The organism is Micromonospora sp. CNZ299, from assembly GCF_002754415.1.
Genome location: NZ_PEFG01000001.1, coordinates 4,854,663 through 4,911,664 on the forward strand (window position 1 = coordinate 4,854,663; position 57,002 = coordinate 4,911,664).

The window sequence follows — 57,002 nt, forward strand, 5'->3', positions numbered from 1 at the left end:
GGAAAGCCTCGCCATCATCGGGGCCTGACAGGCATGGTTGGTGCTCTGACCGGAGTCGTCTCACTGCCTGGCAAATCCTCGTCCACCGACGCTCAGGCCGCCTCGTCCCCGTGACGTCCGTGTGCGAAGCGAGGGCCTGCCGAGATGGCTACCGTCCCAGCCCGTCGAGGAGATTCCTGACCGTGGTGAACGGATACGGGCCGCCGACGTACGCGGCCGGGACCGGGTGACGGGTGACGAACATCGGGGCGATCTCGTAGGCTTCGCCCGGCGCGGGGGCGGGCAGCTTCAGCGCATCGGCCACTTGCTGCGCGTGGGCCTTCAGGTCCTCGTACTTGCGGCCTAGCTGCGTGGCGTAGCAGGGCTTGCTGCGGTCGAGGTAGAAGTAGTCGAGGTGGCGGCGGATCTCGGGAACTGCGTACAGCTCGGCAGGGTCCTTGATCTCCAGCAGCCAGACAGTGCGGGAGTTGGCGCAGCCTGTGAGGACGTCGATCTCGCCAGACAGTGAGGGGACACCCAGCGGCTTGGGTTTCTTGACCCGTTCGAGGACGGTGTAGCCGGCTTGGCGCAGCATCGCGGCGACCTCGCTTTCCAGCCGCGTGTTGCGCCGGTTCCGGTACGCGCCGAGCGCGGCATTGACCTTGTCGGGTGGAGTCGGCTGGCTCCACGGCAGCTGCCCCTGCATCAGGTGGTTCAAATAGATTTGGGCAGAGGCATGACACAGGTGCGGCGCGACGAGCAGCGTGCCGTCCGGGGTTTGGACGACGGGCTGGATCAGGACCCGGCGGTGGCGGCTGCGCACCTGCCAGGGCTTCCAGTCAATCGCCTGGAACGCGGTCGTGGTACTGGTGACCAGACCCAGCGCGGTCCCGCAGCGCGAGACCGCATTATCGTCGCCGGCCCACGGCGCCGATTCGCTCAGATACTGCAGCACGTTGTCACGGTCCGCGCGCGCGACGGGTGCGCCACCGGGGTCCTGCGGCCATCGCGCCAGCTGGATCAGGGTCGTCAGCAGGTCGGTTAGCGTGGCCCCATACCCGGACAGCATGGCCGCGTCCAGGTCCGGGTCGACCCCGGGGGTGTTCGCCTCGCCCTCTTCTTCCTTGTCTGTGGCGGCGTCGAGGGTCCCGTTGAGAAGTTCGCTCGCGCGAGCGGCCCGGAACGCGTCGACGTCGAAGTGGTAGACCTTGACGCCGGCCTGGCCGGCGGGATCGACCGGAGGAGGGTCGTCGAGTGTCGCGCTGACCTCATAGGTGTCCGAGATTGTCAGCGCGGTCGGGCTGACCTGGTGATACACCGCCTCGCTGCGGAGGGTCGCTTCCAGATAGGTGACAGCAGCCGCGATGATTTCCATCCAGGCCAGTTTGTCTACCGGATCGGTTCCCCTCGGCTGCTCGCGCAGCGTGGCCTCCACGGCCGTCTCGCAGCACATACGAAGGGTCAGCAGCCGCGCCTCCTCGGTCTGGAACTTGGTCTCTGGGTCCCAGTTCAGGGTCATCTGCTGGGCTCGGCGCAATTCCGGGGTCGTGCGGAGTTTGGCGGACACGACACGGGCGAGCTGGCGCATCCCGACCAGCAGGAGCTGCTCGGTCGGGTGCCGACGCAGCAACGTGGTGAGCTGGCCCAGGGCTGTCGGGGCGAGCACGGTCCGGTCGAGGTCGTTGGCCTGGCTGCCGCGGTAGGTTCCCGGCCGGGTGCCGGTCGCCTTGATCGCCCGTGCGACCTCATAGTCCGCGGCCGAGCGCAGTGCCGTGCTAAGTGGCCACGGCTGCGGGAGCTCGCCGATGGCGGCCGCAGAGCCGTCGATCTCAATGACTAGCGTCGGGCTCGCCGCCGACCAGGCGTCACGGATCTGCCGGGCCGCGTCGCTACCGGCCCCGGCCGCCTCGACGGCCTGCTGCATCATCTTTGCCAGCGCCTCACGGCCTGCCTCGGCATCGTGATCGAGGTGCTGCGCGAAGGGCTCCGCATCCACGGTCAAGTGACAGGTCACCAAACCGTCTCCGTGCGGCGTTGGGCCTGCTGCCAGTACCAGCGCATCGCCGGCGTCGGCGTCGCCCTCGGGCCTCAGGCTCATGTCGATCCGGTACGCGCGGACACCTGTGCCCGCGTGCGCGCCTACCCACGTGTCGCCGATCTGGTCGAGGCCGAACGCAATCGCACCCGCGAGTTTGTACACCAGCTCACCTGCTGGCGTCATGCCCTCGGGCCGCAGACAGCGAATCGCGACCGGGACCTCGCCGGTGTGCACGATCCAGCCTGTGGGGACTGTCTCCGCAGCGGTCTTACCCGTGCGCTGCGGATCGCCCGTGGCCAGGGGTGGGTAGAGGTGGTACACAGTGGGCGGCCCGGCGTTCGGGTCCTCGACCGCGTCCCAGTCGTGCAGCGGTGGCAGCCCCACTGCGGCCAGTGCACGTTCGAGATTGGCGCGCTCGCTACTGCGGTCCCACTCGGCATCGCCGGCGTGCGGCTCGAACATCATTGCGGTTGGGGTGACGGCACCCCGGCGCAGCGTCTTGCGGTCCTGGCGCCACCACTCCCAGATGTTGATCGCCTCCCAGGCGAACATGCGCGGCCGGTTCTGGGCCGCCAGCTCGCGCAGGAACAGCAGCAGATCGATGTCGTGTTCCGCCGTCGACGCGGCCCATTCAAGATCGTCTAGAGACATGGCGGGCAGCCCAGGCTGCTGCGGTGCCACGACGTGCCCCGCTCCAGCGAGCACAAGCAGCGGGACGATCTCCGTACCCGCGGGAACGCTGACCTGGCCCTCGGGCATCTTGATGACGATCGGCCGATCAGGATGCCGGGCAGCGCTGGCCGCGGCCCGCACCGCCGCTGTCTGTGACAGCTGCGCGTCGGACGAGGACGGATCGAGAACGGCGACGACCTGAACCGCGATAACCCGCCTAGGCCCGCAGTAGGCGAGCCACTGCACGACGTCGCCGGACGAGACCCGGGGCCCATCCGTGAGGTCGGGGGCTCCGACCACGCCGTCCTCGCCCACGAACCGCCGCAGCGCCCGGCGCACACGGTCCGCCGCCAGCTGCGCGAACCGCGTCACAACGGTCGGATCCTCGGCGGCCCGGATCGCCAGCTGGCCGACACCGAAGCCCGTGATCTCCGGAATGTAGGCGAGTGGCAACCAGAACTTGCAGGCCGATGTGCCGGCGGTGGGCAGGTCCACCGCGAGGTAGCGGTCGAACGTGCTGGCCGGATGCGTCAGGTCGAAAGGCAACGCGATGGGATACGGCGCGGTGACCCAGGCCGTTGCCGCTCGCAAAGATGCGGAATCCTGCAGGCCGGATGGCAACGGCGCCGTAAGCAGGGTTCCGGCGGCAGCGAACTCCTGATCCGTCAGTGCGGGTGGTAAGCCGCTGGACAAGTCGCTGCCGGATGGGCCGCCTTCGGGCCATGACGGCGCCATCACGGAGATCGCGTGGTCGGCGCGCCGCAGCGCAAGCTCGACGTAGTGCTTGATCCCGAACCCGAGCGCCGGCACCAGCACTGGGTCGGCAGCCTGCGCCACCATCTCCCACCGTGCCACGTCGGCGACCGGCCGCTCCACCATCCCTGGGAACAGGCGCACCGTAGCCGAGCCAAGCCGGGTGAGGACGACATCACGGGGGTCCTTCGGCAGGAAGTCCTCCCGCATCGGGATGCGCGGCTCCTCGTCTACCGCACCGTCCAGCAGCCCCGTTAGCTCGGCCGGGCCAACTGCGCGGGGGCCAGGCCGAGCATTGCGCAGCGCGGAGTTGAGTAGGTAGGCAACCGAGGTCCATCGGTGCCGCAGGCCAGGACTGGACGCCGCCGCGGTCAGCACCTGCAGCAGCGAGCCACGATCGCGAGAGGAGAGACGCCGGCTCACGGTCACCGGGGCCGTCTTGCCCCGTTTCTGCTTGCCCACTCGTACGATCCTTCCGCGCGCATTCACGTGCGACCGCCTCTTCACGGGCACGTGAGCGTAACAATGCGTAAGCGCGGCCGTCGTCCCAGTTTCCCGGCCACCGCGCGGAGGGAACCGCCGCACCCTGCCAGCGCTGGCCCCGTGGACCCGTGAGCACGATGAGCCGTCAGGGCGGGATGCCTCGCGTGCCCGCCCGGGCGACGCGACCACGGTTCGTCGCCAAGCTCCGGTCGCCGTTCGACGATCCTCGACGCGACCAGACCTTGTCCTGCACGATCACACCACCGCGTCCTCCTCAGCTCCGCCATCTGGCTCGGGACATACGCTCATCGGCACGTTCAGATACCAGCGATCGGCGCTGACGTCACCACCGGTGACGAGCGTTTGCGGCAGAAGCGTGCACGGCATCATTCCTCGCCGTGATTAGGAATGGCATGCCATGAGCATGTTGCCCGAAGCCGGCGGTTAGGATCGGCGGCCGAGCACTCGCCGATACCACGAGGGAGCGCCAAAATGGCGTGGTTCCGCCGGGCCAAGACGAGCGACGAGCGGACGGCGATCGGCGCGGGGCGGCGGCGATCGACAGCTCACGGGAACCTGTACGCCGACGATCCGGTGGACGCCGGGCAGGACCGGCTCGACCGCGGACGGCTGGCCGATCAGCTGACGCGTTCCGTCGTGGCCGTATCGGAGCAGTCAGATAGCGCAGTCGTTGCACTTGTCGGGCCGTGGGGGAGCGGCAAGTCGAGCCTCTTGCTTGGCATCGAGGAGCGGCTGCGGACGGGCGGGTGGTATCTCGCCCGGCACAATCCGTGGATGTACTCGTCGTATGACAGCGCGGTCGCGGGGTTCTTCGCCGAGATTCGCGACGCGGTGCCCGACGAGGTCATGGGTCCGGACCGGCGCCAGACGCTGGGGGAGTGGGTCGACCGACTTGCCCCGGCGGGTGCCATAAGCTCGTTAGCCGGCGTCGACGCCACTGGCGTCGTCACGGCGACTGCGGCGCTCATCAAGGGTGATCGAAGCCCCGAGCGGCTCCGGAAGAGCACCGCGGAGGCGCTGGCCGCACTAGACCGGCCGTTGCTGGTGATTCTCGATGATCTGGATCGGCTGCAACCCGATGAACTGCTGCTGACGTTCAAGCTGGTCAGGCTGATCGGTCGGCTGCCGAATCTCTACTACCTGCTCGCCTACGACGAGGAGACGCTATCGGAGGTACTTCAGCACACCCAGCTGATCGGCGCGGACCCGGGGCGTGCGCGGCAGTACCTGGAGAAGATGGTGCAGGTGCGGCTCGACATCCCGCCGCTGCTCGAGGACCAGAGGATCGGTCTGGTCGACCAGGGCATCGACGGCATCTGCGCAGCCCACGGCATCCAACTTAGGCCGGCCGACCAGGAGCGCCTCGGGGCGGCATGGTCGGACTGCCTTGTGCTGTACCTCGACCAGCCCCGTGCCGTCAAACGCTTGTTCACTCAGGTCGACGCGTTCTGGCTGGAGGTCGACGGGGAAGTCGACTTCGTCGACTTCCTGTTGATGACGTTTCTACGCACCTTCGAGCGCGACGTCTACGACTTGGTCGTTGACTCCAGGGTCGAGCTACTTGGCTCCACGCTCTCGGCCAGCCGAGGGACAGAGACGAACGCCGAGCGGTGGAACCGCTGGAAGCAGTTGATCAGCGAGCAGGGCAGACCGCGGCACCCCGACGGCATCGCCGCGCTCCTCGCCGTGCTGTTTTTGTACCTCCGCGGCGCCCAAGAGAACTCTTCCTACTCCTCCGAGTTCCGCGAGGACGTGCGGCGGCGGCGCGGCGTGGACAGCGAGGAGTTCTTCGATCGCTACATACAGGCTGGCGTGCCAGCCGGTGACCTACCGGACAAACTGGTTGCGGCCGCCGCTGCTGAGCTGCGCAACGACGAGGCTGGCCCTGCGCTAGAGCAGTTCCAGGCATGGCTCGACAAGGACGCTGCCAAGGCCGTGCAGAAACTCTCGCGGGCCGACGAGCAGGAGCCCCTGCCCGCCGATTCGGCCCTCGCCTTGCTGGGTCGGAACTATCTTGCCTCTGCGCAGCAGCGGTCGGGATTCTTTGCACTATCCGCTGATAGGCAGGTCGTGAGGACCGCGCTGCGCATCCTCGATCGAGAGGGTGCCGCAAATATAGGCACGCTGGCCGCCCGCGGGCCCTCAGAGCTTGCCCTCGCTGCGGATTTACTCAGGAAGGCTAAGCGTAACGCTTCCACCGCGAGGCATGGATGGTTGGCGGACGCGACCCGTGTCGTGTCGGCCGCACTCGAGGCGCACCTGCGAGCAGCGTCGACGCGAAAGCCACATGAGGCGTCGGACATCGCCCGGTATGCCTACGCCTTCTGGGATTTGCGCGGCCGCGAGAGCGCCCACACACTCCTGTGGGAACTGATCGAGTCCCCGGAGTGGACACTGGAAGACCTGCTCGCAACGCTCGTACCGGTCGGGCAGACCAGCGACGGCAGACGAACCTGGCAGACCCTGGGCGATCTGGAGGCTGGCAACGTCGACGAGCTCCTTGGCCTTGAGCGGGTGCTCGCGGCGCTGCCCGAGACCGGTACGGAGGATGCGGACGAGTCCGATGTCTCGTTCGAGAACCGCAGACGCCTTGCGCTGCGGACGATGGAGCGCCTACGCGCTGGTCGTGGCGATCCCGCGGAAGAACAGCGTGCGACATAGCGCACGAGATTGACCTGGTCAGGCGGCCTAACCGTCGAATCATTGACCACCGCAAAATTGGCTACACCTCATTCGTCGTCGCGCATGGACGGCTCACCAGGTGCGAGCTCGGTGCCTGACGCACCGCGCAAGGAACTCAACGGCTACGCGGGTGGGAGAACATCGACAACCCCGAGGCATCGGCACGGGTGACCGCATCCCGCGCGTATGCCGCAGCGCGGAGCACACCTGGCGCCGCGCGTGCAGCCGAATCGTGACACCGCTAGGGAAGGTGCGGGGCAGGCCGGACGCAGCCTCGGTGGCCCAATTTCATGAGAAGACTCGAGAGATGGCCCAAGTTATCGAGAATGGCCTAGGTCAAGTGAGAAACGACAGCAGGACTGGCTGCGCCGTACGGGCGCGTAGACGGTGAACGAGCGGGATTCGATAATGCACATTATGTAAAGTTGCGTTATCTGACGGTCCCCTCGACCAGCGAGGGGCACTCTCAGTCGCGCGTCAGTCCCGGCGGACACGCGTCCTCGTCGGGCCGCACGCTGCGGGCACTGACCAGCGGGTTGCGTTGCAGACCGGCGATGACAGCGGCGCTGCCGCCGACGTCGGTCCAGGTGTCGTCCCACAGGGCGGAGACGAGCCAGGAGTGATCCGCCGGGAAGAACAGGTCGGGCAGCGGACCGTCACCGCGCATGTGACCGGTCCGCCAGGTGAGGGCCTGCTCGGGTCCCGCTTCGACCAGGACGTAGGGCCAACCCCAGTAGAGCCACACCCTCGGGGCACGAGGAAAGACGACGTCGTGCGCACCGGTGTCGAGGTAGCCCAGCCACCAGGGCTGCTCCGCGGTACGTGCCGCCAGCTCGCGGACCACGGCCTGTTCGTGGGCGTCCACACCGACGCCCTCAGGCGGGTGGAAGGTGGCGTACGCGTCGAACACCTCCGGGATCGCGGTGGTGATCGCGAGGCCCTGTGTGGTGTGGCCGGCGAGCCAGGCGACGTCACTGGCCGTGCCGATCCGCCAGTTCCGTCCGTCCTTGTGGACGTCCAGGGGTTGTGTCGAGGCGCCGTCAGCGTCGGGGCGTCCAGCCACGACGGTGGGCGACGCTGAGGGAGCCCACCCGGGTTCGCCGTCCGGCCGCCACTGGTGCCCCTCGGGGCAGACCACATCGATGGGGTGGGCCGGGTCCCGGTAGACGACGGGCGTGCCGGGTCGACCACAGACGGGGCAGGCGGCGACGGGCGACGTCATGCCGCGCACGATACGTGCTTCTCCAGCAGCGCCACTGGCCTGCGACGCTGAGGGCGAGCCGATGTGTCGCTCGGTGCCTGTAGAGCTGCCCCATCCGTGGGGTGCGCCGACCACCGGCCGCCTGAACCGCCCGCAGCGGCGCAGGGACGGGCCGATCCTCGCCGCTGATCACCCACCCACAGCGGGATGGTGTTTGCCGGGACGTGGTCGGCTTCGAAGAACCATCACACCTGGTCCACGCGCCGGGGATCACCACACGTGGGGCAGCTCTACAGGCACCTGAGGAGACAGCGGCGCCTCCCGTGCGGACCGGGTCCGCTCCCCCTCTCCCCACGCTTCCCCGCAACGCGAAAATGCTGCATAATATCCCTTATGCATGACAAACAGGACGAATCGCTCATGGCGCTGATCGAGGAGTTCCTGACCGCCCGAGCGACCCGCAAGCCCTCCCCCCACACCCTGGCCGCGTACCGTCGGGATCTGCACGCGGTGGCGGCCCTGGTCGCCGAGGACGCCGCCACTCCCCTCCCCCTGGGCGCGCTGTCGATCACCGATCTCTCCCCCAGGGTGATGCGTGCGGCCTTCGCCCGGTTCGCCGGGCCCCGCGCGCCCGCGTCGGTGCACCGGGCCTGGTCCACCTGGAACAGTTTCTTCACGTTCCTGGTGGCCGACGGGATCGTGGCCGGCAACCCGATGCCGGCGGTCGGGCGACCTCGGGCGCTACTCCCCCAGCCGAAGCCGCTGCGGGGGGCGGACACTCCCGAGGTGCTGCTCGCGTCCGCGGCGCGCGACGAGGGTCGGCAGCGCGACCCGTGGCCGGAGCGGGACGTCGCGGTGCTGGCGGTGGCGCTCTGCGCCGGGCTTCGCCTGTCGGAGTTGCTGGCGCTACGGGTCGGCTCGCTGGGTGGTCGACCGGGTGAGCGGCGGATCGAGGTGCTCGGGAAGGGTGGGCGGCCCCGGGTGGTGCCGATCGAGGCGGATCTGGACCGGGTGCTGGTGGACTACCTGGACAGTCGGGCGCGGCGCTTCGGTTCGCGGTCGGTGCGCCCCGACTCGGCGTTGCTGGTGGATCGGCGTGGTGAGCCGTTGCGCCGGGGTGGGCTGCAGTATCTCGTCGAGTCGTGTTTTCGGCGGGCGGGTATCGGTGACCGGGTGCCGCGGGGTGCGCGGTTGCACGCGTTGCGGCACACGTTCGCGACCCGGTTGGCCGAGGACGGGGCGAGCGCCGCGGAGATCATGCGTTTGTTGGGGCACGCGTCGTTGGCCTCGTCGCAGACGTACATCGAGGTGACGGCTGGGCAGCAGCGCGACGCGGTGCGCGCGAACCGGACCAACCGGGCGCTGGCGGGTCTGGTGCCGGTGAACCAGGAGTGAGCGCGGTCAGTGTGCCCGGTGGTCGCTGTCGTTGGCGGTGGTGGGCAGTGGGCCGAGGACCGCGTTGATGATGTGGATGCGGGTGTCGGTGGCCTGGTAGTCGGCGCAGACGGCGTCGGCGCGGTCGGCCAGACGGACGGTGGTGCCGTTGCGGGTGATGGCGACGGTGGTGCCGTCGAGGGTGGTGGCGGTGCCGGTGTCCGCCAGTTCGCCGATGGGGTGGGTTCCCTGGATCAGGTGTGCCTTCAGCAGGGTGCGCAGCTGGTCGGTGTGGCGGGTCATCAGGTCGTCCCAGTTGTCCTCGGAGAACTTGGCGGCGAAGGCGTCGTCGGAGGGGGCGAGGATGGTGACGCCGGCGCCGGTGGGCAGGTCGGTGAGGACTCCGCTGGTGCGTACTGCCGCTTCGAAGGTGGTGAGGGTGGGGATCCACCGGAGCGCCTGGTCGACGGGCTGACCGGCGAGGAAGGTCGGGTTTCCGGGGTCGGTGCCGGTGGGCAGGGCGGCGCAGAGGGGTCCGGTGACCTGGGATGCGTTGGCCGGTGGTGCGGCGTCGGTGCGGGGAGTCGCGGGGCTGCTGGTGCAGGCGGCGAGCAGCAGTGTCGGCGCCAGGAGCCCGAGGGTACGCAGTCGGGGGCGTCGCGGTGGGGTGGCGGGTTGCGACACGGCGGCCTCCACGGTTTCGGGTTGGTGTGGGGGTGTGCCGGCGGCGCGGGTTCGAGACCCGCGCCGCCGGCAGTTCGGTTCGGTCAGGTGGCCGTCAGAGTGCCGCGCACTGGGTGGTGCGGGGGCCGTGCACGGTGTTGGCGACGCCCAGGTTGGTCGGGGCGGGGCTGTTTGCCGTGCAGTTGAGCGGGCCGCGGATGGTGTTTCCGGCCAGCAGGGGTGCGTCGGTGCCGGTGGTGTTGCCGGTCAGGCTGACCGGGCCGGCGATGGTGACGTCGATGACGGAGACCGCGTTGGTGGTCTTCGTGATCTGGACCGGGCCGTTGATGGTGCTGTCGGCGAGGAGGATGCCGGCGGCACCGGTGGCGGTGACCGGGCCGCTGATGGTCGTTCCGGTCGCGACGAGTGCCGCGCCGGCCCGGACGGTGACCGGGCCGTTGATGGTGGCGTCGGCGGCGCAGGTGAAGCCGGAGACGGTCAGTGGTCCGTTGCGTCGGCCGGTGAGGGTCGGGTAGACGCGTTCGCCGTCGGTCAGCTTCTCCACGCCCTTGGTGTCGAGCAGCAGCGGGATGAGGCCGCGTTCGGGTTGGTTGAGGGGGACGTAGTAGCCGTCCTCGGTCTTGATGACCTTCCAGCCGTGTGCGGCGATGCGTTGCGCGACGGTGGTGCCGACGCCGCCGGGTCCGTCGGTGCGGGCGCCGTTGTACTGCTCGTCGGTGAGTTTGTAGGCGCAGGGGGCGTTGTCGAGGATGAGGTCGGCGCGGGGTGCGTCCAGCGGCGGCGGGCTGTCGCCGGGGTGCGGGGCGGGGTGGGCCGGGATGGGTCGGGAGCCGCGGAAGACGAGGCGGCCGGTGTTGGCTGCCTGGATCTCGATGGACTGGGCGCGGGAGTTGAGGATGTCGGCGCGGTCGGCGCGGTGGTAGTCGAGGAACTGCTGGAAGGTCCACAGCGCGGAGTAGGTCTTGCGGCGCCGGTTGTTGGCGGTGTTGCCCTCGTCGGGTCGGGTCTGACCGCCGGAGCTGCGCAGTTCGAGCAGGGAGTTGGCGACGTTCTTGAGGCCGAGGGTGTTGCGCAGGATGGTTTCCTCGCTGAGGCCGACGTTGCCGCCGCCTTCGCAGCCGTAGGGGCAGGCCCACCAGCCGGCTTCGGCGCCCTTGGCGTACATGTGACCTTCGATCATGTCCTGGGACTGGTCGAAGATGGGTTGGGCGACGTTCTGGTGCCGCGGGGGCAGCATGGGCAGGTCCCCGGCGCGGGAGTTGCCGAACTCGTGGCCGTCGTAGCCGGCGACGGGTCGGTAGTCGCGGACCATCTTGATGTACGCGGCGGTTTCCGGCTGGCGGATGAGCGAGTAGTCGCGGTTGAGGTCCTGGCCGGTGGAGTTGCCGCGGGTGTTGTTGGCCCGGCCGTCGCCGTTGATGGTGGGGACGATCAGGACGGTGGTTCGGCTGAGCAGGTCCGTGATCCGGGGGTCGGTGCTGAAGGCGAGTTGCCGGGCCATGATGAGGCAGGCCTCGCGGTCGCCCGGTTCGTTGCCGTGCACGTTGCAGTTGATGGCCACCGGTGCGGTGGCGGCGACTGCCTCCGGGGTGGTCGCCGGGGTGGGGTGGCCGATGACCATCATGTTGATGGGTCGGTTCTGCACGGTGCGGCCGAGTTCGACGACGCGGACGCGGTCGCTGAGGGCGTCGATGGCGGCGGTGTAGGCGTACTCGTCGGTGTCGCTGGTGTACTGCGCGGCGTGGGTGGTCTCCCAGCCGGTGCGCAGTTGCTCGCCGGGGGTCGTGGGGTTGCCCCAGGGTGCGGTGGTGGTGGCGACGACCGGGTCGGAGTAGGGCTGTTCGGTGGTGTCGGTGCGGGCGCGTACGCGCCACTGGAAGGTGTCGCCGGGGTTGAAGCCGGCGTCGGCGAAGGTGGGTGCCTGTTGGTTGATCTGGCGGTTGGGTCGCCAGATACCGACGATGGTCGGTGCGCCGGTGGGGGTGCCGTTGGCGTCGACGGCGGTGCGTTCGATCTGGTAGTCGGTGGCGCCGTCGACGGGTTGCCAGGCGAGGGTGGCGTACCCGTCGGCCTGGCGGACGGTGAGGGCGGTGACCTGATGGGGTTCCGCGGCGCTCTGGGCGTTGGCGGGGGTGGGTGCGGTGGTGAGGGTGAGAGCGATGAGGGTGGATACGGCGATGAAGGTGGATCGCTGACGTCTCATGTGGCCTCCGACGAGTTGATCGTGGCGCGTGTCGACCAGCATGATCGTCGAAGTGGGTCGATGCAATGATCTTGAGGGAATCTTGCGTCTCGGGGCGGTGCTCCCCCGGGCGCGGCTGAGCCACGCTGCGGCCGGTCAGGCGATGACGCTCAGCCGAGGTCGACCAGCAGGGGGCGGTGGTCGGAGATGGTGGACGCCGGTGCGGTGACCGCCCGTACCGGCGGGAGCTGGTCGAGGGCGTGCCGGTCGGCGAGGATGTGGTCGAGCTGGACGCGGGGCTGCCCGGACGGGTAGGTGGGGCGGCGGCCCAGTGGATGCCAGCCGGAGACGAGGCGGGCCGCGCCGGCGGGCAGGTTGAGGTCGCCCAGCAGGACGCGGGGGGCGGGCAGGGCGCGCAGGGCGCGGACGGTCTGTCGCAGTTGGCGGGCGTTCCAGCCGGGCACGAAGGACAGGTGTGTCGCGGCCGCGGTGAGCGGGCCGTACGGGGTGTCGAGGATGGCGGCGAGCACGACGCGGGGTTCGTCGTGCAGCAGGATCAGGCCGCCGCGGGGGCCGGGCACGTAGACCGGTGAGCGGACGGGTGCCGGTTTGAGTCGGGTGATGTGCCAGCTGCGTACGGGGTGTCGGCTGATGAGGCCGATGCCGTAGCAGGGTTCGCCGTGCCCGTCGTCGTCGTGGCGCAGCGGGCGGAAGTGTTCCCCGGGGGTGCCGACGACGGCGGCGGCGAAACGGTGGTGGGGTGCGTCGAGGGCGCGGGCGGCGATGGCGGTGAGGTCGAGTTTTCCGCTGCGGTGTTGGTCGCGGTCGACCTCCTGCAGGGCGAGCACGTCGGCGTCGAGGGCGCGTACGGCGTCGGCGAGGCGGTCGGAGTCGACGAGCCCGTCGGTGAGGGATCGTCCGTGCAGCAGGTTGAAGGTGGCCAGGCGCACTCCTGCACCTTACGTGCCCGTGGCATGGTTGCCGGGTGCTGAAGGTGCTGCTGTGTTCCGTGCTGGTGTTCGTGGCGGTCGGCGCGTTGGGGGTGTGGTTGCGGCGTACGAGGGGTCGGTGACCGGGTGAGGCTGGCCACTCGGGTGCTGGTCGGGCGCGTCGGGTAGGCAGAATTGCCGCCCGTGGACGCCGTGACGCTGAGTACCCTGCTGGCCGCCGCCGCGATGGCCGGGTGGGTGGATGCCGTGGTCGGTGGTGGTGGGTTGTTGCTGCTGCCGGCGTTGTTGGTGGCTGCCCCGGGGTTGCCGGTGGCCACCGCGTTGGGCACGAACAAGCTGGCCGCGATCTTCGGTACGGCCACGGCGGCGGCGACGTACGCCCGCCGGACCACTGTCGACTGGCGGGTGGCGGCTCCGGCGGCGGGGGTGGCGGTGCTCAGCGCGGGGGTGGGCGCGGCGCTGGCCGGGGCGGTGCCGGCGTCGGCGTACCGGCCGGTCGTGCTGGTGGTGCTGGTGTCGGTGGCGGTGTTCGTGCTGCTGCGTCCCCGGATGGGGGTGGTGGCCGTGCCGGCGAGGCGGACTCCGGTGCGGGTGGCGGTGGTGATCGCGGTGGCCGGGGTGGGCATCGCCCTGTACGACGGTCTGATCGGTCCGGGGACCGGCACGTTCCTGGTGTTGGCGTTCACCGCTGTGATCGGCGCGGACTTCGTGCACGGCTCGGCGATGGCGAAGGTCGTCAACGCGGGCACGAACCTGGGTGCGTTGGTGGTGTTCGGGGTGACCGGGCACGTGTGGTGGCTGCTGGGCGCGGGGATGGCGGTGTGCAACATCGCCGGCGCGGTGCTGGGGGCGCGGATGGCGTTGCGCCGCGGGTCGGGGTTCGTACGGGTGGTGCTGCTGGTCGTGGTGGTGGCGTTGGTCGCGAAGCTCGGGCACGACCAGTGGGTGGCCCGCTGATGGCGGTACGCCCCGAGCATGATCGTGCGGTCCTGGCGCGGTTGCTGGGGCGTGATCCGGTGCTGCACGCCTACCAGTTGGGTGACCTGGACGACTTCTTCTGGCCGTACACCTCGTGGTTTCGCTCCGATGAGCAGGTCGCGTTGCTCTATCGCGGGGTGGACCCGCCGACGCTGCTGGCGTTCGCGGCGCCGGCGGACGCCGCGGCGCTGGCGGCGTTGCTGGCCGACCTTGCGCCGGCGTTGCCCCCCCGGTTGTACGCGCACCTCTCCCCCGGGCTGTCCGACGTGCTGACCGGGTCGTTCCGGTTGGATTCCGGTGGCGCGCACCACCGGATGGCGTTGACCGATCCGGCCCGGTTGTCGGCGGTGCGTCCGGAGGGTGTGGTGCTCGGGCCGGCGGACCTGCCGGGGCTGCGCCACCTGTACGAGCGGGCGTACCCGGGGAACTGGTTCGATCCTCGGATGTTGGACACCGGGCAGTACCTGGGCGTACGCGAGGGTGGTGAGCTGGTGGCGGTGGCCGGGGTGCATGTGTGGTCCCCGGCCTACCGGGTGGCGGCGTTGGGCAACGTCACGACCCATCCGCTGTGGCGTGGACGGGGGCTGGGCGCGGCGGTGGTGGCGGCGCTGTGTGTGCGGCTGCGCGAGACCGTGGAGCACGTCACGCTGAACGTGAAGGCGGACAACAGGGCGGCGGTGCGGCTCTACGAGCGGGTGGGGTTCACCCGGGTCGCCGACTACGAGGAGTGGACGCTGACGGCCCGGTGACGCCTCGCGTTCCTGGTCGGGGTCAGGAGTCGACCGGAGGCCAGGTGCGCAGGGCCATGTCGGCCACCAGTTGCAGCTCGTCCCGGGTGGTGCCGCCTGCGGCCTGTACGGCGATGCCGTTGGCCACGGTCATCAGGTATCGGGCGAGCAGACCGGGATCGGCGCCGGCCGGCAGGTCGCGCTCGTCGATGGCCCGCTGGAACCGGTTCCGCAGGTGGGTGGTGCCCTCCTCACGCCAGGCGGCGAGTGTGTCGCGGGCCGGGCGGCCGGGCTCGCCGGCTGCCAGGGAGCCCTGTACCCCGAGGCATCCGGCGGGGCAGTCCGGTCGTGTGGTGGAGCGGACGGCGCCGTCGAGGAACGTTGTGGCCACCTCCCGGGCGGACGACTTTCCCAGCGCGTGGGCGACGTAGGACGCCGGGCCCTCGGTGTAGCGTTCCAGCGCCTTGCGGAACAGGTCCTCCTTGTTACCGAAGGCCCGGTACATGCTGGTGCGGGTGATGCCCATCGCGCTGGTCAGGTCGTCGAGGCTGGCGCCCTCGTAGCCCTGTGCCCAGAAGACGAGCACCGCCCGTTCGAGGGCTTCGTCGACGTCGAAGCCTCGTGGTCTGCCGAGCGGTGTCGTCCGGTTGCTCTCCACGACCTCAGCCTACGCCTTCGGTACCGACCGGTGCGGAAGTGCTACGGTGGCATTCGGTACTGACTGATACCGAACTCCGTGGAGGTAGACCAGTGAAAAAGGCCGTTCTCATCACCGGAGGAACATCGGGCATCGGCCTGAGCCTCGCGGAGTCCTTCCTCAACGACGGAGCCGACGTGGTGGTGTGCGGCCGATCGCGGACAGCCCTCGACCGCTTCAGCCGGGCACATCCGCAGGCGCTGGCCGTTCAGGCCGACGTGACCGTCCCTCTGGCGAGAGCCGCCCTGCTCGACGCGGTGACGGATCGGTTCGGCCGGCTCGACGTGTTGGTCAACAACGCCGGCACGTTCGTCGAACGGGACTTCGCCGGAAACGACGACGCCACAGTGGCGCTCGACCAGGAGATCGCCCTGAATCTCACGGCGCCCATTCACCTGACAGGAGAGGTGGTGCGGCGCTGGCCGGCCCTGGACGCGATCGTGTTCGTGACGTCGGGCTTCGCGCTGGTCTCTCCCACCCGCGCACCGACCTACGGCGCTGTCAAGGCCGGATTGCACGGCTTCGCCGACGGACTTCGCCGTCAACTCGCACCTCACGGCACCCACGTGCTCGAAGTGCTCCCACCGACCACGGACACGCCCATGAACGCCGACGCCACCGGACCGAAACTGCCACCTGCCGAGGTCGCGGAGGTCACCCTCAGAGCACTGCGGCAACGCCGGCCGATGGCTCTGCCGGGCCAGACGAAACTGTTGCCCACGATGCTCCGGATCGCGCCACACACCCTCGGGCGGATGGTCGCGAAACGGTGAGCGCCGGCTTTCCGGAACGACCGGACGAGGGTCAGCGGCGGCGGCTGGGTGAGTCGAAGCGGCCGGCGCGGATCTCGCGCAGGGCCCGGCGGCGGATGTCACCGCGCAGGGTGTCGACGTAGAGCGTGCCGCGCAGGTGGTCGGTCTCGTGTTGCAGGGCGCGGGCGAGGAACCCGCTGCCGGCGATGGTCAACGGTTCGCCGTGCTGGTCGACGCCGCGGGCGGTGGCGTGCAGGGCCCGGGCGGTCGGGAAGTACAGCCCGGGGATGGACAGGCAGCCCTCCTCGTCGTCCTGGAGCTCGTCGGACAGTTCGAGGGTGGGGTTGATCAGGTGGCCGCGGTGCCCGTCGGCGTCGTAGACGAACACCTGGGCGCTGACGCCGATCTGGGGTGCGGCGACCCCGGCGCGGCCGGGGGCGCCGAGCAGGGTGTCCATCAGGTCGGTGACCAGGGCCCGCAGCTCGGCGTCGAAGGTGGTGACCGGTTCACATTCGGTGCGCAGGACGGGGTCGCCGATGATCCGGATGGGCCGCATGGTCATGTCGGTCAGCGTATCGCCGGTGGCGGTGGGGTCACCGCCCGGCCAGGGTGGCGCGGATCGGGGCTGTCTTCGCGGCGGCCTCGGCGACCTCCGCGGACGCGTCGCTGTCCCAGGTGATGCCGCCGCCTGCCCAGGTGTGCAGGTGCTGGCCGTCGGCGGCGGCGGTACGGATGGTCAGGCCGAGGTCGACGCGGCCGGGGGCGACCCAGCCCAGCGCGCCCATGCTGGCGCCGCGGCCGACGGGTTCGAGGGCGGCGATCTGGGTGAGGGCGGCGCGTTTGGGCGCGCCGGTGACGGACCCGCCGGGGCAGGTGGCGCGCAGCAGGTCGGCGAGGCCGAGGCCGTCAGCGGCTGCGGCGCGGACTGTCGACTCGGCCTGCCACAGGTCGCACCAGCGGCGGACGGTGAACAGGTCGTCGACGGTGACGGTGCCGGTGCGGGCGATGCGGGCGAGGTCGTTGCGTTCCAGGTCGACGATCATGACGTGTTCGGCGCGTTCCTTGGCGCTGGCGAGGAGTTCGGCGCGGCCGGTGGCGGTGGCCGGGCGGGTGCCCTTGATGGGTCGGGTGATCAGGTGTCCGTCGGTGACCTCGATGAGGGTTTCCGGGGAGGCGCAGCCGATGGCCCAGCCGTCGCCGGTGAGGACGCCGCCGTAGCGGGCGCCGGGGAGCGCGCCGAGGCGGCTGAGGGCGGGCAGGGGGTCGCCGGTGTAGCGGGCGGCGGCGTGCCCGACGAGGTTGGTCTGGTAGACGTCGCCGCGGCCGATGGCGGCGCGGACCTGGTCGACGGCGTCGGCGTGTTGCCGCGGCGTCCAGCTCTCGGTCCACTCGCCGAGCCACCACGGCGACGGCGGGGCGCCCGGTGGGGTGGCCCGGGTGGGGCGGTGGTCGTAGACGACGACGGCCAGGTCGGGCAGGGTCGGCGCGGGCTCGGGCGCCGCGCCGGGTGCGCCGGCCAGGTGGGCCCCGGCCGCGGCGGACAGGTAGAGCGCCGCCCCGCAGACCCCGGAGTCGTGCTGGCGGGCGGCGGGTCGGGTGAGGTCGTGCAGTGGCAGGCCGTGCGCGGCGAGGAACTCCTCGGCGAGTGCGGCGGGGTCGCCGCCGTCACTGAGGCGCCACTGCAGTCGGGCGCGTTCGGTCAGGGCGCCTCGGCACGCGGCCGGCGCCGCCGGCACATCGACCAACGCGGTCGGGCCGCTGCCGGCGGCCAACTGAGCTGAGCCGCTGCCCGCGGCCAACGCACTTGAGCCGCTGCCCGCGGCCAACGCAGCTGAGCCGCTGCCCGCGGCACCAACCTGTGGGAGCGTTTCCACGCCGTACGGTCCGACCTTCCTCATCCGTTCAGTGGATTTCCGGTGCGCCAGGTGGGCACCTGCTCGATGCTGGACACTTTCGCTTGGTACTGTGCGTCACTGGGTCATGTGAACCATGACACAGTGCCCCCACAGTCCGGAGAACCCGATGTGCCAGCACCAACCGACCTGCCCCTCTGCTGAAGCCACCGATCGGGAAGCCGCGCGAGTCCTCGCTTGCTTCCGTGAGCAGGGCTGGAGCCTGCTCTGCAATGGTGTCATCGTCTTCGAGGACACCGGCGAGCTGCTCCCCGACGGCAGCAGCATCGCACCGCACCGCGGCCCCGCCCGTCACGCCCTCGTCGCCTGATCGACCACTCAGAGTCACCGAATAGCCGCCGTCGACCCGGGCTGGTCCCCCCGGTAAGGGACACCGAGCCCAGGTCGCAGCGGCTGCCGGGGCGGCCAACACCGCCCGCCCCGGCTCGCCGTCGTTCGTCCTCGAACGCCCCGGGGTTGTCAGTCCTCGAACGCCTCCGGCGACGGGCACGAGCAGACCAGGTTCCGGTCGCCGTACGCGCCGTCGATACGCCGCACCGGCGGCCAGTACTTCCCGGCCCGGTCCACCCCGGCCGGGTACGCGCCCACCGACCGCGGGTACGGGTGCGGCCACTCGTCACCGCTGACCATCGCCGCGGTGTGCGGCGCGTTGGCCAGGGGGTTGTCGGCCGCCGGCCACTGCCCCGAACCCACCTGCTCGATCTCCGCCCGGATCGCGATCATCGCGTCGCAGAACCGGTCCAGCTCGGCCAGGTCCTCGCTCTCGGTCGGCTCCACCATCAGCGTCCCCGCCACCGGGAACGACATCGTCGGCGCGTGGAAGCCGTAGTCGATCAGCCGCTTCGCCACGTCGTCGACGCTCACCCCGGTCGCCTTCGTCAACGGCCGCAGGTCGAGGATGCACTCGTGCGCCACCAGGCCCTTGTTGCCGGCGTACAGCACCGGGAAGTGTCCCCGCAGACGCGCCGCCACGTAGTTCGCCGCCAGGACCGCCACACCGGTCGCCCGGGTCAGCCCCTCGGCGCCCATCATCCGCAGGTACGCCCACGGGATCGGCAGGATCCCCGCCGACCCGTACTTCGCCGCCGAGATCGCCGGCGTGGAGTCCGCGTGCGCGCCCAGCGGGTCACCGGGCAGGAACGGCGCCAGGTGCGCGCGCACCGCGACCGGGCCCACGCCGGGGCCACCGCCGCCGTGCGGAATGCAGAACGTCTTGTGCAGGTTCAGGTGCGACACGTCCGCGCCGAACTTGCCCGGCTTCGCGAACCCGACCAGGGCGTTGAGGTTCGCCCCGTCGACGTACACCTGACCGCCGGCGTCGTGGACCTTCGCGCACAGCGACGCGATGCCCGTCTCGTACACGCCGTGCGTCGACGGGTACGTCACCATGATCCCAGCGAGCGCGTCCCGGTGCTTGTCGATCTTCGCGTCGAGGTCGACCAGGTCGACGTTGCCGTCGTCGTCGCAGGCCACCACGACGACCCGCATGCCGGCCATCACCGCCGACGCCGCGTTCGTGCCGTGCGCCGACGATGGAATCAGGCACACGTCGCGGTGCGACTCACCCCGCGAGGCGTGGTAGGAGCGGATCGCCAGCAACCCGGCCAGCTCACCCTGGGAGCCCGCGTTGGGCTGCACGCTGACCGCGTCGTAGCCGGTCACCTCGGCCAGCCACGACTCCAGCTGGCCGATCATCTCCCGGTACCCGGCGGTCTGCGCGTCCGGCGCGAACGGGTGGATGTGCGCGAACTCCGCCCAGCTGATCGGCTCCATCTCGGTGGTCGCGTTCAGCTTCATCGTGCACGACCCGAGCGGGATCATGCCCCGGTCCAGGGCGTAGTCGAAGTCCGACAGCCGGCGCAGGTAGCGCAGCATCGCCGTCTCGGAGTGGTGGCTGCGGAACACCGGGTGGGTGAGGAAGTCACTGGTGCGGGCCAGGTCGACAGGCAGGGCCGCGTCCACCGCCCCGTCGAACGCGGGCACCCCGAACGCCGCCCACACCTGCGCCAGGTGCGCGAGCGTGGTGGTCTCGTCGCAGGACACGCCCACCCGGTCGGCGTCGACCAGCCGCAGGTTCACGCCCCGCTCGGCGGCCGCCGCGACGACCCGCGCCGCGCCGCCCGGCACGCTTACCGTGACGGTGTCGAAGAACGCGACGTCCGCGACGTCCACGCCGCCGGCGCGCAGCCCGGCCGCGAGCCGCGCCGCCATCTGATGGGTACGCGCCGCGATGTCACGCAGCCCGTCCGGGCCGTGGTAGACGGCGTACATGCCGGCCATCACGGCGAGCAGCACCTGCGCGGTGCAGATGTTGCTGGTCGCCTTCTCCCGCCGGATGTGCTGCTCGCGGGTCTGCAACGCCAACCGGTAGGCCGGGTTGCCGTCCGCGTCGCGCGACACCCCGACCAGGCGCCCGGGCAGCATCCGCTCCAGGCCCGCGCGTACCGCCAGGTAACCGGCGTGCGGCCCACCGAAGCCCATCGGTACGCCGAAGCGCTGGGTGGTGCCGGCGGCGATGTCCGCCCCGATCTCGCCCGGTGCCCGCAGCAGCGTCAACGCCAACAGGTCCGCGGCGACCGTGACGAGAGCCCCGGCGGCGTGTGCGGCCTCGACGAGGGCGCTGTGGTCCCGGACCGCCCCGGACGCCCCCGGGTACTGCAGGTGCAGGCCGAAGAACTCCGCCGGCACCTCGTCGCGCTCGACGTCGACGACCCGCACCTCGATGCCCAGCGGCTCGGCCCGACTGGCGATGACCGCGATGGTCTGCGGCAACGCGTCGGCGTCGACCACGTACACCCGGCTCTTGCTCTTGGAGGCCCGCCGCGCGAGGGTCATGGCCTCGGCCGCGGCGGTGCCCTCGTCGAGCATGGAGGCGTTCGCGGTGGCCAGGCCGGTCAGGTCGGTGACCATCGTCTGGAAGTTCAGCAGCGCCTCCAGGCGGCCCTGGCTGATCTCCGGCTGGTACGGCGTGTACGCCGTGTACCAGGCCGGGTCCTCCAGCACGTTACGGCGGATCACCGCCGGGGTGTGCGTGCCGTGGTAGCCCAGACCGATCATGGAGACGGCGACGGTGTTGCGGGCCGCCAGGGCGCGCAGCTCGGCGATCGTCTCGGCCTCGGTGGCCGGGTCCGGCAGGTCGAGGGTGCCGTGCCAGCGGATCACCTCGGGGATCGCGGCGTCCATCAGCTCGTCGATCGAGCCGTGCCCGACGACCTCCAACATCCGACGCTCGTCGTCGGGGCCGGGACCGATGTGACGGGTGGCGAACTGCTCTACGGTCATAGGAGGCACTCCCGGGGCGAGGTCGACGTGTCGGCCTCCCCCTCTGTCGCACCCCATGGGGGCGCTCCACAGTGCCTGCCCACGAGGTCCTTTTGCCTGAGAGGTTCCGGGGAGGATTTGCCCCTTCGGCGCCGCCCTGCGTGCTGTCGGGCGGTCTCTCCCACGTGGGTGTTACCGGCGCTCCCAACGCTACCAGCGCCGGTGTTTCCCGCAGATGTCCTACCCCCGGCCCCCGTTCCCGCCGTTCAGACCCCGACCGCCGCCGCGTTGCCGGCGACCCGGGCGGCCAGCTCCGGCAGCAGCGCACCCAACGGGGCGTCGACGCACACGCTGGCGTGTGCGTCGCCCCGCGTCGGACCCTGGTTGACGATGGCCACCGGGATGCCCTGTTTCGCCGCCCGAATCACGAAACGTCGCCCCGACATCACCGTCAACGACGACCCCAGCACCAGCAACGACCGGGCCTGCTCCACGGCCGTGAAGCAGCGCGCCACCCGCTGCGGTGGCACCGTCTCGCCGAAGAACACCACGTCGGGCTTCAACATGCCGGTGCCGCAGATCCCGCAGTCCACCGGCCGGAACGCCGCCACCTGCTCGTCGGGGAGATCCACATCACCGTCCGGGTTGACCGCGGCGACCCGGGCCACGAAATCCGGGTTGGCCTCGCGCAGCCGCCGGTCCAGCTCCTCCCGGGAGGTCAGGTTGCCGCAGTCCAGGCAGGTCACCTCGTCGAGGCGACCATGCAACTCGATCACCGAGGTGCTGCCGGCCGCGCCGTGCAGACCGTCGACGTTCTGGGTGATCACCGCGTCGACCAGCCCGGCCCGTTGCAGCCCGGCGACCGCCCGGTGCCCGGCGTTGGGCGCCGCGCCCGCGATCAACCGCCATCCCAGGTGGCTGCGCGCCCAGTAGCGCCGCCGGGCGAGGGGGTCACGGGTGAACGCCTGGAACGTCATCGGGGTGTGCCGCCGGGCCACCCCGCTGGGCCCCCGGTAGTCGGGGATGCCCGACTCGGTGGACAGGCCCGCACCGCTGAGCACCACCACCCCACCACCGGCCACCAGCGAGGTCAACGCGTCGAAGCTCTCCGTCACCCCTCCATGCTGCCTCAGCGCACCCGCCGACGCCGAGCCCTCACCCCGGCGGGCAGCGCCGCGACGTCTACACCGCCACGATGTCGGCGACGACGCAGGCGATGTTGTCCGGCGCACCCTCGGCCCGCGTCAAGTCGATCAACCCCCGCACCGTCTGCTCGGGATCGGTGGCCGCGCCCAGCACCGCGCACAGATCGGCCCGGTCGACGACGGCGGACAACCCGTCGGAGCACAGCAGGTACCGGTCACCGGGCAGCGCCGTACGGAGCGCGAGATCCGCCTCGACCTGCGGACCGGCGCCGAGGGCACGCACCAGCATCGCCCGCTGCGGATGCGTGGCGGCCTCAACGGGGTCGAGGCGACCCTGATCCACCTGGGCCCGCACCCACGTGTGGTCCTGCGTCAACAGCGACAGCTCACCGTCGCGCAACAGGTACGCCCGGGTGTCACCGACGTGCACGAGGGCCAGTTGGGAGCCGCTGCGCAGCAACGCGGTCAGCGTGGTGACCGGCTGATGATCGTCGGTCGCCAACCCGCGCACCGCACGGTCGGCGTCGGCGACCGCCCCGGCGAGCATCGTCAGCAGCTCCACGGCCGGCGCGTCCGTGAGCTCCAGCGGCCTGAGGGCGTCGATGGCGGCAGCGCTCGCGTCCGCGCCACCGGCCCCTCGCATGCCGTCGGCGACGGCGAGCAACCGCTGGCTGGCGTACGCGGCGTCCTCGTTGCTGTCGCGCACGGCACCGGTCTCACAGTCGGAGGCGTAACGGACGGCAAGGGTGGGGTTCGGTGATGACACGGTGGTGCTCCCTCCGGACAGATGATCCACGAGGATGGTGGCGAGCCGGGCGCGCGCCGCGGTGTCCGCGGTGACCTGCCGCCAGTACGCGGTGATCGCCTCAGCCGCCGCCGCGGGCGCCAACCCACACACGGTGCGGATCATGGCCAGCGGCATGCCGATGCGACGCAGCTGGGCGACCAGCCGGGCCAGCGGCACCTGGTCCGGGTCGTAGAGCCGGTACCCGGACTCGGGATCGACCGCCGCCGGCAGCAGCACCCCCACCTGGTCGTACAGGCGCAGGGCCTTCGGTGTCAGTCCCGCCGCCTGGGCGAACGCCCCGATGGTCAGCAGCCCCACGTCGGCTTCCTCCTCGTGCCGGTCACGGCGACCGACAGGCACCAGACTGGGCCTTGACCAAAGGTCAACGTCAAGACCCGGACCCGGCCGCGCGCATCGGGTTGAGACGCCTTGTGCCGCGCGTGCTGGAGGCACCGGCGGTAGTTTGGTCGTATGCGAGTCGTCATCGCCGGAGGTCACGGCAAGATCGCCCTACTGCTGCAACGTCACCTCGCTGGGCGCGGTGACACCCCGGTGGGTCTGATCCGCAACCCCGAGCAGGCCGCGACGCTGCGCGCCGCCGGCGCCACCCCCGTCGTCTGCGACCTGGAACACGCCGACGTCACCGAGGTCGCCGCGCACCTCGACCGCGCCGACGCGGTGATCTTCGCCGCGGGCGCCGGCCCCGGCAGCGGCGCCGCCCGCAAGGACAGCGTCGACCGGGGGGCCGCCGCGCTGCTCGCCGACGCCGCCACCCGCGCCGGTGTCCACCGCTACCTGCTGGTCTCCTCCATGGGCGTGGACGACCCACCGGCCGCCGGCACCGACGACGTGTGGGCGGCGTACCTGAGGGCGAAACGCGCCGCCGAGGACGACCTGCGCGGCCGCGACCTGGCCTGGACGGTGCTGCGACCCGGCCAGCTCACCGACAACGAGCCCACCGGGCGGGTCACCCTCACCCGGCACGCCGGCCGTGGCGCGATCAGCCGCGCCGACGTCGCCCTGGTCCTCGCCGCACTGCTGGACACACCCGGCACCGCCGGTGCGACCCTGGAACTCGTCGACGGGCCCACCCCGATCGCCGACGCCGTCCAGGCCGCCCAGGCCTGAGGGACAGCGCCGCCCACCCCGGGCCGCTAGTCGCCTGCTCCGGCCGCTGCCAGGAAGATGTTCGCCATCGCAGCGGCAAGATCTTTGGGGTTCTGCGCGGCCTCGGCCCGGCCGCCGGTTGTCTCGGCGACCGCGCGCAACGTGTCCAGGTCCGCGCTTTCGCCGATGCCGATCGAGAACACCGGCACCGGGGGTTGGCTCTGGGTGAGCTGTTTGAGGAATTGCGCCTTGTCCATGGCATGGGATGAGTTTCCGTCTCGACCGTCGGTCAAGACGACGACGATCGCCCGGCGATCTGGCCTGATCTTGGTTTGCATATATCCCACGGCGTCGAGCACCGCCTGATATAGCGGCGTTCCGCCATCAGGAACAGGAGTGTATGCCGCAATCTTTCGGCCGACGGCTTCGCGACGCGTTCCGCTCTTCACGGTGCCGGTGATGGGCCCCAGGGGAACAACCACCTCGGTTGACGGGCTTTTCGCAGTTGGCGTGCCAAAGAACCACAATCCGAGTTCCGTGTCATTGGTGAACGTCTGCGCGGCGACAGCGCCGAAGGACCGAAGCAGCGTCGCCTTGGTCTCGGTGCGACCCGGCCCCACGGCCACGGGAGCGGCCATGGAGCCTGAACGGTCGACGACCACGAGCACCTGAAAGCGTTCCGGTAGGTAGCGGGACCATTCGACCGCTTCCAGGCCCAAGCTCACGTCTGCGACCGCCGTCGGCTCGGCGATCTTCAAGGGCAGACCCTTGGGTACGCCGACCCGAGGCGACGGCCCCCCGAAACCGGTGAGGCGAAAACCTGCGGCCACCAGGGCGTTGCTGGTGTCCACCGATCGCAGAGCCCCAATGAACTGGGTGAGCAGCCGGCGCTGCACGGCAGTGGCGGTGGACTGACCTGCGATCGCCACGGGGTAGTCAGCCTCGACCGCGATGTCGGTGGCATACAGGTTCAGCACTGGATTGTCGCGGCCATCGTTGTGCTTCCAGAGCTGCTGCTCGAGCACCGGGAACATCCCGAGGCCGGCAAGGGCCTTTCTGTCGCCGCCCTGCTCGGCGGCGACACGTAGCAACTCACCGGCCGACGCGTCCGCGTCGAGCAGCCTGCTGCGCAGCGCGAGGGCCCGAAGCTTCCCCACGCCGGCCTCGGTTCCAGGCACGGCCGAGGCGGCCTGCACCGCCACGAAAGACAGCAGACCGGCGGTGTCCCGGGTGGGGTCACCCATGCTGAGCTTGACCGACCCTCCCACGACACCGCTCAACAACGTCGCCCACGAAAAGCCGGATCGGGCCCACGGCGAACCAGCCACACCCGCGGGCGCAGCAAGAACCACAGGAGACCGTGCCAGGGAGTCGTCGTGGATGGGGTAGACACGCCGGTCCGGGTCGACGCTGTCCAGCCAGATGCGAGACGACGGGATCCACACCTGCAGCCCTTCCGGCGCACCCTTCTGTGCCGTGATCGCCGGATCTTCCCCGACGACATCCACCGCACCGCAGACATCACCCATCTTTCCCACCGCCGCTGCCACCGCAGGCACAATCTCGGGGGCCACGACGACGCGCAGGGACTCCGCGCCCTTCCCGCAGGACGAGCCCGGTGACAGCTTGTCCATGATCCCCGCGTAATTCGTCGTGGCGGCGACTACCAGTCCCGCGACAACGACAGAGGTCAGCACAAGAAATCTTTTCCGGAGCCGAGGCCGGCGACGATGGCGTTGCGGAGGCTCAACCCCGCCCAACTCCGCACCACGCTGGCCATGACGATTGGTAGTCACCGACGAACGATCCCTGCCACCACTATCGGTAGTCATGTCTTCTCTCACAGTTGCATACGCGCGCGCGAATTTCGGCCGCCTGAACGAGCGGTAACTGATCTTCGCGTAAAGTTACTTGACAGGTGGCAAGGGCCTGAAAGCGGTCGCCAAAATTGCACCTGTTCGCATTTGAACAGATAGCGTCAAACTGTCTATGTCGGTTCTGACAGATAGCGTCATGCTGTCTATGTCGATCCACGACAAGCGGCGCGCGCGATGTGGGCGACCGGCCCCCGGCTACGCCCCGGCTCTGAAAGACCCGGGCAGCGCCACAGCAGCTCCCTCGATCTTCATGCCCTCGCGGACCCGCCTCGAACTCGGCTGTTCGTCGTTCCCACCAACACCGGAGCCGGGGTGAGGTCCGGCAGAAGCGGACCCCACCCCGGCGGCGTCACCGCTGCTGGTGCCGCGGCAACGCCGACTGGCCCGCCGTGCCCCCCACGAAGGGTGCACCCGGCGTCTCCGCGGCGATCCGGTCCATCGTGCGGGCCAACTGCTCACTGCCATCGTCGAGATGCCGCGCCGCCGCCTGCATGTGCGACACCATCATCTCGCCGAAGATCCGCAACGCCTCCCGGGTGGCCACCGTGTCGTCGAAGCTCGGCCCCGCCGCGCTGCGGTACTCCGCCACCGCCCGTTCCGCCTCCTGCTTCGCCTCCGCCTCCGCGGCGTGCAGGTAACTCTCGTACTGCACCCGGGCGTACTCGGCGACCCGCCGCGCATAGTCATGCGCCTGCGCGATGATCTGCTCCGCCTCCCGCTGCGCCGCGGACAGCAGATTCACCTCCCGCGCCGCCGGGACCTTCGCCGCCGCCCCCGTACTCGGGATCACCCCGTGCCGGTGCAACTCCACCCGGTCGGTCAGCCGCTCGTTCTCCGCCCGTAACGTCGCGATCTGCGTCGCCAACAGGTCCAACTCGTCGGCCACCTGCATCCGGAACCGGTCCACGTCGGCGTTGTCGTAACCACGCCGGGCGAACGACGCGGCACCGAACTCCCACCGCCGAACCCGGTCGGCGGTCATCCGCACCTGCACACCACCGGAAACCTGCATCCCGTCATACCGACTGATCGGGGTCGCACTCACCTGTCCGCCCCTCCGATCGCGACTGCGGGACCCGCAAGCTCACCTCTCGCGCTCACCTGAGCCCACCTCCCGAAGTGTCACCGGCGGTCGTCTCCTGCACCGCCGTGCGCCAGGCCGCGCCGTACCACTGCGCGCCCAGGCCCTCGTGGTGCACCTGACCCGCGTGGAAACCCGCCTGGGCCAACGTCCGCACCGCATGCGAAACCATCTCGTCGGACCCGCACACGAACACGTGCCGGGAACGCCAGTCACCGTCGGCCAACGCCCGATCCACCGCGTGCACGAACTCCCCCGGCCGGTGCACGTCGGCACCCACCACGTAGGTCATCGTCAACCACGGGTACGACGACGCCAACTTGTCGATCGCCTCGCTGTCATAGAGCTCACTGCGGGAACGGGCCCCCACGTAGAGATCCACCCGCCGGCGGGAACCCTCCGCCGCGACCTGCTCCACCAACGCCTTCACCGGCGCCCAGCCCGTCCCCGCGACCACCAACAAAAGGTCACTGGAACCCGCCGACCACAACCCCAGCCGATCCCCCACCGGCGCCGCCAGGTGGATCCGATCCCCCACCGCCGACCCGTACACCAACCGGGACGACACCGCCCCGCCCGGCGCGGCCCGCACATGCAACTCCAATGTGCCGTCCGCGCGCGGCGCGTTCGCCGGCGAGTAGTACCGCCACGACCGCACCGCCGGATGCGACACCCCGATCGACTGACCCGGAGTGAACGGCAACAGATACTGCGGGCGCACCGTCAACACCGCCACGTCGAACGCCCGCCGCTCGTGGGCCACGATCTCCGCCACCCACCACGGCGGATTCACCGCCTCGGCGGCCTGCGCGGCCTCCGTCATCACCTGGGCCACCAACCCGTACGCGGCCGCCCAGTCCGACGCCAACTCGTCGGTCCACTGCTCGGCGAGGAAATGCTGCAACGTCGCCAACAGCGCCTCACCGACCGCCGGGTAGTGCTCCGCGCGGACCGCGAACTTGCGGTGGTCCGCACCGAGGTCCTGCAGGAAACCCACCAGGTGCTCCACCTGGTCCACGTTCGACACGATGTGACCCAACGCCGTCACCAGGCGATCCCGCTGCCCGGCCATGTTCGTGGGGAACATCTGCCGCGTCTCGGGATGAGCGAGGAACAACGTCGAGTAGAAGTAGAGCGGCACCTGATCACCGTGCCCGGCGACCACCGACCAGCTCTGCTTGAGTCGGGCCGCGTCCACGCTCAGACGCCCGACCGGTTTCCGCGGGACACCACCTGGTCCTGCACCTGCCCCAGCACCGTCTGCACGTCCGCCAGAATGTCCGCCGGCACACCCAACTCGGTCAGCGTCACCACCAGGTGCCCACCGACCATCGCGTAGTGCTCCACCGGGATGTTCAACGGCTGATGCGCCTCCGCCAACCCACGACCGGCGTACTCGTCAGGGCCACCCAGCACCGTGGTCAACATCAACGTCAGATGCCGCCGCTGACCCACCATGTCCACATCGGAGAAGTAACCCGCCAACTCCGGGTCGACGAGCACCTTGTCGTAGAACAGGTCAACGGCCGCCTTCACCGCGCTGGCACCGCCAATGCGGTCGTAGTGCGAGGCGGGCGCGGTCTCTTCGGTAACCGTCACGGTCATTCCTCCGGGGGGTGAAGGGGCCAGAACCGTGTCGGACCATAGCGTGTCAACCGCCTCCGGTCAGTGCCCCCTTATCGGGTTCCCGACAACACGAAGACACGCTGCGTCACCACTACCGATGAGTATCTCCACAAGGAGCCACCACAACGACACCCACAGTGTCCACAGTAGACAACGGGGCCTGGCGAACCCGCCCACCGTCACCGACGGTCGCGACAAAACGAACCGAAAAAACCCGGAACCCGCCAACGCCCCCGGCGCTCAGCCAGCCCGCCGCCGCGCCCGCCGCGCCGCCAACTCGTCACCGACCGGATCCGACTCGGACGCCACCGCCGGCTCCACCGGGCCGCTCGTCGCCGGCTCCGCCGGCAGATGCGACAACGACCCCTGGATCTCCTTGAAAGCCCCACCGATCGCGATCCCGAAGACACCCTGGCCACCCTGCAACAGGTCGACCACCTCCTCCGGGGAACGGCACTCATACACCGTCGTCCCATCGGAGATCAGCGTGATCCCGGCCAGATCCTCCACACCACGCGACCGCAACGCCTCGATCGCCTTACGGATGTTCTGCAGGGACACCCCCGCGTCCAACAACCGCTTCACGACCTTCAACACCACCAGGTCCCGGAACGAATACAACCGCTGCGTCCCCGAACCCGAGGCGTCCCGCACGCTCGGCACCACCAGCGTCGTCCGCGCCCAGTAATCCAACTGCCGGTAACTGATGCCCACCGCGTGGCAGGCCGTCACACCCCGGTAGCCAACCGAACCCTCACCCTCAGCCACCCCATGAGGCGACGAGGCACCAGGCTCATCGAACTGTCCACCCGGATCAGAATCCCGCGGCTCGTGCATCCGGACAACCTCCCCGTCAGTGTGGCGACGCGTCGTTTCCGGGACGCGCACCCCTCGACATGGCAACCCTAACGCCACCGCCAGGGGTTACCAGGGAGGAACCGACGCGACACGCCGCGCAGCCACCGAGAAAGATCACCAACCCGCCCGCAGCATCACCCACAGTGACACCTCAAGGCGCAGAGCCCAGGCCCAATCAGCCCGCGAAATCCTCCGGACGCACCTGCTCCAGGAACTCGCGGAACTTCTCCACCTCGTCCTCCTGCTCGTCAGGGATAACGATCCCCGCCTCGCTGAGGACCTGCTCCGAACAACGAATCGGCGCACCGACACGCAACGCCAACGCGATCGAATCGCTCGGCCGCGCCGACACCCGCACCCCATCACCGATCAACAGATCCGCGTAGAACACGTTCTCCTTGAGCTCGGTGATCTCCACCGCCTGCAAGGGCGCCTTCAACGCCGCCAACACATCCCGCAGAAGATCGTGAGTCAACGGCCGGGCCGGCTTGACCCCCTGCTGCTCGTAAGCGATAGCCGTCGCCTCGACCGCGCCGATCCAGATCGGCAGATAGCGGTCACCCTCGACCTCCCTGAGCAGGACGATCGGCTGGTTGCTGGGCAGCTCCACCCGAACTCCGACCACGCTCAGCTCGCGCACCGCCGCCTCCGTGTCGTTGTCACCTACGCCGCACCGCGCCCTTCCCTGCACGGTACACGGACCGCGACACGGCCGTCCCATGCGCTACAGCACCACGCCCGCGCCAGAAAGGGGTTACCCCGGCAAGCCTACGGCACGCTTCCCGGAAGAGATCTTTCCGCTCAGCCGCCACCCACCGGGCACATCACCGACCCAACGTCGACCGCAAACCCACCCGCACCAACGCCGCGTGCAACTGCTCCGACAACGCCACCAACTCCCGCGCCATCTCCGCCGCACGCGCCCGCGCCGCCGGATCACTCTGCCGCGCCAACGGCGCCACCAACTGCGCGAACAAACCAACCTCACGGTCAGCCGCAGTCCGGTAACCCCGCAGATGCCGCGGCTCCAACCCGTACGACGCCAACCCCGCCACCGCCGACGCGATGATCAACGCGTCCGCGTCATACCACCCCGGCGGATCCGACACCAGCACACCGAGCCGCTCCAACTCCACCAACGTCGACTCGTCGATCCCACTGCGCGCCACGAGATCCGCCCGGCCGAGCCGCACCTGCGACGACTCGGCCGGCTCCGCCAACTCACGGCCCGGCACAGCACCATCAGGACCAACCGCCACCAACGCCGGCCGCGACCGCCCCGGCTGCTCACCGGACGAATCCCACTGCGCCAACTGCTCACGGATCACCCGCAACGGCAGGTACTTGTCCCGCTGCGCGGTCAACACGAACCGCAACCGCGCCACATCGTCCCAGCTGTACTTCCGGTAACCCGCAGCCGTCCGCTGCGGCTCGACCAGACCCTCAGCCTCAAGAAACCGCAGCTTCGAAATCGTGGTGTCCGGGAAATCCACCCGCAACTGCCCGAGCACCTCACCGATGCTCATCAGCGGCTGAGACCGGGCCGCACCGGGTGACGTGGAGGCCGCAGGCTCGTTCACCCCCGGCCGGCCTCCTCCTCCGGGCGCGGACCGGCGATGAACACGACCCGGAACTTACCGATCTGAACCTCATCACCATTACTCAACGTGGCCGCCTCGACGCGCTCACGATTCACATACGTGCCGTTCAAACTACCCACGTCCCGCACCGTGAACGTGCCACCGTCACGGTGGAACTCCGCGTGCCGACGCGACACCGTCACGTCATCGAGGAAGATGTCACTGTCCGGATGCCGGCCACTGGTCGTCACATCGTGGTCCAACAAGAACCGGGCACCCGCATTCGGGCCTCGACGAACCACCAGCAGCGCCATACCCGGCGGCAACGAACCGGACATCCGGCTCGGCACCACATCGGTGTCCGGACCCTCCAGCACTTCGTCGAGCGAACCGAGATTGAGCGTCGAAGTGACGTCGAGCGGGGGGAACTCGTCGTCTGGCCGCGTCATGGGACCACCTCACGGATCTGTTCGGTCGGCGTCGGGTAATGGCGGGTCTGGCCGCCGGGCACTTGAACACCCGGCGGCTGGCTCCCCGTGCCCGGGAAGGCAATTCCGCAACGCTCAACTATTGGGTTCTCGGTCGACTGGGCGAGCCTAGCCAGCGCCGAAATGCAGGGCAACCGGACGCGCGCAGACAACCCACGCGCCGGATCAAGCACACTCAGCCTTCGGTGATCTTCTGATACGCGCCGGCCGTGAGCAACCCGTCCGTCGCGGTCGGATCATTCGGCGTGATCTCCACCAACCAACCCTCACCGTACGGATCAGTGTTGATCAGCTCCGGCGTGTCACCCAACGCCTCATTGCGGGAAGCGACCGTACCAGCGACCGGGGCGTAGATCTCCGACACGCTCTTGGTCGACTCGATCTCACCCAACGAGTCACCGGCCGCGACCACCGCACCCGCCTCGGGCAACTGCACGTACACGATGTCACCCAGCGCGTCCTGCGCGAAGTGCGTGATGCCGACCCGGATCGAACCCGTGCCGTCACCCGCCACCCACTCATGCTCGGCGGTGTATCGCAGATCCTCGGGAATCACCAGACGCGTCCTTCATCCATCGGTGCCCCGGACCACCCGGATCCGGCGCGGCCGCGCCGGTCAGGAGACCGGACGGGCGTGTTCCAACTTGATCGGCACGTGCAGCGCCGAAACCTCGGCAACCTCACGCTCCCCAAACGTCACGTTACCGCCGACACCACGGACCGACGCCACCACCCCACCAGGAATGTTCAACGCCGTGCGCATCGTCGCCGGATCACCGATCACCGTGATCGTGAACGGCGCCGTCAACCGACGCCCCTCCACCACCAACGACCCGTTGTCCCCGTCGAGGAAGTACGTCGACGCGATGATCCGCACCGACGCCCCGTCACCGCCGGAAATCTGCATCGCCTCCGCGCCAGCGCCCCGCAGCTCCTGCACCGCGTCCAGCACCCGATTCGCCGAGATCGGCTTGGCACCGGCGTCGAACCGCACCGTCAACCCCGGCCCGACCGCCGGCAACGTGCCCGCCAGGATGCCCAACTCGTCCGCCCGCCGCGTCGCCTCGTCCAACGCCGCCTGACGCCCCTGCTCACCCGACTGCAACTGCCGCTGACTGTCCTCCAGAGCCCGGATGTCCTGCTGAAGACGGTTCTCCCGCGCATCCAGATCCGACAGGATCCGGACCAGGTCCTCCTGGCGCGTCGCACCCAGCGTCGGATCCGTCGACGTCGTCTTCAACTGCACCACCAACGTGAAACCCAGCAACGCCAACAACGCGGCGATCATCACCCCGGCCGTACTCCACCGGGACCGACCCGCCGCCGGCGCCGCCGACTCACCAACCGGCTCACCCAACCCGTCGGAACCCGCAACCGGCTCCCCCGACCGCGGCACCGCGCTCAGGTCCACCGTCGCACCGTCGTCGACCGGCTCCACCGCCGGCTCATCCTCCACCGCCGGCTCATCGACCGGCTCGCGCTCCGCCGGCCCCTGCGGCGCCAACGGGCTCAACTCGTCCGGATCCGGCGCGTCCGGACGAGGATCCGGCTCACCCGCCGGCCCACCCGGCCGCGCCGGACCCGCAGGCTGCGGCCACCCCGTCCCCGTGTCGGTCTGCTCGTCACTCATCGCAACCCAACCTACGCCCGGAACAGGTGCCGGCGGATCGCCGCCACGTTGCCGAAGATGCGCACACCCAGCACCACCACCACACCGGTGGACAACTGCCCGCCCACCCCCAACTGGTCACCCAGATACACGATCAGACCAGCGACCAGCACGTTGGAGATGAACGACACCACGAACTGCTTGTCGTCGAAGATGCGGTCCAACCTCGCCCGCACCCCACCGAACACCGCGTCCAACGCGGCCACCACCGCGATCGGCAGGTACGGCTGCAACGCCGCCGGCACCGTGGGATCAAGCCACACACCGAGCACCACACCGGCGAGCAACGCCAGCACCGCGATCATCGGCCACCTCCGGAGGGGCTAACGGTCGTCGTCGGACCAGACGACCCAGGACTGCCGGAACGGACACCCGACGCGGAAGGGCTCGGACTGACCGACGGCTTGGCGTAGCGTAGCTGCGGCTCCGGAGCCGCCGGCAGGGTGAGGTCATCCGCCTCCCGCACCCCGAACGACAACCCGGTCTTCTGCGCGACCTCCCGCATCAACGCCGCGTTACGACTGTCCTCGAACTTGCGCCGCATCGAACCCGGCCCGATCGCCGACACCTCGTACGGCCCGGTCACCGGCCGGAAATCCACCAGCATCGCCTCACCCGCCGACCGGATCGTCGACGTCGACGTCAACCGCTGCCCGTTGATGGAGACCGCCTCCGCGCCGGCACTCCACAACGCGTTCGCCACCCCCTGCAGATCGCTGTAGAGCACCCGCGACGGCCCAGCGCCAGCACCGGTCACCACGTCGGCCTTGTCCGGAGCATCCGCCAACCGCACCACGACACCGTCACCGCGCACCCGACCCAGCCCCGTGCTCGCCTCCATGTCCCGCAACCGGGCGGCGGCCGACCCGCTCAACGCCGCGTCACGCTGCCGGCTGACCTCCTCGCGCAGCTGATCCGCACGCGTGGACAACCGGTCGGTCTGGCTCTCCCGTTCCTTGATCTGCGCCACCAGGCCGGAACGGGCCTGGCTGCGCCCCGGCTCGTCCGCCATCGTCTGCCGGTACGCGACCGCGAACAGGAAGCCGAGCATCACCAGCACGACCAGACTGACCGACCGCGTCGGCCAGGCCCGCCATCCCGCGGCGCGCCCGGTGGACGCCGACCGCTGACGGGCGGCCGCCGCGTCCGCGTAGCCCGGGTCCAGGGGGTTGCGAAACAGTTCGGTGAGGAAATCCGGCGCGTACACCCGGTCCTGGCGGGGCTTGCCCGGCTCCGGCGCGCTCACGCCGCCGCTCCCGGCCCGCGCGCCGCGCGCACCAGACGAGCCGCCTGCACGACGTACATCCCACCGGCCACCCAGTAGAGCACCAGCCCCCACCAGGCCAGCCCCCAGCCGATCGCGGCCATCGCCGTTGACGCCGCGCTCCACTCGGTGGCCAACAGCAGCACCGGGAACGCCGCGAGCAGCAGGAACGTGGCGGTCTTGCCCACGTAGTGCACCGGCGGCGGCCCGTAGCCGTAGCGGCGCAACACCGCCAGCGAGGCGAGCAGGAGCAGCTCACGGGCCAACAGCGCCGCCGTGAACTGCCACGGCACCACCTCCCGCGCGGTGAAGGCGAGCAGGGTGGCGAGGATGTAGAGCCGATCGGCCAGGGGGTCGAGCAGCTCACCGAGCCGGCTCACCTGGTGCAGTCGGCGGGCGATCCAACCGTCGACCCAGTCGGTGGTGCCGCCGATGGCCAGCACGATGATCGCCGCCACGTCGGCCCGCTCGACCAGGAACAGGTAGAGGAAGAGCGGCACGCCCAGCAGCCGCCCGAAGCTGATCAGGTTGGGCAGGGTGAGCACCTGGTTGCCGGGAGTCTGGTCACCGGTGTCCGGCGGTTGCTCTGCCCGAGCCGGCCGACGCGACACCGATCCTCCTCCACGGCACGTGGGCCCCGAGCCGACATCGAGCGTGGCTGAGGGTCGTACGCGCTGTCGGGCCGGCCACCGCCGGCTCCCCCTGCGGCCCCGGGCGGGGCCCTCCCCTGATGCGGCCCGCGATCTCGATGATCGCGGGCCGGGTAAGTGCGCTGTCACTATATCGGGCCTGCCCCAGCGTCCCGGGTGCCGCCGTGTGGCGTCCGGGTGCGGCTCTGCCGCTCTGTGGCGTGGATCACCACGCGTACGGCGTCCTAGGATACTAGTGGAAGGCGGGGCGTGCTCATGCCGTCTGCGCTGCGGGATCGGTCTGCTGCTCGGGCACCGACTGCGTCGCCGCCCGGCCGAACGCGAGCAACGCCAGCAACAGGTCGTGCTGCATCCGCGCCGGCATCCGATCCAACACCGCCTGCACCGCCCGCTGCCGCCGCTCGGCCAACTCCCCCAGCAGGGTCAGCGCCGCCGCGGTCGGCACCAGTCGCACCTCACGCCGGTCGCGTGGATCCGCCACCCGACGCAACAGCCCGGTCGCCTCCAGCCGGTCACAGAGGCGACTCGCCGACGACGGCACCACGTCCAGCAGCTCCGCCAACCCGTTGACGTTTGTCTCCTGCCGGCTGCTGATCAACGCCAGCACCCGCAACTGGGTCGGCGGCACCTGGTGCCGCGACGCGGCAGAGTCGAGAACGGCGATCAGTGTCTCGGCAGCCGCGTCGATCGCCGCGGCGAGATCCGCAGGTCGCTCCACCCGATGTCCCCTGCCGTCGTCGCGCTGCTGACCGCCCAGCCGAGCGGCGGCCACCCTCACCCGCCGCTCCGCCCACGCGGACCATGCCAGTCCAGACAGACCACGACGGCGTCGTCGCGCAGATCGGAATCCGCGTGGTAGGCGTGCAGTTCGCGCATCACCGTACCAACCGCTTCGGCCGCTGGCTGCAACCGCGTGGCGCGCAGGGAACGCGCCATCGCCCGGTCCCCGTACGGTTCCCGACCCGCCGGCTCGGCGGCCCACACCCCGTCGCTGACCACGAAGAGGCGGTCACCCGGGGCGAGTTGCAACTCCTGCAGCTCGTAACGGGTTTCCGCGAACATGCCCAGCGGCAGCTGCTGATCCAGCTTCACCGGCTCCACCAAGGACCCCCGCACCCGCAGCATGTGCGGGGAACCGGCATCGACCGCCCGTACCTGACCCGTGCGGGTGTCCACCTCCAGCAGCAGGGTGGCCACGTACCGGCGACCCCGGTGTTGGTAGAAGACGGTGTCCGAGGCCAGCTCGGCCTGCTCCACCAGGCCCCCGCCGGAGCGGCGCGCGTTGCGCATCGCGTTGACCGTGACCGAGGTCAGCATCGACGCGGTCAGACCGTTGCCCTCGCCGTTGAGCACCGTCACAGTCAGGCGGTCGCCGTCCAGGGACCAGTCGAAGTGGTCCCCACCCACCGTGTACGCAGGTTCGAGTTGACCGGCCAGATCGAACGCGTGGTGCGCCACACTGCGGCCCGGCAACAGATCCCACTGCATCTCGGCGGCCATCGTCATTCGCTCGCGGCGGCGCGCCCGCCGGTAACGGTCGGTCTCCCGGTCCGCCGCACGCATCGCCACCGCCAGGGCGCCGGCGATGTCCGTCGCCCGGCCCGTGACGGCCGGGTTGGCCACGTCGGGAAGCTCGATCAGCAGCACACCCAGCCGTTCCCCCCACACCGTCAACGGCAGGTAGAGCCGGCACGGGCCATCGCCGTCGCGCACCGGTTGCTGGCTGCTGAAACACCGCTGAGCCACGGTGTGACAGGCCAGGAAGCCCGCCGCCGGCAGATCCGGATCCAGCAGCGGCCAGAGCCCACTGATCCGGTAGTCGGCGACGAACACGTCGGTGCGCAGCGCGCCCATCGTCGACCGGATCACCCGGTCCGCCGCCTCCGCCAGTTGGTCGGGCGGGGCGTCGCGCAGTGCGCGCGACACCACGTCCGGCACGTCAACCATGCTCGTCCTCTCCAGAAGCTTGCTACAGGGCAAGCATCATACGGACGCCCCCGGACGACCAAACCGGCGCGGTCAGTCGCCGTCCCGGGCCGCGAGCACGCCGTGGAACGCGTCCGGCACCTGCGTCGGCGGACCCTCCGGCCGCCACTGGGCGACCGGGACGATCCCGTCCGCCGTCGGCACCCAGCGACCCAGCAGCGGCGCGAACGCCGCCGGTGGACGCATCCGGAACTGCGGCCCCATCATCGCCAGCGCCTGCGGGTGACCCGCCAGCTCCTCGGTGTCGAAGTCCACGGCGAGCAGGCTGCCCGGCGCGGCGGCGGCGTACAGCTCGTCGAGCGTGCGGGTCAGCGTGTCGTCGTCGAGGAACGCGGCGAGCCCGAGAAAGACCACCCCGACCGGCCGTCGACCCCAGCCCGGGACGAACCGGTGCAGCTGCGCCGGGTCGATAGTGCCGATGTCGGTCGCGTCGCCGAAGCCGTAGCCGGCCCGGTCGCTGCCCGCGAGGATGCTCTGCCCCAGCCGGATGGTGACCGGGTCGACGTCGGTGTAGAGCACTGTCGCGTCGGTGGCGACCTCGTGCACGTTGCCCATCGTGGGCACCCCCGCGCCGAACACCAGGAACCCGTCCACGCCCTGCTCGGCCATCGCCCGCACGGCCCGACCCAGGAACGCCCGCAGCTCCCGGAACACCGGCGCGCACGGCCCGTACGCCTGCTCGAAAGCGTTCGCGGCGGCCACGTCGACCGGGAAGTGATGCTCCCCGCCGAGCCAGAAGTCGATCATGCGTGCCGTGCTCGGCTGGTCTGGTTCACCCATCGATGACTCCCCCTCCCCGACCGCTCGTCGCCAGCGTACCGACCGGGACGCTGTCGGCGGTATCGCGACGCGGAGGCGCCCGGGCCCGCGATACTGGCCGCGAGAGAGAGGTGGGGCGGTGAACTCGGCGAACAAGGCGGCGGTGGTGGTCGGCGTCGACGGCTCGGAGCCGGCGCTGCGCGCCGTTCGCCTCGCCGCCACCGAGGCGGCGCGCCGGCAGCGACCCCTGCGGGTCGTGCACGGCTTCATCTGGCCACTGCTGCACGTGCCGGTCTCCCCCGCCCCGGACGCGCCGCCCGGCGGTGGGCTTCGCCACCAGGCCGAGGAACTCGTCGAGGCCGCGGTGGCCGAGGCCGAGGCGACCGTACCCGGGCTGTCGATCTCCGGCGAGATCATCGACGGCGAGGCTGCGGCGGTGCTGGTGGGCGAATCCCCCACGGCCGCGCTCATCGTGCTCGGCGAACGCGGGTTGGGCGGCTTCTCCGCGCTGGTGGTCGGCTCGGTCGCGGTGCAGGTCGCCGCGTACGCCGACTGCCCGGTGCTGGTGGCCCGCGGCGAGCAACGACCCGACGAACCGGTGCTGGTCGCGGTGGACGGTTCGGCGGCCTCCCGGCAGGCGGCCGACTTCGCCGCCGAGACCGCCGTGTCGCGCGGGGTGCCGCTGGTGGCGATGCACGCCTACCGGCACCCGGGCAGCAGCGGCCCGGGCGACATGCAACCCCTGGTGTACGACGAGGCGAAGCTGCACGGCGAGCAGGACCGGATGCTCGCCGAGTGGCTGAGCGGGTTGACCGAGCAGCACCCGACGGTCCGACTCACCTGCCGGGCGGTCCATGGCCGGCCGGGTGCCGTGCTCGCCGAGGCGTCCCGCTCCGCCCAACTGGTGGTGGCCGGTGGGCAGGGGCGCGGCGAGGTGTCCGGGTTGCTGCTGGGGTCGGTGAGCCAGTCGCTGCTGCACCACGCGCACTGCCCGGTCGCCGTGGTGCGCGCGCCGCGTTAGGCCGGGGTTGGCCCGTCGCGAGACGGGTAGACGTCCGGACCGACGAAGGAGGCAGCAGATGCCAGGACCACGGCCGGGCAGCAACGCCTACGACAAGCAGCGGGCGCGGTTGCGCAACGCGATCGACGACTCCGGACGCCGCGTACCCGACGGCAAGGCCAACCAGGTCGCGAACAGGATCCTGCAGGAGGATCGCGGCCAGCGGGGCGTGGTGCGTGGTGAGCGCACGTACGGCCCCAAGAGTGAGCGCGAACCGGGCGACCCGAAATGAGGAGGGTCGACCTTGCCGACGGCGCCATCGCTGGCGCCGTCGGCAGCACCGCGCTGAACGTGGTCAGCTATCTGGACGTGGCGCTGCGGGCTCGACCGGAGAGCGACGTCCCCGGTGAGACCGTCGACCGGTTGGCCGACATAGCGCACGTGAACCTGGGGTCCGGGGCCCGGGCGGCCAACCGCCGCTCGGGCCTCGGCCCGCTGATCGGCTACGGACTGGGCATCGCCGCCGGCGTCGCGTTCGCGCTCTACGCCGGTGGCCGGCGCCAGCCACTGCCGATGGCTGCAGGGGTGCTCGGGGCCGGCGTGATGACGATGACCGACGGGTCCATCACCGCGCTGGGCATCAGCGACCCGCGTACGTGGCGGCGCTCCGACTGGATCTCCGACATCATTCCGCACCTGGCGTACGGGCTGACGGCCGCCGCCACCTGGAACAGGTTGCGGCGGCCGTCAGGTCGCGGTCGCTAGCTGAAGGTCTGGTCAGCGGGTGTCGCTGTCGTCCTCGGCCACTGGTTCAGCGGTCGGGCCGTACGGCGACACCTGCCCCTTGGGCACCGGGCGACCCTCATCGCCCCGCGACGATCCGCGGTTTAGCGGATGCCCGGTCGGCTTGGGCCCCTTGCTGTCCTGACTGGTGGCGCCCTTGGCGTTACGCCGGAACTCCTCCTGCTGCGGGTTGACCATGGGTGTCTCCCTCCCGGTACGGCGGCGGCATCGACCGCCTCCACCGTCTGCATACCCGCCCGCTCCGGCGGCATTCCGACAGCGGTCGCCGGCGCGACGGCTAGCAGAGCCCGGATCGGGTACCCGGTCGGTGTGGGCAACGATCGAACGGTGGTGCGGGTCCTGCTGGACCGGCGTGGCCGCACGTACGCGGAGGAGGCCGGCATCCGGCTCTCCGACCGCCCCGGGCCGCTGTACCAGCTGCTGGTGCTGACCACCCTGCTGAGCACCCGGATCCGGGCGTGCGTGGCGGTGGACGCCGCGCGGGAGCTGTTTGCCGCGGGCTACCGCACGCCGCAGGCGATGGAGGCGGCCAGTTGGCAGGAACGCGTCGACGCGCTGGGCCGGGGCCACTACCGCCGCTACGACGAGCGCACCGCCACCACGCTCGGCACCGGCGCCCGACTGTGCCTGGACCGCTGGCACGGTGACCTGCGACGGCTGCACCGCGACGCCCAGGGCGACCCCGCCGGGCTGCGTCGGCGGCTCACCGAGTTCCCGGGCATCGGCCCCACCGGCGCGGACATCTACCTGCGCGAGGCGCAGACGGTCTGGTCCGACCTGCGCCCGTACGCCGACCGGCGGGCTCTCGCCGGAGCGAAGCGGCTGGGCCTGCCCGGCAACCCGCACGGGCTGGCCACCCTCGTCGACGAACCGGACTTCGGCCGTCTCGCGTCGGCGCTGGTCCGGGTTGCGCTCGGCGAGGAGTCAGCCGGCGAGGTCACCCGCGTCGCCGCCCGCTGACGGCGGTCACTTCACCGTCTTGTCTCCCGGCCGGGTCAGGTGCCACACCAGCAGGGCGGCGAGCAGCGCCAGGACCACCACCCCGCCGGAGATGCCACGGCCCTCCTCGGGGCTGCGACCCGCACTGCCGAAGTAGATCACCGCGAGGCCGGCCAGCACCGTGACGAACGTACGAAACCCTCGGTCCTTCACATATCGCACAGTAGGTGGGCGCGCCCTTTTTAGCCGTATTGTTGGTTATTGTCCATCGACCGGGTGACAGGTCAGCGATCGCTGACGAAGCCGCGCAGCCGTACCCGACGCACCGCCCGGTCGCGGACCTCCACCACCTCCAGGGTCAGCCCGGGCAGACGGACCGTCTCCCCCGGCTCACCCGGCAGGTGCCGCAGCCGGGCCAGCACCAACCCCGCCACGGTGGTGTAGTCGCGGGACAACGGGAAGCTCAGCCGCACCCCGAGGTCGGGCAGGTCGTGCAGAGGGAAGTCACCGGGCACCAGCACGGACCCGTCCGCCTCCCGGACCACCCCGCGCACGTCGCGGTCGGTCTCGTCGTACAACTCGCCGACCACCTCGGCCAGCAGGTCCTCCATGGTGACCATGCCGTCGATGCCACCGTGCTCGTCGACCACCAGGGCCAGTTGCTGGTGCTCCTGGCGAAGCTGACGCAGCGCGTCGGCGACCGGCAGGGTGACCGGAAGCAGCAGCGGCGACCGGACCTGCTCGCCCACCGGGGCGGTGCCGGCCTGCACCAGGTCGCGGATGTGCACCACCCCGAGCACCTCGTCCAGGCCACCGGGACCGGTGACGGGGGCGCGGGACCGCCCGGCGGCGGCCAGCCGGCGCACCCCCTCGTCGGCGGTGAGGCTGGCCGGCAGTGTCATCACCTCCCGGCGGGCGACCAGGATCTCGCGCAGCGTCCGGCCGGCGATGTCGAACGCGCCGGTCAGGATCTCCCGCTGCTGGGCGGACAGGCCGCGCTGGCTGGACAGCATCTCCCGCAACTCCTCCTCGGTCATCTCCTCCCGGTTGGCCCGCGGGTCACCCCCGGCGAGCCGAACGACCGCGTCGGTTGCCCGGCTGAGCAGCCACACCGCCGGTCGGGACACCCGTGCGAGCAGGTCCAGCGGGCCGGCGCTCAGCAACGCCCACCGCTCCGCCCGCTGCATGGCCAGCCGCTTCGGGGCCAGCTCGCCGAACACCAGCGTGACGAACGTCAGCAGCACCGTCACCAGCAGCACCGCTGCGGGACGGGCCGCGCCGCCGAGGAAGCCCAGCGGGCCGACCAGCGGCTCGGCCAACGACACCGCGGCCGCCGCCGAGGCGAGGAAGCCGGCCAGCGTGATGCCGAGTTGGATGGTGGCCAGGTAGCGGTTCGGGTCGCGGGACAGCTGCACCAACCGGTCGCCGGAGCGGGACCGTCGTCCCAGCCGCCGCAACTGCCCCTCGCGCAACGTCACCAGCGCCATCTCACTGCCGGACAGCGCGGCGTTGACCAGCACCAGCACGGCAACCAGCGCCAACTGCCCGAACTGACCGCCCATCGCGCACCCCCCGTCCGCCGCCTCAGGTCACTCAACCGCAGCGGGGCCGTCCCCGGGCCTGGTTCGCGACCGCGCCCCGCTCAGTCGACCTCCAGGTCGTCCAGTGAGATGGCGTGCGTCATCAGCCACCGGGCCAGCGCCGACATCCCGAACAGCCACAGCGGCACCGACTCGGTGGGCCCGTTGGTGGCGTAGATGGCGAAGCGCAGGTCCGGCGCGCGGTACGCCTCGATCCGCCACCGGTGCTGCCGGTCCCGCCAGACCGCCGAAGGGTCCATGGCGTCACGGTAGGTGACCGCCGCCGGCCGGGGGGCCGGTTGGCCAGCACCGCTCAGCCCGGCACCACCGTCGTCCCGATCACGACCCGGGCAGTGGACACCAACAGGCTGATGCCCACTCCCGCGAGGACCAGCCAGCCGAAGCCACGCCACCCGGAGCCACGGTCGAGCACCGGCGTCGACGGTGGCCTCCAGAGCTCACGGTAGGTCCAGGCCAGCACACCCACCCCGAACGGCAGGAGCCCGACCCAGAACCAGAACCACCGGGTGCCGGCAAAGGGCGGCGCGCCGCCGATCAACCGGCCCAGCCAGAGCACGGTCAGCACACCAGCGAGCAGACCGGCGGTGCCCGCGATCCGGTGCGCGAGGTCGCCGCCGACCTGCCAGGGACCGGCCACGGCAGCGAGCCGCGCGTCCAGCCCGGTGTTCGCCGACAGGTCCGGCTCGCCCGGGTATGAAGCCGAGGCGGGCGGGTCGACGAAGGCGTACCGGATCTGGCCGTTCGACACGGTCCAGGCCAGCATCCCGCCGTTCGTCGCATGCTGCGGCCGAGGCCGGCTCCCCCAGTACGCGCCGTCGTCGACCCAGCCCTGCGCCCGTTGGAAGGTCACCACCTGGCCAGCCGCGAGATCGCGGTCGAGCTGGGCCTCGGTGGACTCGCGCGGCTCGGCCCACCACGCCAGAGACGCCCACAGCACCCACAGCACCGGCAGCGCCCAGCGCAGCACCACCGGGACGACCTCACGCCACCGGCGGCGGGAGGTCGTGACCGGGTGGGGATCGCCTCGACCATCAGCCCACCGTCGCACCTCGGCGCACTGTTGTCAGCCCCGGATCGGCCGCGACTGACGGCCGTGCGGTGGTCAACGGTCCGGTTGATCCTGGTCCCTCGGCACAGTGGCTCGCCGAACGCAGTCGCGCAGCAGGGCGCGGCGTTGATCATGAACGTCGTCGGGTTCCTGGTTGCTGGCCGCGTAGACGTTGCTGACCGGCGACCAGGCCATGGACATGGCGATGACCAGAGCCATGAGGTCGAACGGGTCGCCCGCACGTACGCGCCCGGCGGCCTGCGCCTCGGCGATGGCCGTCAGCTTGCGATCGTCGTAGTGCTGGTGGGTCTCGACCAGGTGCCCGGCGGGCCTGCGCTCCAGTCGCGTCCAGGTCGCGAGGCGGATGAGGTCGGGGCGGCGCAGGTATTCGTCGTAGAGGCGAACGGCCCAGTCGGCAAGATCGTCAGCGTCGATCGGCACCACGTTCGTGATGCGCTCCAGTGAGCTGAGGAAGATCGCGTCGAAGAGTCGTTCCTTGTCGCCGAAGTAGCCGTAGAGCTGCGCCTTGTTGGTGCGCGCCGCCGTCACGATGCGTTCGATGCGCGCTCCGGCGATGCCGTGCTGGGCGAACTCCTCGGTGGCGGCGTCCAGGATGCGCTGGTAGGTCGCGGTGCCGCGCGAGGTCAGGGGCTGCTCCGGCATGCCGCCACTCTAGCAACAGAACAGTTGGTTTGCTTCTCTCCGCGACCAGCGCTACGGTCAACAGACCGAACAGTCTGTTTAAGGATGTGTGTATGCGAACGACCATCGGATGGCGGGCAAGCGGCCCGACGGCGCTGCGGCGTACGTCGCTGGAACGCCGTGACCTGCGCCCAGACGATCTGGCGGTGCGAGTCGACTACTGCGGCGTGTGCCACACCGACCTGCACTCCCTGCGCGACCATGACCAGCATGCGAAAGCGCCTCTGGTGCCCGGTCACGAATTCACCGGTGTAGTGACCGCGACCGGGGCCGAGGTGACTGCCTTCTCGGTCGGCGACCGCGTCGCGGTGGGCAATATCGTCGACTCCTGCGGCACCTGTGCCATGTGTCGAGCAGGACAGGAGAACTTCTGCCACTCCTTCCCGACTCTCACCTACGGCGGCACCGACCGGCGGGACGGGTCGACCACCTTGGGCGCCTTCTCCCGCGAGTACGTCGTGCCGGACCGCTTCGCCTACCCGCTCCCCTCCGGCCTCGACCCGGCCGCAGCCGCCCCGCTGATGTGCGCTGGCGTCACCGTCTGGGAACCGCTGCGTTCCCTCGGTGTGGGCTCCGGCAGTCGCGTCGCCGTGGCCGGGCTCGGCGGCCTGGGTCACCTCGCGGTCAAGCTGGCCGTGGCACTCGGCGCCACCACGACCGTCATCAGCCGCACTCAGGAGAAGCGCGACGATGCCCTCCGGCTCGGCGCACACGATCTCCTGGACTCCACCGACACCCGCCAGATGGCAGCGACACGCGACACTTTCGACGTCGTCATCGACACCATCTCCGCTTCGCACGACCTCGCCCCGTACCTGAAGGTGGTGGCGATGGACGGCACCCTCAGCCTGCTCGGATACCTGGGCCCGGTCACCGTCGAGGCGATGGACCTGCTTGTCGGCCGCAAGAAGCTCAGCTCCGCCGGCAGCGGAGGCCGCCGTTCAACAGCCGAGATGCTCCAGTTCTGCGCCGACAACGGCATCGCCGCCGACGTCGAGGTGCTCCCGTCGGCGCAGGTGGAGACGGCACTCGACCGCCTCCGGCGAAACGACGTCCGCTACCGCTTCGTGCTCGACATGTCCGACCTGGACTGACAGCGGTTGACCCGGCGGGCGCCACGCCCTCAGCCGACGACGATGCGGGCGTCGTCGGGCAGTCGTCGGGTCGCGCCCCGGCGGTCCAGCAACTCCAGCAGGGGCACCGCCACCCGGCGGGTGGTGTCCAACGCCTGCCGGGCCGCGGAGAGCGTGAACGGCTGCGGCAGCCCAGCTAGCACCCGGACCGCGTCGTCGAGCGCGTCGGGCAGCAACACCACGTTGTCGGCCAGCCGCAGCAGCGCGCCGGCCCGCACCGCGGCGCCGATCTCGCGCGGGCCCAGGCCGAGGTCGACGAGGCGGTCCGCCTCGGGGGCGCGAAACGGCCGGTCGCCGTATTCCGCGCGGACCCGCTGCACGGCCCGGGCCACCGGCTCGGGCAGCGCATCGGCGCCCGCCGCCCCGACCCGCCCGGCGTGGATCCGCAGCGGCGGCCGGACCAATGCCTCGACCAGCACCCGGTCGGGCAGGGCGAGGCGCTGGCGCAGCGCGTCCACCGGCATCCCCGGTTCCAACGGGTGCTCCCTGGCGTAGCGGGCGACCTCCTCGGTCACCTGCTCGCCGAGCCGCCGCCAGTGCGCCGGGTCGGCCAGCCAGTCACCGGCCACCGGAGGGGCGTCCACCGGCACACCCATCCGGGTCAGCGCACCGGCGCGGACCAGCCGGCGACGGCGCAGCTCCCCGGCCACGTCGGGACGACCGTCCAACTCGGCGAGGACCTGTGCGCGGGTGACGGCGGCACCCCGGCGGGCCAGCGGTGGCGGCGCCACGTCCAGCACCCGCACCCCGCCGGTCACGTGGTGCCGCCCCGGGTCACGCAGCAACGCCCGATCGCCCACCAGCAGCGGCAACGGACGAGCCAACCGCAGGCGTACGGTGTCCGGGCCCAGCGGGCGGACCCGTACCGGCACGGCCGCCGACCCGACGTGCAGGGTGAGGGTGGCCGGCAGGTCGGCCGCCGGATCGCCGGTCAGCCGCACGTCGACGAGGTCGGTGCGGTGGAACCGGCCCGGGGTGAGCAGCGCGTCGCCACGACCGAGCCGGTCACGGGGCGTACCCCGCAGGTTGACCGCCACCCGGGCCACCGCCGTCACCTCCGGCCGGGCCTCGCCCAGTGAGTGCAGGCCACGTACCCGCACCGGCTCGTCGGCCCCGGCCAGCTCCAACTCGTCGCCCACCCGCAACCGTCCGACGCCGAGGGTGCCGGTGACCACGGTGCCGCTGCCCCGCACGGTGAAACTGCGGTCGACCCAGAGCCGGACCGGGTCGTCCACCACCGGCGCGGGCAGCCCGGCGGCGAGCCGGTCCAGGGCGGCCCGAAGCTCGGGCAGGCCGGCGCCGGTCAGGCCACTGACCGCCACCGCCGGCACCGTGCCGAGGCTGGTGGCCGCGATCTCGGCCCGGGCGCGGGCCATGGCCGGCCCCGGGTCGGCCAGGTCCGCGCGGGTCACCACCACCAGGCCGTACGCCACACCGAGCGCGTCGAGCGCGGCCAGGTGCTCGGCGGACTGCGGCATCCAGCCCTCGTCGGCGGCCACCACGATCAGCGCCGCCGGCACCGGGCCGACACCGGCGAGCATGTTCGGCACGAACCGCTCGTGCCCGGGCACGTCGACGAAGGCGACGGTGCCGCCGGACGGCAGCGTCGTCCAGGCGAACCCCAGGTCGATGGTCATCCCCCGGCGGCGTTCCTCGGCCCACCGGTCGGGTTCCATCCCGGTCAGCGCCCGGACCAGTGTCGACTTGCCATGATCGACGTGCCCGGCGGTGGCGACGACGAACACGGTCAGTCGTCCCCGGGGACGCGGAGCACGGCCGCGCGGACCGTCTCGTCGGCCTCTTCGGGCACGCAGCGCAGGTCGAGCAGGAGCCGGCCCCGCACCACCCGCCCGAGCACGGGCTGGTCGCCGGTGCGCAGCGGCTCCGCGTACCGCTCGGGCAGGCTCAGCGCCCACGAGTCCAGCTCGACACCGGGCGCCCCACCGCCACCGACCACCGCGGCGGCCGGCACCACCTCCGCCTTGCGGCCGTCCGCGCCGAGCCGGTCGCGTAGCCGCTCCACCCGGCTGCGCAGCACACCCGCGTCGGCGTGCAGCGCCGTGCGGGTGGGCGTGTCCGGCTGGTGCAGGGTTGCGGCCAGCGCGGCCAGGGTGAGCTTGTCCACCCGCAACGCCCGGGCCAGCGGATGGCGGCGCAGCCGGTCGACCAGCGCGACGTCGCCGAGCAGCAGCCCCGCCTGCGGGCCGCCGAGCAGCTTGTCACCGCTGGCCGTGACGAGCGTGGCACCGGCGCGCAGGGTGCTGGCCGCGTCCGGCTCGTCGGGAAGCAGCGGATCCGCGGTGAGCAGACCCGAGCCGATGTCGGCGACCACCGGCACGCCGAGGGTGGCCAGTTGTTTGACCGGGGTTGCCGAGGTGAAGCCGGTGACCTGGAAGTTCGACGGGTGCACCTTGAGCACGAACCCGGTCTGCGGGCCGAGGGCGGCGGCGTAGTCGGCGAGGGTGGTGCGGTTGGTGGTGCCCACCTCCCGCAGTCGCGCGCCGGTGCTCTCCAACAGGTCGGGCAGGCGGAAGCCGTCGCCGATCTCGACCAGCTCGCCCCGACTGACCACGATCTCCCGGCCGGCGGCCAGCGCGGTGGCCGCCAGCACCAGCGCGGCGGCGCCGTTGTTGACCACGTGCACGGCGCCCGCGTCGGGCACGGCGGCGGCCAGCGCGTCGAGGGCGTCGCGGCCGCGACGGGCCCGCCGGCCGGTGCTCAGGTCCAACTCCACGTCGGTGTGCCCGGCGGCGGCCACCACCGCGGCGACCGCAGCCGACGACAGCGGCGCCCGGCCCAGGTTGGTGTGCAGCACGACGCCCGTGGCGTTGAGCACCACGCGGGGGCCCGGCGCGGGCAGCGCGGCGACCGCGGCGTCGCGTACGTCATCGGGGTGCAGCTCGCCACGGCGAGCCCGCTCCTGGGCCCGGGCGACGACCGCCTTCACCCGGTCCCTGCCGAGCGTCGCGCTGGCCGCGGCCAACCGAGGGTCGGCGAGCAGCGTGTCGGTGCGGGGCACCCGGCGTCGCGGGTCCACCGGCCCGTCACCCATCGCGTCATCTCCTGCACTGTTGGCGGAGACGGACGGGAATCGAACCCGCCTGGCCCGGGTCCCGGACCACACCGGTTTTGAAGACCGGGAGGGGCACCAGCCGCCTGAACGCCTCCACCGGACATTCGATCACATCGCGGGCGGGGCCGCCCGATCAGATGGAAGATCCATGCCCGTCCGCCGGGCGTCGGCCCGCTCGCGCTGCGGCACCACCGTGTACCGAGGGTCGCGCGCGGAGGCCACCCCGCCGTAGAAGATGCCGAACCGGGTCACCACCGACGCGGCCAGCAGCGCGGCGCCGGACAGCGCGCCGACCAGCCGGCTACGCCGACCGAGCAGCGCGCCGGCGACCCCACCGGCCGTCAACATCCGGCCGGCGCGCAGCAGCCGACCGGGGCTGCCCTGCCGGTAGGGCTCACTGAGCAGACCGAGGCGGGTCTCCACCCGATGCGCGCCGTACAACTCCAGGGCCGCGCCGGCCACGGCCATCCGCCGGGCCGGCCCCGCTTGGGCGGGCGGCGCGGCGAGCAGACCCACGCCGGCGCCGCTGGCCAGCGCGCTGCCCGCGAAGATCACCGGCAACTCGGGGTACGCCTCGTGCCAGGACGGCACCGCCGTGTCGGCGAGCAACACCCCGGTGTACGTGGCCAGCGCGGGCGCGGTGCCGGCGGCGAGCAGCCCGGCCACGTGCCCGGCCGACGGCAACGCTCGACCGGCCAGCCCGAGCAGGCCGTGGCGCGGCAGTACACCGGCGGCCTCGGCGATCGCGGCGACACCAGCGGCCGGCCCGTACGCGGTGAGGATCCAGGTGCCCACCGACATCGGCGACGTCAGCTTCGCCACGCGCAGCATGTGGTGGAACCGCGCCGGCCGGCCGAGGTCCTTGACCAGGAAGACCGCGCTGGCGCTCACGGCGGCCAACGCGGTGACCCGACCGGCGCGTCGCAGCGCCGGCCGGCCGGTGAGCTGCCCACCGGCGGCGAGCAGTGACGAGCCGGCCGCCAGCCCGCCGGTGAACAGGTACGCCGCGATGTCCCACTTCCAGACCGGCGCCTTCAGGATGGGCCGACCGTAGTACGACGTGAACTCCGCCTCCGGCACCCGCAGTTCCTCGCCGCCTCCGCGACGCCCACCTCCGCGACGCCCACCCCGCCGGCCGGGTTCGGCGGTGCGCCGCTGCTGTCCGACCGCCGAGCTGGTGCCGGCGCCGTTCGCGGCCGGCAGCCCAGTGCTCTCGCCGTTCGCGGCCGGCAACTCGGTGCTGGCCGTCGGTCGGTCGCGACCATCGGCGGCCAACCGGTCCCGGAAGCGACGGAAGATCTCGCCCACCTCGGGGCGCTGCGGACTCACGAGGAACCTCCGACGAACGCGGCGACGGTGGCCGCCGCCATGGCGAGGGCCGCGAGGCCGGCGCGCTTCCACATGGCCGGCAGGTCGCGGGTGGTCACGATCGGGTCCGGTGGCAGCCCGTACACCTCCGGCTCGTCCAGGAGCAGGAAGAACGCACCGTCACCACCGACGCCGTCGTTCGGGTCGTGCCCGTACAGGCGGGCCTCGGGGACGCCCCGCTCGTGCAGCGTCTCGACCCGCTCGGCGGCCCGCTCCCGCAACTCGTCGAGCGGCCCGTACTGGATCGACTCCGTCGGACACGCCTGCGCGCACGCTGGCGTCATGCCCGCACCCAACCGGTCGTAGCACAGCGTGCACTTCCACGCCCGACCGTCATCCTTGCGCTGATCGATCACCCCGTACGGACAGGCGGAGATGCAGTAACCGCAGCCGTTGCAGATGTCCTCCTGCACCACCACGGTGCCGAACTCCGTCCGGAACAACGAACCCGTCGGACAGACATCCAGACACGCCGCGTGCGTGCAGTGCTTACACACGTCCGACATCATCAACCACCGGAAATCCGTCCGCCCCTCCACACCGGACCCGCGCCCCGGCGGCTGCGCCCCCGGCATCCCCAGGAACTGTGGACCCGCGCCACCGCGGCCCGCCGCAGTCGGATCGGCCTCGATCGTGCCGAGCACGTCCACCGGCCCGCCCCCGGACATCCGGGCGGCGGCGGACGGCGTGCCGGTCGGCACACCCGGGTCAGTGCCGGTGCGTTCGCTGGTGCCAGCCGCCACGGCCGCCGACGCCGCGCTGACCGAACCGTCGGTCGGCGTACCCGCGAACGGCGGTGTGCGGTGCCCGGCCGGCCGGGGCTGCTCGATGAACGCGACGTGTCGCCACGAGTTCGCGGTCAACGCGCCGGTGTTGTCATACGACATGCCGAGCAGGTCGAGTCCGCTCTCAGGCACGCCGTTCCACTCCTTGCAGGCCACCTCGCAGGCCTTGCAGCCGATGCAGACGCTGGTGTCGGTGAAGAACCCCATCCGCGGCGGCGCGTCCTCGTAACCGGCGTCCGGCGCCGGATCCAACGGCCCGTACAGGCTGTTCGGGTCAGGAAGCACCGCGATCCCTCCCCTCACTGTCAGTGGTGACCGCCGGGGCGTTGTGGCCCGGATTGATCCCGGCGCGCCGCTGGTAGTCGGCGACCAGGTCCAGCAGCGCCGGCCCGGTCGGCCGACGGCCGGCCCGCACGTCGCAGGTGCCGACCTTGCTCTCCTGGATCAGCACGTTCGGGTCCAGGCTGATGCCGAACAGGTCGTTGGCCGAGTCGCCGGTCACCAGACCCTCGAAACCGAAGTGGTACGGCAACCACACCTGGTGGATCACCCGGTCCTCGACCCGCAACGGGGTGAGCCGATCCGTCACCAGCACCTTCGCCTCGATCACAGCACGACCGCTGACCAGGTGCGCCCAGCCCAGGTGGTCGAGACCACGTTCGACGGCCAGCTCCGGAGACACCTCCACGAACATCTCCGGCTGCAACTCGGCCAGCGGCGACACCGTCCGACTCATCCCACCGGCCGTGTGGTGCTCGGTGAGCCGGCTGACAGTGAACACGTACGGGAACACCTGGCTGTGCTGCTCCGGCGGGCTCGGGTTCACCGAGTTCACCGGATGCGCGTACATCTTGCGGGTCGGGTTGGCCTGCTGCCCGTAGAGCGGGTTACGCACCGGCGACTCCACCGGCTCGTAGTGCGTCGGCAACGGGCCGTCCAGGACACCGCTGGGCGCGTACAGCCAGCCCTTCCCGTCGCCCTGCATGATGAACGGGTCGTCGCCGGCGATGCCCTCCGTCCCGGACGCGCCGGGTGGCGGCCGGTACGAAGGCGGTTTGGTCTTCTCGAAGTCCGGCACGTCGTGACCGGTCCACTCGCCCTTCTCGGCATCCCACCAGACGTAGCGTTTGCGCTCACTCCACGGGTTGCCGTCCGGGTCGGCGGACGCACGGTTGTAGAGGATGCGCCGGTTCGCCGGCCACGCCCACCCCCACTCGGCGGCCACCCAGTCCTGCTCGTGTCGCGACTTGCGCCGCGCCGCCTGGTTCACGCCGTCCGCGTACACCCCGGTGTAGATCCAGCAACCGATCGCGGTGGAGCCGTCCGCGCGGGCCTCGGCGAAGCTGGACAGCGGGCGGCCGGTCGTCACGTCGTACCCGTTGATCTCGCGCAACACCGCCTCGGCGCTCGGCTCGACGTTCGGGCCGTGCGTGGGGTAGTCCCAGGTGAGGTCGAGCAGCGCACGGTCGCGCGGCAGCTTCGAGTCGGCCAGCTTCTCGCGCAGCTTGCGCCCGAGGTGGTAGAAGAACCACAACTCGGAGCGGGCGTCGCCTGGCGGCTCGACGGCCTTCTCCCGCCACTGCAACAGGCGCTGCGTCTGGGTGAACGTGCCCTCCTTCTCCACATGCGAGGCGGCGGGCAGGAAGAACACCTCCGTGCGGCACTCCTCGGGCACGATCTCCCCGGTGGCGACCTCGGGACCGTTCTGCCAGAACGTCGCACTTTCGATCATGAACAGGTCCCGGACGACCAACCAGTCGAGATTGGCCATGCCCAGGCGCTGCGCCCGGCCGTGCGCCGAACCGACCGCCGGGTTCTGCCCGAGCAGGAAGTACCCCTTGATCTTTCCGTCGATCATGTTCAGCACCTGCTGGTAGGTGCCGTGGTCGCCGGTCATCCGCGGCAGGTAGCCGTAGCAGTAGTCGTTGTCGGCGGTGGCGGCCTCACCCCAGTACGCCTTGAGCAGGCTGGCGGCGAACGACTCGGCGTTACCCCAGAAACCCTTCTGGCCGGGGTGCCGGATGCTGTCCACCCACTCGTCGAACGTCGGGTGGTCGGCGTGGTGCGGCATCGGCAGGTAGCCCGGCAGCAGGTTGAACAGTGTCGGGATGTCGGTGGACCCCTGGATGCTGGCGTGCCCGCGCAGGGCCATCACCCCACCACCCGGGCGACCCATGTTGCCGAGCAACAGCTGGATGATCGCGCCGGTGCGGATGTACTGCACACCGACGCTGTGCTGCGTCCAGCCCACCGAGTAGATCAGCATCCCGGTGCGCTCCCGGCCGGAGTTCTCCGTCCACGCCTGAGCCAACTCCAGGAACTTGTCCTGGGGGATGCCACAGACCCGCTCGACCATCTCCGGGGTGTAGCGGGCGAAGTGTCGCTTGAGGATCTGGTAGACGCAGCGCGGGTGCTGCAACGTCTCGTCCCGCGGGGTGTCCCCGTCGACCTGCGCGCCGTGCGACTCGTGCTCCAGCCCGGACGCGCTGTCGCGCTCCTTGGCCGTGTGCCCACTGCCGGACGAGTCCTCGTTGCCCTCGTACTGCCAGCTGTCCTGCACGTACGTGCCGGTCTCCGGGTCGAACCCGGAGAAGAACCCGTCGCCGTCCTCGGTGTCACTGAACTGCTCGCTCACGATCGTCGCCGCGTTCGTGTACGACAGCACGTACTCCCGGAAGTCCAGCTCGTTGTCCAGGATGTAGCGCACCACACCACCGAGCAGCGCGATGTCCGTGCCCGCCCGGATCGGCAGGTACGAGTCAGCCAGCGCGCTGGTGCGGGTGAAACGCGGGTCGACGTGGAAGACCTTCGCCCCCCGACGCTTGGCCTCCATCACCCACTGGAAACCCACCGGGTGTGCCTCGGCCATGTTCGAACCCTGGATGACGATGACGTCAGCGTTGGCGATGTCCTGCTGGAAATCCGTCGCACCGCCACGACCGAAGCTGGCCCCCAGACCGGGGACGGTGGCGGAGTGTCAAATACGGGCCTGGTTCTCGATCTGCAACGCACCCGCCGCGGTGAACAACTTCTTGATGAGGTAGTTCTCCTCGTTGTCCAGCGTCGCCCCACCCAGGCTGGAGATGCCCAGCGTCCGGTTGAGCGGCCGGCCCTGCGTGTCGACGTCCTCCCAGGTCTGCTCACGAGCCGCGAGCACCCGGTCGGCGATCATGTCGAGCGCGGTGTCGAGGTCCAGATCCTCCCACTGCGTCGAGTAGGGACGGCGGTAGCGGACCTTGGTCTGCCGCAGCGGGCTGGTCACCAGGCTCTTGCTGGCCGAGCCCTTCGGGCAGAGCCGACCCCGCGAGATCGGGCTGTCCGGGTCGCCCTCGATCTGACTGACCCGCCCGTCCTTGACGAACACCCGCTGACCGCAACCAACGGCGCAGTACGGGCACACCGAACGGGCCACGCTGTCGGCGGTCTCCGTGCGAGCCGTGAGCGCGCGGGATCCATCGGACTTCGCCGCGGCACCCCGCCCCAACGGGTCGGTGCCGGTGAGCTGGCGGTAGACCGGCCAACCCTCGATGAAGGTACGCAGACCCATGCCCGACACCCCCTCCCACGCGAGCGACCCCATGAACATAGGCCAGCCGAGACATCTTCGCGAGCGGAGGGAAGCCAGACAGCGCCGCCCCCGGCCATTGTGGGCTCGGGGGCGGCGCTGGTGTCGGTGTGCAGGTCGCCTCTCGGCGAGTGGCGCGACGCGGCTCCAGCCGAACGGTATTCCGCGAAGGCGATATTAGGTGAGGCCCGGGGACACTGAGTCACACCGACACTGACCACAACCAACCAACCCCCGCCCGTGTTCCCGCTTTCCTGCCCGAGCCCCGTCCGGCCCGGGCCGCCCGCCCCGGGCCGGCCGCCCCGACCGCTTGGGTCGATCAAGGAGTTGTGGTGCTGGGCAAGACCACCCAAACCATCCTCAGCCCGGCAGCACAAGTCCATGATCGACCCGACCCGACCCGTCTGGAACCGAGCCGCGACGTGCGAGGTGCGGATATGCCGCTGGCCGGCACCCCGGGTGGGGGTGCCGGCCAGTGGTCGGGTCGTTCAGTGTTGGTGTCAGCTGTTCCAGTGCTGGGCGACGAGGTCGGTGGCCTGCTGCTCCCACTGGGCGTAGGCGTCGGGGTACGCCGACACCTGCACCGTCTGCGCGGCGTCGGTCAGCGCCATGTCCTGCCACCCGTCAACCTGCTTGAGGCCCTTGAGGAACGCGGTCGTCGAGTAGGCCGGGTCGGTGATCTGCTCCGGCGTACCCCAACCACTGGACGGGCGCTGCTGGAACAGGCCCAGCGAGTCATGGTCATTGGCGTCGCCGAGGTGGCCCAGGTTTTCCAGCTTGGACTCCTGCAGGCTCGTCGCGATCGAGATGACCGCGGCGCGCTCGGGCAGGCCGGCCTTCTTCGTCGCGGCGATGATCGCCTTGACGTTGGCGGTCTGCTCATCGTTGAGGGTGTTGTGGGACTGGTCGCCCTGGGGCTTCGGGGCGGCCGACTGCACCGCCACCGCGACCGGCTTGCCATCCACGGGGTTGGCGTGGGCGGCGATCGGGCCGGCGAAGACACCACCGGCGAACGCGAGACCAGCAACAGACAACATGCTCTTACGGATGATCGTGTTCATGGGGGTAGCTCCTTCGGGGGTAGGAAACACCCGCACACCGCTCGGGGGAGACGGTGGCGCAGGGTGTGAGCACCTCGTCCGGCGCTGCATCAATCAAGGGGAAAAGTCTGCGGGGAGATCGGCACCAGTCGAGCCGGGGGGCTTGTGGGGGGCCGGGTCGGCGGCCTGCGAGCGGAGGGCTCGGGCACCGGGTCCATGTGTAACGACCGGGGGCCCGGGGTCATTCCGGGGCCGGGGCATTCCGTGGCACCCGATGGGGCGGGGTGCTGGGGGCTTCAACGATGCGGGCCGGGCCGGCATTCCAACCCCGCTACCAGCGGTTTCGACCCCGCGGGCGGGGCGGTGAGCCGGTGGTCCTGCGATCGTCAGAGTGTGTAACGACCCCGCCCCGGCCATCATTCCGACCCACCGGTGCGACCGGTCACAGGCCAAACGCCTCGAAGGCCGCCGAACCTCGTACCGCGATCATCGGCGCGCTCGACTCGACCCCTCAAACCGGACAAAAGCCCTCAGCCTCGGACGTGGTCGGCCCTCAGGACGCTAAAACGGGCTTGATCGACTCGGCTTCCTGAGACCCGGGGTGTCCGAGACGGCATGACACCGCGACTTCAAGAAACCCGAGTTGATCACGGAGGCCTCAGCCGTCGAAGGCGGGGGCAAATCGGACGAACCTCCGTTGGAGGATGCCCGACCGGGGCGCTCGGGCGGCCAGTTCGCCTGGGCTCCGCGAAGCACCGTCAACAGCCTGGGGCAGGGCGCAGGGATCGTCTTGAGCGACACCGGCTCGGGTGGGCGTTACCCTGACACCATGCAGGCCGTCTCCCCCACCGCGACCGGCGTGGCCTTCGTGGCCCGACCGGGTCGCCCTGCCGTGGTGGCGCGGACACTCGTCGAGCTGGCCGGGCCCACTCGCGGTGTGGTGGAGTTGCCGGTGCGGTTGATGTGGAACGCCGAGCGCACCTTCGACCTCGCCGACCCCGACCAGCTGCTCTGGATGTACGAGAACGTGCTGCGCGAGACGACCCGCACCGAGGACCTGCGCGTCCTGATCAACGGGCGGACGCTACGCCGGGTGTGGCGACTGCTCAACCTGCCTCGGGGCGTACGGCAGGCGTGGGAGAGCCGGCACCGCGGCCTGCGCGCAGCGTGACCGAGCCTCATCTGCACGACTTCTACCGGGAGGTGGCCCGGGTGGCGCTCACCGCCGCCGGACCGTACCGGTTCGTGTTGGGTGGCGGGGTGGCCTGGGCGGCGCACGGGTTGGTCGCCCGCCCGACGGAGGACGTCGACCTCTTCGCGGACGTGGAGGGTGCCGCCGCGGCGGCCTCCGCGGGGGTGCGCGGGGCGTTGGAGCGAGCCGGCTTCCTCGTCACCGACGCCGACCCGGACAGTGAGCTGGGCGAGCTGTTCGACGGGTACGAGCAGGACATGAAGGACTTCGTGGTGAGCCGGGACGGACGGCAGATCCGGCTCAGCCTCGCCCGGTTGGACCGCCAGCAGAGCCCGGTGGTGATGGACCTCGGCCCGGTGATGGACGTCCGCGACCTGGTGGCCAACAAGATCGCGGCACTGGTCAACCGGCGGGAGGTCCGTGACTTCATCGACGTGGCGGCGGCGTTGGAGCACTACGACGTGACCGAGCTGCTGGTGCTGGCACGGCAGGTCGACCCCGCGCTGGACCCGGACGACGTGCGCGCC

The 57,002-nt window shown here is 70.8% G+C and carries 53 protein-coding genes, 1 tRNA gene and 1 riboswitch (1 of these 55 only partly in view); of the genes, 14 read left to right on the plus strand and 40 right to left on the minus strand.

Going from position 1 to position 57,002, the window contains the following annotated elements:
• Nucleotides 1-148 precede the first annotated feature (148 nt).
• A complete protein-coding gene (locus CLT68_RS22140; protein ID WP_099853648.1) occupies nucleotides 149-3,904 on the minus strand; it encodes a hypothetical protein in 3,756 nt (1,251 codons plus the stop codon).
• A 513-nt stretch (nucleotides 3,905-4,417) separates the two neighbouring features.
• Here CLT68_RS22140 and CLT68_RS22145 point away from each other — a divergent pair.
• Nucleotides 4,418-6,607, plus strand: coding sequence for a P-loop NTPase fold protein (locus tag CLT68_RS22145; RefSeq protein WP_158240913.1), 2,190 nt, complete (start codon nucleotides 4,418-4,420; stop codon nucleotides 6,605-6,607).
• Between the two features lie 487 nt (nucleotides 6,608-7,094).
• Here the strand turns inward: CLT68_RS22145 and CLT68_RS33415 are convergent, their stop codons facing one another.
• Nucleotides 7,095-7,850 carry a hypothetical protein gene (locus tag CLT68_RS33415; protein WP_486482278.1) on the minus strand — a complete coding sequence of 252 codons (756 nt, stop codon included), beginning with the start codon at nucleotides 7,848-7,850 and terminating at the stop codon, nucleotides 7,095-7,097.
• A 372-nt stretch (nucleotides 7,851-8,222) separates the two neighbouring features.
• On the opposite strand from CLT68_RS33415, the gene CLT68_RS22155 reads away from it, so the two are divergent.
• Nucleotides 8,223-9,224, plus strand: a complete 1,002-nt coding sequence (locus tag CLT68_RS22155) for a tyrosine-type recombinase/integrase (RefSeq protein WP_099853652.1) — start codon at nucleotides 8,223-8,225, stop codon at nucleotides 9,222-9,224.
• Between the two features lie 6 nt (nucleotides 9,225-9,230).
• Here CLT68_RS22155 and CLT68_RS22160 read toward each other — a convergent pair whose 3' ends face one another.
• The 3 genes from CLT68_RS22160 to CLT68_RS22170 form a co-directional block, all read right to left on the minus strand.
• A complete protein-coding gene (locus CLT68_RS22160) occupies nucleotides 9,231-9,887 on the minus strand; it encodes a fasciclin domain-containing protein (protein WP_158240914.1) in 657 nt (218 codons plus the stop codon).
• 94 nt (nucleotides 9,888-9,981) lie between these two features.
• Nucleotides 9,982-12,090, minus strand: a complete 2,109-nt coding sequence (locus CLT68_RS22165; RefSeq protein ID WP_099857472.1) for a M14 family zinc carboxypeptidase — start codon at nucleotides 12,088-12,090, stop codon at nucleotides 9,982-9,984.
• Between the two features lie 149 nt (nucleotides 12,091-12,239).
• A complete protein-coding gene (locus CLT68_RS22170) occupies nucleotides 12,240-13,019 on the minus strand; it encodes an endonuclease/exonuclease/phosphatase family protein (RefSeq protein ID WP_099853656.1) in 780 nt (259 codons plus the stop codon).
• A gap of 183 nt (nucleotides 13,020-13,202) precedes the next feature.
• Between CLT68_RS22170 and CLT68_RS22175 the strand changes: the two genes are divergently transcribed.
• Complete coding sequence (locus tag CLT68_RS22175; RefSeq protein ID WP_486482279.1) at nucleotides 13,203-13,976, plus strand: sulfite exporter TauE/SafE family protein; 774 nt, start codon at nucleotides 13,203-13,205, stop codon at nucleotides 13,974-13,976.
• Nucleotides 13,976-14,746, plus strand: coding sequence for a GNAT family N-acetyltransferase (locus CLT68_RS22180; RefSeq protein ID WP_099857476.1), 771 nt, complete (start codon nucleotides 13,976-13,978; stop codon nucleotides 14,744-14,746). The genes CLT68_RS22175 and CLT68_RS22180 overlap by 1 nt, the downstream gene beginning before the upstream one ends.
• A gap of 22 nt (nucleotides 14,747-14,768) precedes the next feature.
• Here the strand turns inward: CLT68_RS22180 and CLT68_RS22185 are convergent, their stop codons facing one another.
• Nucleotides 14,769-15,383, minus strand: a complete 615-nt coding sequence (locus CLT68_RS22185) for a TetR/AcrR family transcriptional regulator (protein ID WP_099853658.1) — start codon at nucleotides 15,381-15,383, stop codon at nucleotides 14,769-14,771.
• Nucleotides 15,384-15,475: 92 nt separating this feature from the next.
• On the opposite strand from CLT68_RS22185, the gene CLT68_RS22190 reads away from it, so the two are divergent.
• On the plus strand, nucleotides 15,476-16,195 hold the full coding sequence (locus CLT68_RS22190) for an SDR family NAD(P)-dependent oxidoreductase (protein WP_158240915.1): 720 nt from the start codon (nucleotides 15,476-15,478) through the stop codon (nucleotides 16,193-16,195).
• Nucleotides 16,196-16,226: 31 nt separating this feature from the next.
• Here the strand turns inward: CLT68_RS22190 and def are convergent, their stop codons facing one another.
• Both def and CLT68_RS22200 read right to left on the minus strand, forming a co-directional pair.
• Nucleotides 16,227-16,736, minus strand: a complete 510-nt coding sequence (gene def / locus CLT68_RS22195; protein WP_088948232.1) for a peptide deformylase — start codon at nucleotides 16,734-16,736, stop codon at nucleotides 16,227-16,229.
• Nucleotides 16,737-16,767: 31 nt separating this feature from the next.
• A complete protein-coding gene (locus tag CLT68_RS22200) occupies nucleotides 16,768-18,072 on the minus strand; it encodes a chorismate-binding protein (protein WP_099853660.1) in 1,305 nt (434 codons plus the stop codon).
• Nucleotides 18,073-18,196: 124 nt separating this feature from the next.
• Here CLT68_RS22200 and CLT68_RS22205 point away from each other — a divergent pair, with 124 nt between their 5' ends.
• Nucleotides 18,197-18,397, plus strand: coding sequence for a DUF5999 family protein (locus tag CLT68_RS22205; RefSeq protein ID WP_007460326.1), 201 nt, complete (start codon nucleotides 18,197-18,199; stop codon nucleotides 18,395-18,397).
• A gap of 149 nt (nucleotides 18,398-18,546) precedes the next feature.
• Here the strand turns inward: CLT68_RS22205 and gcvP are convergent, their stop codons facing one another.
• The 3 genes from gcvP to CLT68_RS22220 all read right to left on the minus strand — a co-directional run bounded on the left by gcvP (nucleotide 18,547) and on the right by CLT68_RS22220 (nucleotide 23,598).
• Complete coding sequence (gcvP, locus tag CLT68_RS22210; protein WP_099853662.1) at nucleotides 18,547-21,369, minus strand: aminomethyl-transferring glycine dehydrogenase; 2,823 nt, start codon at nucleotides 21,367-21,369, stop codon at nucleotides 18,547-18,549.
• A 74-nt stretch (nucleotides 21,370-21,443) separates the two neighbouring features.
• A riboswitch (glycine riboswitch) is annotated at nucleotides 21,444-21,542 on the minus strand.
• 72 nt (nucleotides 21,543-21,614) lie between these two features.
• Nucleotides 21,615-22,463, minus strand: coding sequence for an NAD-dependent protein deacetylase (locus CLT68_RS22215; protein WP_099853664.1), 849 nt, complete (start codon nucleotides 22,461-22,463; stop codon nucleotides 21,615-21,617).
• Nucleotides 22,464-22,530: 67 nt separating this feature from the next.
• On the minus strand, nucleotides 22,531-23,598 hold the full coding sequence (locus tag CLT68_RS22220) for a MerR family transcriptional regulator (RefSeq protein ID WP_199177259.1): 1,068 nt from the start codon (nucleotides 23,596-23,598) through the stop codon (nucleotides 22,531-22,533).
• A 153-nt stretch (nucleotides 23,599-23,751) separates the two neighbouring features.
• Here CLT68_RS22220 and CLT68_RS22225 point away from each other — a divergent pair, with 153 nt between their 5' ends.
• On the plus strand, nucleotides 23,752-24,408 hold the full coding sequence (locus CLT68_RS22225) for an NAD(P)H-binding protein (RefSeq protein ID WP_099853668.1): 657 nt from the start codon (nucleotides 23,752-23,754) through the stop codon (nucleotides 24,406-24,408).
• Between the two features lie 26 nt (nucleotides 24,409-24,434).
• Here CLT68_RS22225 and CLT68_RS22230 read toward each other — a convergent pair whose 3' ends face one another.
• The 16 genes from CLT68_RS22230 to CLT68_RS22305 form a co-directional block, all read right to left on the minus strand.
• A complete protein-coding gene (locus CLT68_RS22230; RefSeq protein WP_158240916.1) occupies nucleotides 24,435-26,021 on the minus strand; it encodes a substrate-binding domain-containing protein in 1,587 nt (528 codons plus the stop codon).
• 592 nt (nucleotides 26,022-26,613) lie between these two features.
• Nucleotides 26,614-27,309, minus strand: coding sequence for a DivIVA domain-containing protein (locus CLT68_RS22235; RefSeq protein WP_088948238.1), 696 nt, complete (start codon nucleotides 27,307-27,309; stop codon nucleotides 26,614-26,616).
• 52 nt (nucleotides 27,310-27,361) lie between these two features.
• Nucleotides 27,362-28,543: a globin domain-containing protein gene (locus CLT68_RS22240; RefSeq protein ID WP_099853672.1), complete on the minus strand. Its 1,182-nt coding sequence runs from the start codon at nucleotides 28,541-28,543 to the stop codon at nucleotides 27,362-27,364.
• 2 nt (nucleotides 28,544-28,545) lie between these two features.
• Nucleotides 28,546-28,944, minus strand: coding sequence for a group I truncated hemoglobin (locus tag CLT68_RS22245; RefSeq protein ID WP_088948240.1), 399 nt, complete (start codon nucleotides 28,942-28,944; stop codon nucleotides 28,546-28,548).
• A 267-nt stretch (nucleotides 28,945-29,211) separates the two neighbouring features.
• Nucleotides 29,212-29,808, minus strand: coding sequence for a MerR family transcriptional regulator (locus CLT68_RS22250; RefSeq protein WP_099853674.1), 597 nt, complete (start codon nucleotides 29,806-29,808; stop codon nucleotides 29,212-29,214).
• A 196-nt stretch (nucleotides 29,809-30,004) separates the two neighbouring features.
• Entirely contained in the window at nucleotides 30,005-30,469 is a 465-nt protein-coding gene (locus CLT68_RS22255) for a bifunctional nuclease family protein (RefSeq protein ID WP_088951760.1), read from the minus strand.
• Nucleotides 30,470-30,653: 184 nt separating this feature from the next.
• Entirely contained in the window at nucleotides 30,654-31,355 is a 702-nt protein-coding gene (ftsR, locus tag CLT68_RS22260) for a transcriptional regulator FtsR (protein WP_172862197.1), read from the minus strand.
• 50 nt (nucleotides 31,356-31,405) lie between these two features.
• Nucleotides 31,406-31,858 (minus strand): oxoglutarate dehydrogenase inhibitor Odhl, encoded by a 453-nt coding sequence (odhI, locus tag CLT68_RS22265; protein WP_007071101.1) that lies wholly within the window; start codon nucleotides 31,856-31,858, stop codon nucleotides 31,406-31,408.
• A 214-nt stretch (nucleotides 31,859-32,072) separates the two neighbouring features.
• Entirely contained in the window at nucleotides 32,073-32,453 is a 381-nt protein-coding gene (gcvH, locus tag CLT68_RS22270; protein ID WP_088948243.1) for a glycine cleavage system protein GcvH, read from the minus strand.
• Between the two features lie 60 nt (nucleotides 32,454-32,513).
• A complete protein-coding gene (locus CLT68_RS22275; RefSeq protein ID WP_099853676.1) occupies nucleotides 32,514-33,527 on the minus strand; it encodes a DUF881 domain-containing protein in 1,014 nt (337 codons plus the stop codon).
• Nucleotides 33,528-33,538: 11 nt separating this feature from the next.
• On the minus strand, nucleotides 33,539-33,871 hold the full coding sequence (locus CLT68_RS22280; RefSeq protein ID WP_030327710.1) for a small basic family protein: 333 nt from the start codon (nucleotides 33,869-33,871) through the stop codon (nucleotides 33,539-33,541).
• On the minus strand, nucleotides 33,868-34,812 hold the full coding sequence (locus CLT68_RS22285) for a DUF881 domain-containing protein (RefSeq protein ID WP_099853678.1): 945 nt from the start codon (nucleotides 34,810-34,812) through the stop codon (nucleotides 33,868-33,870). Before CLT68_RS22285 ends, CLT68_RS22280 begins: the two co-directional genes overlap by 4 nt.
• Nucleotides 34,809-35,441, minus strand: coding sequence for a cardiolipin synthase ClsA (gene clsA / locus CLT68_RS22290; RefSeq protein ID WP_099853680.1), 633 nt, complete (start codon nucleotides 35,439-35,441; stop codon nucleotides 34,809-34,811). The genes CLT68_RS22285 and clsA overlap by 4 nt, the downstream gene beginning before the upstream one ends.
• Nucleotides 35,442-35,733: 292 nt before the next feature.
• Complete coding sequence (locus CLT68_RS22295) at nucleotides 35,734-36,198, minus strand: MarR family winged helix-turn-helix transcriptional regulator (RefSeq protein WP_088951761.1); 465 nt, start codon at nucleotides 36,196-36,198, stop codon at nucleotides 35,734-35,736.
• A 56-nt stretch (nucleotides 36,199-36,254) separates the two neighbouring features.
• Entirely contained in the window at nucleotides 36,255-37,427 is a 1,173-nt protein-coding gene (locus CLT68_RS22300) for a PP2C family protein-serine/threonine phosphatase (RefSeq protein WP_099853682.1), read from the minus strand.
• A gap of 72 nt (nucleotides 37,428-37,499) precedes the next feature.
• Nucleotides 37,500-38,246: an SAM-dependent methyltransferase gene (locus tag CLT68_RS22305; RefSeq protein WP_099853684.1), complete on the minus strand. Its 747-nt coding sequence runs from the start codon at nucleotides 38,244-38,246 to the stop codon at nucleotides 37,500-37,502.
• Nucleotides 38,247-38,364: 118 nt separating this feature from the next.
• On the opposite strand from CLT68_RS22305, the gene CLT68_RS22310 reads away from it, so the two are divergent.
• The 3 genes from CLT68_RS22310 to CLT68_RS22320 are packed head-to-tail and all read left to right on the plus strand — an operon-like array spanning nucleotide 38,365 to nucleotide 39,990.
• Nucleotides 38,365-39,246: a universal stress protein gene (locus CLT68_RS22310; protein ID WP_099853686.1), complete on the plus strand. Its 882-nt coding sequence runs from the start codon at nucleotides 38,365-38,367 to the stop codon at nucleotides 39,244-39,246.
• Nucleotides 39,247-39,304: 58 nt separating this feature from the next.
• Entirely contained in the window at nucleotides 39,305-39,517 is a 213-nt protein-coding gene (locus tag CLT68_RS22315; RefSeq protein WP_088948250.1) for a phosphatidylethanolamine-binding protein, read from the plus strand.
• Entirely contained in the window at nucleotides 39,514-39,990 is a 477-nt protein-coding gene (locus CLT68_RS22320; RefSeq protein ID WP_099853688.1) for a hypothetical protein, read from the plus strand. The genes CLT68_RS22315 and CLT68_RS22320 overlap by 4 nt, the downstream gene beginning before the upstream one ends.
• A 12-nt stretch (nucleotides 39,991-40,002) precedes the next feature.
• Here the strand turns inward: CLT68_RS22320 and CLT68_RS22325 are convergent, their stop codons facing one another.
• Nucleotides 40,003-40,206 carry a hypothetical protein gene (locus CLT68_RS22325; RefSeq protein WP_099853690.1) on the minus strand — a complete coding sequence of 68 codons (204 nt, stop codon included), beginning with the start codon at nucleotides 40,204-40,206 and terminating at the stop codon, nucleotides 40,003-40,005.
• Between the two features lie 132 nt (nucleotides 40,207-40,338).
• On the opposite strand from CLT68_RS22325, the gene CLT68_RS22330 reads away from it, so the two are divergent.
• On the plus strand, nucleotides 40,339-40,989 hold the full coding sequence (locus CLT68_RS22330) for a hypothetical protein (protein WP_099853691.1): 651 nt from the start codon (nucleotides 40,339-40,341) through the stop codon (nucleotides 40,987-40,989).
• A gap of 6 nt (nucleotides 40,990-40,995) precedes the next feature.
• Here CLT68_RS22330 and CLT68_RS22335 read toward each other — a convergent pair whose 3' ends face one another.
• From CLT68_RS22335 to CLT68_RS22355, 5 genes are all read right to left on the minus strand, one after another.
• A complete protein-coding gene (locus tag CLT68_RS22335) occupies nucleotides 40,996-41,181 on the minus strand; it encodes a hypothetical protein (protein ID WP_030492012.1) in 186 nt (61 codons plus the stop codon).
• Between the two features lie 71 nt (nucleotides 41,182-41,252).
• On the minus strand, nucleotides 41,253-42,530 hold the full coding sequence (locus tag CLT68_RS22340) for a hemolysin family protein (protein ID WP_099853693.1): 1,278 nt from the start codon (nucleotides 42,528-42,530) through the stop codon (nucleotides 41,253-41,255).
• 80 nt (nucleotides 42,531-42,610) lie between these two features.
• Complete coding sequence (locus tag CLT68_RS22345; protein WP_030327722.1) at nucleotides 42,611-42,808, minus strand: hypothetical protein; 198 nt, start codon at nucleotides 42,806-42,808, stop codon at nucleotides 42,611-42,613.
• A gap of 53 nt (nucleotides 42,809-42,861) precedes the next feature.
• Nucleotides 42,862-43,617, minus strand: coding sequence for a hypothetical protein (locus CLT68_RS22350; protein ID WP_143743225.1), 756 nt, complete (start codon nucleotides 43,615-43,617; stop codon nucleotides 42,862-42,864).
• A 54-nt stretch (nucleotides 43,618-43,671) separates the two neighbouring features.
• Nucleotides 43,672-44,280 carry a TetR/AcrR family transcriptional regulator gene (locus CLT68_RS22355; RefSeq protein ID WP_088948255.1) on the minus strand — a complete coding sequence of 203 codons (609 nt, stop codon included), beginning with the start codon at nucleotides 44,278-44,280 and terminating at the stop codon, nucleotides 43,672-43,674.
• A gap of 92 nt (nucleotides 44,281-44,372) precedes the next feature.
• On the opposite strand from CLT68_RS22355, the gene CLT68_RS22360 reads away from it, so the two are divergent.
• On the plus strand, nucleotides 44,373-45,413 hold the full coding sequence (locus CLT68_RS22360; protein WP_099853697.1) for an NAD(P)-dependent alcohol dehydrogenase: 1,041 nt from the start codon (nucleotides 44,373-44,375) through the stop codon (nucleotides 45,411-45,413).
• 29 nt (nucleotides 45,414-45,442) lie between these two features.
• Here CLT68_RS22360 and selB read toward each other — a convergent pair whose 3' ends face one another.
• The 7 genes from selB to CLT68_RS22395 all read right to left on the minus strand — a co-directional run bounded on the left by selB (nucleotide 45,443) and on the right by CLT68_RS22395 (nucleotide 55,304).
• The gene (gene selB, locus CLT68_RS22365; RefSeq protein ID WP_099853699.1) at nucleotides 45,443-47,197 is read right to left on the minus strand and encodes a selenocysteine-specific translation elongation factor; all 1,755 of its coding nucleotides are present in this window, start codon (nucleotides 47,195-47,197) and stop codon (nucleotides 45,443-45,445) included.
• Between the two features lie 2 nt (nucleotides 47,198-47,199).
• Nucleotides 47,200-48,504 carry an L-seryl-tRNA(Sec) selenium transferase gene (gene selA / locus CLT68_RS22370; RefSeq protein ID WP_099853701.1) on the minus strand — a complete coding sequence of 435 codons (1,305 nt, stop codon included), beginning with the start codon at nucleotides 48,502-48,504 and terminating at the stop codon, nucleotides 47,200-47,202.
• A 20-nt stretch (nucleotides 48,505-48,524) separates the two neighbouring features.
• Nucleotides 48,525-48,620, minus strand: a tRNA-Sec gene (locus CLT68_RS32900).
• 13 nt (nucleotides 48,621-48,633) lie between these two features.
• A complete protein-coding gene (gene nrfD / locus CLT68_RS22375; RefSeq protein ID WP_199177118.1) occupies nucleotides 48,634-49,854 on the minus strand; it encodes an NrfD/PsrC family molybdoenzyme membrane anchor subunit in 1,221 nt (406 codons plus the stop codon).
• Nucleotides 49,851-50,963: a 4Fe-4S dicluster domain-containing protein gene (locus CLT68_RS22380; RefSeq protein ID WP_099853703.1), complete on the minus strand. Its 1,113-nt coding sequence runs from the start codon at nucleotides 50,961-50,963 to the stop codon at nucleotides 49,851-49,853. The genes nrfD and CLT68_RS22380 overlap by 4 nt, the downstream gene beginning before the upstream one ends.
• A complete protein-coding gene (gene fdh / locus CLT68_RS22385; protein ID WP_199177119.1) occupies nucleotides 50,953-54,225 on the minus strand; it encodes a formate dehydrogenase in 3,273 nt (1,090 codons plus the stop codon). The genes CLT68_RS22380 and fdh overlap by 11 nt, the downstream gene beginning before the upstream one ends.
• A 518-nt stretch (nucleotides 54,226-54,743) precedes the next feature.
• A complete protein-coding gene (locus CLT68_RS22395) occupies nucleotides 54,744-55,304 on the minus strand; it encodes a hypothetical protein (RefSeq protein ID WP_099853708.1) in 561 nt (186 codons plus the stop codon).
• An 808-nt stretch (nucleotides 55,305-56,112) separates the two neighbouring features.
• Between CLT68_RS22395 and CLT68_RS22400 the strand changes: the two genes are divergently transcribed.
• Entirely contained in the window at nucleotides 56,113-56,454 is a 342-nt protein-coding gene (locus tag CLT68_RS22400) for a hypothetical protein (protein WP_099857485.1), read from the plus strand.
• Nucleotides 56,451-57,002, plus strand: the 5' portion of a protein-coding gene (locus tag CLT68_RS22405) for a nucleotidyl transferase AbiEii/AbiGii toxin family protein (RefSeq protein ID WP_099853710.1). Its footprint extends 108 nt past the window's final position; only the first 552 of its 660 coding nucleotides appear in the window; its start codon is at nucleotides 56,451-56,453; its stop codon lies beyond the right edge, outside the window. The genes CLT68_RS22400 and CLT68_RS22405 overlap by 4 nt, the downstream gene beginning before the upstream one ends.

What these genes read in the sequence shown, in the direction of transcription:
- CLT68_RS22205 (WP_007460326.1), top strand. Translation starts at nt 18,197, where the DNA reads ATGTGCCAGCACCAACCGACCTGCCCCTCTGCTGAAGCCACCGATCGG.
- CLT68_RS22315 (WP_088948250.1), top strand. Translation starts at nt 39,305, where the DNA reads ATGCCAGGACCACGGCCGGGCAGCAACGCCTACGACAAGCAGCGGGCG.
- CLT68_RS22300 (WP_099853682.1), bottom strand. Translation starts at nt 37,427, where the DNA reads ATGGTTGACGTGCCGGACGTGGTGTCGCGCGCACTGCGCGACGCCCCG.
- CLT68_RS22280 (WP_030327710.1), bottom strand. Translation starts at nt 33,871, where the DNA reads ATGATCGCGGTGCTGGCGTTGCTCGCCGGTGTGGTGCTCGGTGTGTGG.
- CLT68_RS22165 (WP_099857472.1), bottom strand. Translation starts at nt 12,090, where the DNA reads ATGAGACGTCAGCGATCCACCTTCATCGCCGTATCCACCCTCATCGCT.
- CLT68_RS33415 (WP_486482278.1), bottom strand. Translation starts at nt 7,850, where the DNA reads ATGACGTCGCCCGTCGCCGCCTGCCCCGTCTGTGGTCGACCCGGCACG.
- CLT68_RS22230 (WP_158240916.1), bottom strand. Translation starts at nt 26,021, where the DNA reads ATGGACAAGCTGTCACCGGGCTCGTCCTGCGGGAAGGGCGCGGAGTCC.
- CLT68_RS22305 (WP_099853684.1), bottom strand. Translation starts at nt 38,246, where the DNA reads ATGGGTGAACCAGACCAGCCGAGCACGGCACGCATGATCGACTTCTGG.
- CLT68_RS22345 (WP_030327722.1), bottom strand. Translation starts at nt 42,808, where the DNA reads ATGGACCCTTCGGCGGTCTGGCGGGACCGGCAGCACCGGTGGCGGATC.
- CLT68_RS22320 (WP_099853688.1), top strand. Translation starts at nt 39,514, where the DNA reads ATGAGGAGGGTCGACCTTGCCGACGGCGCCATCGCTGGCGCCGTCGGC.
- selA (WP_099853701.1), bottom strand. Translation starts at nt 48,504, where the DNA reads ATGGGTGACGGGCCGGTGGACCCGCGACGCCGGGTGCCCCGCACCGAC.
- CLT68_RS22250 (WP_099853674.1), bottom strand. Translation starts at nt 29,808, where the DNA reads ATGCACGAGCCGCGGGATTCTGATCCGGGTGGACAGTTCGATGAGCCT.
- def (WP_088948232.1), bottom strand. Translation starts at nt 16,736, where the DNA reads ATGACCATGCGGCCCATCCGGATCATCGGCGACCCCGTCCTGCGCACC.
- CLT68_RS22145 (WP_158240913.1), top strand. Translation starts at nt 4,418, where the DNA reads ATGGCGTGGTTCCGCCGGGCCAAGACGAGCGACGAGCGGACGGCGATC.
- CLT68_RS22225 (WP_099853668.1), top strand. Translation starts at nt 23,752, where the DNA reads ATGCGAGTCGTCATCGCCGGAGGTCACGGCAAGATCGCCCTACTGCTG.
- CLT68_RS22200 (WP_099853660.1), bottom strand. Translation starts at nt 18,072, where the DNA reads ATGAGGAAGGTCGGACCGTACGGCGTGGAAACGCTCCCACAGGTTGGT.
- CLT68_RS22395 (WP_099853708.1), bottom strand. Translation starts at nt 55,304, where the DNA reads ATGAACACGATCATCCGTAAGAGCATGTTGTCTGTTGCTGGTCTCGCG.
- CLT68_RS22325 (WP_099853690.1), bottom strand. Translation starts at nt 40,206, where the DNA reads ATGGTCAACCCGCAGCAGGAGGAGTTCCGGCGTAACGCCAAGGGCGCC.
- CLT68_RS22340 (WP_099853693.1), bottom strand. Translation starts at nt 42,530, where the DNA reads ATGGGCGGTCAGTTCGGGCAGTTGGCGCTGGTTGCCGTGCTGGTGCTG.
- CLT68_RS22180 (WP_099857476.1), top strand. Translation starts at nt 13,976, where the DNA reads ATGGCGGTACGCCCCGAGCATGATCGTGCGGTCCTGGCGCGGTTGCTG.
- ftsR (WP_172862197.1), bottom strand. Translation starts at nt 31,355, where the DNA reads ATGAGCATCGGTGAGGTGCTCGGGCAGTTGCGGGTGGATTTCCCGGAC.
- CLT68_RS22275 (WP_099853676.1), bottom strand. Translation starts at nt 33,527, where the DNA reads ATGAGTGACGAGCAGACCGACACGGGGACGGGGTGGCCGCAGCCTGCG.
- CLT68_RS22360 (WP_099853697.1), top strand. Translation starts at nt 44,373, where the DNA reads ATGCGAACGACCATCGGATGGCGGGCAAGCGGCCCGACGGCGCTGCGG.
- CLT68_RS22355 (WP_088948255.1), bottom strand. Translation starts at nt 44,280, where the DNA reads ATGCCGGAGCAGCCCCTGACCTCGCGCGGCACCGCGACCTACCAGCGC.
- gcvP (WP_099853662.1), bottom strand. Translation starts at nt 21,369, where the DNA reads ATGACCGTAGAGCAGTTCGCCACCCGTCACATCGGTCCCGGCCCCGAC.
- CLT68_RS22400 (WP_099857485.1), top strand. Translation starts at nt 56,113, where the DNA reads ATGCAGGCCGTCTCCCCCACCGCGACCGGCGTGGCCTTCGTGGCCCGA.
- CLT68_RS22155 (WP_099853652.1), top strand. Translation starts at nt 8,223, where the DNA reads ATGCATGACAAACAGGACGAATCGCTCATGGCGCTGATCGAGGAGTTC.
- odhI (WP_007071101.1), bottom strand. Translation starts at nt 31,858, where the DNA reads ATGACGCGGCCAGACGACGAGTTCCCCCCGCTCGACGTCACTTCGACG.